This window comes from Stenotrophomonas sp. YJH_SMC_6 (assembly GCF_059371335.1).
The window spans coordinates 1-56981 of sequence record NZ_JCAFUM010000018.1; the positions used below are offsets into that span (position 1 = coordinate 1).

The following is a 56981-nucleotide window of genomic DNA, read 5'->3' on the forward strand; positions in this document are numbered from 1 at the left end:
GCTGGTGGAATACATCCAGTACTACAACCAGGAGCGCATCAAACTGAAACTGAAAGGTCTGAGCCCGGTAGAGTACCGGGAGCGGGCCCAATCGGCCGCCTGACCCCGTCCAAGTCTCGGGGGTCACTTCATGGACGGGTTCACGGCGTCCCCGCACTCCGACATCGCCCTGCCAACCCACGGAATGCCAGCTTTTGCTGTTGCTGTTGCCTTGGCTTGAAGGCTTCGGCGGGTGCAGGGCGCAGCCCTGCCGAACAACCTTTACCTCAGCTGGCTGTCCTTGCTGCCACGCCGGTTGTACCCGGCATGCGCCTGCTCTTCGTCGTCATGCGCCTGCTGGCACGCCACGCACAGCCGTACCCCAGGCACGGCCCGGCGCCGCGCCAACGGAATCGGTGCGTCGCATTCCTCACAGTGTTCCAGACCAGGGCCCTGCCGCAGCTGGCGCCGCGCGCGGGCAATCGCATCGTCGACGGTGGCGTCGATCTGGTCCTGGACCGCGCCGTCTCCCGCCCAACCGGTGGCCATGGCCATCCTCCGCAGGTGTGTCGCCTGATATGGGGACGATACACCCGCGCACAAAGGAGCAGACCTGTGTTGAGCCGAGCCATGCCCGGCTGATCTTCAGCAATCTGAGCAGAGCGTGGAGGGCTTCAATCAGGTCGATCGCGACTTAATCCCCTCCGTCCCCTTTTCGCTTACCAGACCAGGTCGTCGGGCACCTGGAACTGGGCGTAGTAGGCGTCGTCCTCGGCATTGCCGGTGGATATCTCAGCGGTCGAGCCCGGCTGGCCGTGGTCGACGATGATCGCTTCCGGGGCGCGTTCGCGCACCTTTTCCGCCGCAGCACGCGGCAACACGGCGTAACCGTCGCCGTGGGCAACGATGACCAGCACACCCACCGACAGCGCCTTGCGCAGCTTGGGGTCGATCAGCAGGGTGCGGATCGCCGTGCCATCGCTGAAGCGGTACTCGTCATCGCCCTTGTGGGGCACGGCATGGGCCGCGATGATCTGCTTCGCCTGCGCCTTCTGTTCAGCCTGCCTGGCCTGCGCATTGCGCTCGGCGGCCAGCGCGCGGTCGCGCTCGACCTTCTCGGCACGGGCCCGTTCAGCCTCGCGCTGGACGTCGGCCGAGGTCGATTCGGCCTTGCCCTGCCGGGCCTTGGCCTGCTCGCGCGCGGCGGCGCTGGCCTGCGACTTCTTGGCCAGGCCGGCCTTGAGCAATTGTTCCTGCAGCGCGTTGGGCTTTGCCATGGTCGGTGCGTACCGCGTGTAATCTTGGATGCCCCATTCTACCGACGCCCCGCCGCCCCTGCATGGCAGTCCTGAAGTACCTCACCGGCTATCCCGAACCCCTGGTCGCCCAGGTCAGCGAACTGCTGGCGCAGGGCAAGCTCGGCCCCTGGCTGCAGCAGCGCTACCCCGACCCGCATGAAGTGCGCAGCGACCGCCAGCTGTACGACTACACCCAGGAGCTGAAGGACCGCTACCTGCGCAAGTCGGTGCCGCTCAACAAGGTCTGCTACGACAACACGCTGGAAGTGATCAAGCACGCGCTGGGCACTCATACCGCCATTTCCCGCGTGCACGGCGGCCGCCTCAAGGCCAGCCGCGAGATCCGCATCGCCACCGTGTTCCGCCAGGCACCAGCAGCGTTCCTGCGCATGATCGTGGTACATGAGCTGGCCCACCTGAAGGAAGCCGACCACAACAAGGCCTTCTACCAGCTGTGCCAGCACATGGAGCCGGAGTACCTGCAGCTGGAGTTCGATACCCGCCTGTACCTGACCGAGCTGGCCAACCGCGGCCAGCGCTGACCGGCCGCAGCAGCTACACTGCGCGCCCCCTGCCCGACCTTGCCGCCATGGAACCGATCCGTCTCGACAAACGCCTGTCCGCCCTGCTCGGCATCCCGCGCGGCGAAGCGCGACGCTACATCGAAGGCGGCTGGGTCACGGTCAACGGCGACGTGGTGGAGCAGCCGCAGCGCCCGGTCGATGACAGAGCGGTGATCGTTGTGGCCGAGCAGGCCAGCGATGAAAAGGCCGAGCGGGTCAGCATGCTGTTGAACAAGCCGGCCGGCGTTGCCGCTGAGACCCTGTGTGCGCTGGTCAGCAGTGACAGCCGCAGCGAACTCGATGCCAGCGACATCCGTCCGCTGCAGCGTCACTTCCATGGCCTGCAGCTGGCCGCCTCGCTTCCGGCCAGCGACAGCGGCCTGGTGGTGGTCAGCCAGGATCCGGCCACGCTGGCCCATCTGCAGCGCAATCTTGGCCGCACCGAACAGGAATACCTGATCGAAGTGGCCGAGGGCGGCCCGGAGCGTGGGCCATGGCTGATGGCGCGTTTGCAGCAGGAGGCCGGCGGCGGCAAGGTCAGCTGGCAGAGCGAACAACGCCTGCGCTTTGCCGGCAAGGGGCTTACCGCCAAGGGCCTGCGTGCAGCGGTGACAGCCGCCGGGCTGCAGGTGACCGGGGTGCGCCGCCTGCGTATCGGACGCGTGGCGCTGGGGCCGCTGCCGCCGGGGCAGTGGCGCTACCTGGGCAGCGACGAGCGGTTCTGAGGTGTGCGGGTCAGAGCCCTTTCCTGTGGAATGGGATCCGACCCCATCGGTGACGCCCCCTCGGGGTGGGATCCCGTGCCGAAGGCAAGGGCTCTGACCCCCTGTCGATCCTGCAGGCATTCCTTCACGCATGGCGTGGCTCTACCATCGGGGCATGAGCCTGCCCAAGCCGCTGTGGCGACGCCTGCTGCGTGTTGCTGCGATCATCCTCGCCGTGCTGGTGCTGCTGGTGCTGTCCGGCCTGCTGCTGGCCGACCACCTCACGCCGCAGGCACGGGGCACGCCTTCGCATGTGCTGCCACTGCAGCCGGCGCAGACCCGCATCGACCAGCAGATCGTGCCATTGCAGGAGGCCCATCCCGGCCAGTCCGGCGTGGCCTTCCTCAGTGATGGCATGGATGCCTTCGCCGCACGCGCGATGATCACCACGCACGCAGGCCGCAGCCTGGACCTGCAGTACTACATCTGGCACGACGACCTGATCGGCCACCTGATGGCCAAGGCGCTGTATGACGCCGCCGAGCGCGGCGTGCGCGTGCGCATCCTGCTTGATGACATGAATGCCAAGGACAAGGACGCGCTGATGATGGCGCTCGATGCGCATCCGAACATCGAGATCCGCCTGTACAACCCGTTCCGCAACCGGACCGGCATCCTGCGCATGGTGGAGATGGTGCAGCGCTTCTTCAGCGTGAACCACCGCATGCACAACAAGAGCTGGATCGCCGATGGCCGCGTCGCGATCGTCGGTGGCCGCAACATCGGCGAGGAGTATTTCAGCGCGCGCACCGATGTGAACTTCCAGGATCTGGACCTGCTGGTCGCCGGCCCCGCCGTGGAGCAGGCCAACCGCATCTTCGACGACTACTGGAACAGCGAAACCGCCATTCCGGTATCCGCGCTTGCCTTCCATACCGACGCACAGCTGCGCCTGCTGGTGCGCGAATCGGACCATGAGGCGCAGCGGGACGTGGCCCGGCCGTACCTGGCGCGCGTGGCCGAATCACGCAAGCGGCAGCGCCCGAGCCCCGAGCCGCTGCGCTGGAGCGGTGCAGTGCGCATCGTGTCCGACCCGCCGATGAAGCACCGCAAGGACGATCGCGCTGCCTGGCTGGTGTCGACCCTGATCAGCGAGCTGCAGGCCGCCAGGCGCAAGGCCCTGTTGATCTCGCCCTACTTCGTTCCCGGCAACGAGGGCCTGGATGGCTTTTCGGCCATGTCCGGGCGGGGCGTGCAGGTCGGCGTGGTCACCAACTCACTGGCCGCCAATGACGTCGCCGCCGTACATGGTGGCTACATGGACTACCGCGTGCCGTTGCTCGAAGCCGGCGTCCACCTTTACGAACTGAAGGCACAAGGGCAGCCCGGCGATGCCGGCGTGTTCGGCAGCAGCGGCGCCAGCCTGCATACCAAGGCGTTCCTGGTCGATGACCGCCGCGGTTTTGTCGGTTCGTTCAACCTCGACCCGCGCTCGGCCTATCTGAACACCGAGATGGGCGTGCTGTTCGACGATCCGGTGCTGGGCGCACAGCTGCGGGACGAGTACCTGCGCCTGGCTGATCCCAGGCACAGCTGGTGGCTGGCGCTGGATGACCGTCGCCGGTTGCGCTGGCTGGAGCGCGAACCGCCACCGCACTGGGTGGAGGCGGAGCCGGGGGCAACGGCGCGCAAACGCTGGTTGTCGCGGGTGATCAGCTGGCTGCCGGTCGAATCGCAGCTGTAGCGCTCAGGGTGTTGGACCCGCCTCTTCCTGTCCGGCCTCATCACGTGTTTCCACGCTGCGTCCATGCAGGCGCCGCCAGATCCAACGCAGGGCATGCGGCGGCGCTGAAGGCAACTGTTCGAGCAGGGCCAGCATGCGGCTCTGGCTGGCATGTCCATGCCGGCACAGCAGGCTGGCTGCCGCCGCAGCGCTGGCCAGACGCAGGCTGTCGGCGAGTGGGCCATCGGCCTCCGGCGCCAGTGCCTGGTGCACGGGCTCGGGCAGCTCCCAGGCTGCAGCCACGCGTTGTGCCAGCGGCAACGACCATTGCTGGAGCAGTTGCAGGGCCAGCGCCGGCTCCACGGTTTCGTCGCGTGCCTGCGCTTCCTGCAGCAACTGGCGCATCACCAGCGCTGACCCCAGCCCCTGCACCAGGCCCAGCCACTGCGCAGCGAAGGCATCACCGAAGGTGACCGTGCGCGCATGATCGGCGGCCGCACGCGAAGCCAGCAGTGCGTGCTCCCAGATGACCGTGCTGAACTGCGGAAACATGCCGCACTGCACCTGCATCACCGGCTGCACCAGCACCGCGCTGATGATCTGGCGCACGCCCTCGGTACCGACCAGGGTCACCGCACGCTGCAGGCTTTCCACCGGCCGCTCATGCACCTTGTAGGCCGGGCTGTTGGCGATGCGCAGCAGATTTCCGGTCAGCACCGGGTCCTGGCCGATGATCGCCGCCATCACCCGTGCCGAGGCGGCATCGTCGTTGACGGTCTGGATCAGCTGCGGCAGCAGTTGCGGGCGCCGCGGCAGGTGCCGGGCGGCCCAGTCACGGTCCTGCAGCGCGCGCGCCACCGCTTCGCCCAGTGCCGGATCCTGCACGGGGGCAGGCTCGCCGGCCAGCCGTGGGTACAGGGCAAGTGCATGCAGGCCGCGCTGCAGGTGGGCGGCGATCTCACCGGCCTGCAGCGCCTCGCCCTGAAGGCTGGCTGCGGCAGCAGCGACCGCCTGTCGCGATACGGCCGCCAGGCGCAACGGAGCCGCCCCGGTCGAGCGCGCCAGCCAGCCGCGCAGCGATCGCCACCAGGCCGGCGTCATCGCCGCCTGCCCTGTCGTTGTGGTGCCCTTGCCGTCACTGACCGCCCTGCCTCTTCACGCGAATCCGGCCACCCGCCGTCGTCGCAGCATCGGCCGCACTTTCATCTTCTTTAACCGGAAGGGCGCCGATGTCGACGGCAGCGACCGGGGGAATGGACTAGAATGGCGCCGCGCGACCCGTCCCCCTGCACTGACGACGTCGCTTTTTTTGTTTTTGGGACCCTACCGTTCACTGGCCGTTCGCTGCAGTTCGCCGCTGTTCGCGCCATCGGAGACGCCATGCTATTCGAAACCCTCGCCACCACCGGCCACGAACAAGTGGTGTTCTGCCACAACCACGATGCCGGCCTGAAGGCGATCATCGCCATCCACAACACCACCCTGGGCCCCGCCCTGGGCGGCGTGCGCATGCGCCCTTACGCCAGCACCGACGAGGCGCTGGCCGATGTGCTGCGGCTGAGCCGGACGATGACCTACAAGAATGCGCTGGCCGGGCTCAACGTGGGCGGCGGCAAGGCGGTGATCATCGGCGATCCGAAGACGGACAAGACCGAGGTACTGTTCCGCGCCTTCGGCCGCTACGTCGATTCGCTGGGCGGCCGCTACATCACCGCCGAGGACGTTGGCACCGACGTCAACGACATGGAGAACATCTACCTGGAGAGCCAGTTCGTGACCGGCGTGCACCAGGTCCATGGTGGCTCCGGCGATCCGGCGCCTTTCACGGCCTACGGCGCACTGCAGGCACTGATGGCGTCGATGCGCTTCAAGTTCGGCCATGAGGAAGTAGGCAAGACCAGCATCGCGGTGCAGGGCCTGGGCCACATCGGCATGGAACTGGTGAAACTGCTGCGTGACCGCGGCGCCAAGCTGTATGTCACCGACCTGGACAGTGCGCTGGTTGATCGTGCAGTCAGCGATTTCGGCGCCGAGGCGGTCAAGCCGGACGAGATCCACGAAGTGAACGCCGATGTGTTCGCACCGTGTGCGCTGGAAGGCGCGATCAACGCCGACACGCTGCCGCGGATCAAGGCCAAGATCATCTGCGGCACTGCCAACAACCAGCTGTCGAGCCTGGAGATCGGCGACGAACTGCATGCGCGCGGCATCCTCTACGCCCCGGACTACGCCGTCAACGCCGGCGGTGTGATGAACGTGTCGCTGGAGATCGACGGCTACAACCGCGAACGCGCGATGCGCCTGATCCGCAGCATCTACCACAACCTCACCCGCATCTTCGAACTGTCGCAGCGCGAGAACATCGCGCCGCAGCGGGCGGCCGATCGTATTGCGGAAAGCCGCATCCTGTCGATCGGCAAGCTGAAGATGCCGCTGGGCCGCAGCACTCCTCGCCTGGGCAACCTGCGCGGCGGCTGAGGCTGCAGACGTCGCGCCGGGAGCCTTCCCGGCGCGACCGATTGCTCAGAACCCGGTGCTGTAGCGCAACGCAGCCTGCCGCGCGCCCTCGCCACCGATACGCTGGTCGAAGCCCAGGCTCAAGCGGCCATTGCGGCCCCACCACGATTCCAGCGCGACGCCGATCAGCGCGCTGCCGCGCGGCGCATTCCAGCCTGCCAGCGGCGCCCAGGCATCCACGCCGACAAAACTGGCCTGCCAATCGGCGTCACCGCCGTCCAGCCGCTGCTGCCACTCGGCGTGTCCGCGCAGGTTCCAACGCCCCCAGCCCCGCTCGCCGCGGACGCCGGCCAGCATCTGGCTGCGCTGCGCGCGGGTGGCATCACCCCGCAGGCCGAAGCCGAAACCGCCCAGCTCATTGAACGCATCGGTATCGACACGCGTGGTGCTGGCACCGAGGTAGGGCGTCAACGAAGCGCCTGCGCGGCCCAGGCGATATCCGCCTTCCACGCTGGCGCTGCTGAAACGCCCGCCGTAACGCGCCGAGACACCGTAGGCGCCCGCACCCAGCAGCAGCTGGCGATCCAGCGCGCGGGTGAACTGGCCACTGCCGAACTGGGCCAGCGCATAGCCACGCCCCAGGCTCCAGCCAGCGTACAACTGCGCCTGCGCCTGGCGGTCACGGCCGCGATCACCGCCGAAACTGCTGCCACCATTGCTGCGGGTCTCGCCGAAGGCGACGCCCATCAGGCCGTTGCCGCCCAGCGGCAGATCCTGGCCGGCCATCCAGCCCCGGCTGTCGGCGGCGTTGCCGGCGAAGCTGCCCTGCCCCGCCTCACCCAGCGCGCTCTGCCAGCTCCCGCGCAGGCGCGGGGTGGCCTGTACACGATCGAAGCGCTCGGCAATCGCACGCCGCGACATGTCGATGCTGTCGAAGGTGGCAGCCTCGGCGCGGGCATGCGCCTGGCCGGACAGGCTCTGCAGGCTGTCGGCCAGGCCCTGCTGGCCGCCTCCGGCCCACTGCAGCGCACCGGCTGCCGTACCGAAGGGCGATCCCTGCAGGCCGGTGTTGCCGTCGAGCACTGCGAATGCGCCTTCCAGGCGCTGCGCTGCGGCCTGTGCGGAGGCGCTCAGGCCACTGGCTGCGGCGGTGACGCTGACCTGGTTCACGTTCAACCAGGCGTTGTTGCTGTCGTAGCCATACGTGGGTGCCACCAGGGTCAGCCCCTGCAGGCCGGTGGAAGTGGCTTGGGTACTGAAGGTACCGTTCAGGCCACCCGCGGCGTGGATGAGGTCCTGGCGCGTTCCGTTCTGCGGCACATAGCCGGAGACAAAGCCGTGCACACGCACACCGCCATTGATCGTTGCGTTGCCGGTGACCTGAAGTGCGTTGGCACCGAGCGCGATCATCAGCTGCGCGCCGGGCTGCTGGGTGTAGTTGCCCTCGATGGTGCCGGTGGTGTTGCCGGTGGTGAGGAACACGCTGCCGCCGTTGACCACATTGCCGATCACCCGCGGCGTGCCACCGTTGAACTGCAGACCGGTGGAGTCCGGGTCGGGCTGGGCGAGGATCGTCACATTTGAACGGATCACGCCACCGTTCTGCAGCGTCAGGATGCCGCGCTCGATGCGGGTGGCGCCGGAATAGCTGTTGTTGCCGGCCAGTACCAGCTTGCCTCCGCCCTGCTTGACCAGGCCACCGCTGCCGGTGATGTCGTTGCTCCACATCGAGTTGGTCGAGCCGGCATCAACGTTGGCAACCACATCGCCCCAGTCGAAGCGGCCGGGACCGTTGATCGCGCGACCGATGTCGAGCAGGCCATAGCCGAACACCGGATCCACGCCAGGCGCACCGATGTCCTTGGCAGTGCCCAGCAGGGTCTGCCTCACCAGATCGTTGTTGAAGTAGGGGAAGCGCTGCCAGACCAGCGCCGCCGCACCGGAGACCAGCGGCGCGGCGAACGAGGTGCCGTAGTTCCAGTAGTAGCTGCCACCGTTGGCATCCGGGTAGACCGCGCTGCCCGGCGCTGCCAGGCAGTAGCGGGCCGCCTGGCCGCAGGCATTCGAATAGCTGGCCAGCGCGCCCGGCGTAAACGGGTCCACCGCCGTGGCCACCAGCCAGCCGCGCTCCAGATCGGCCGCCGGAAGCGTGCCTGCCACGCCCTTCTGGCTGGGCAGCGCGGCCAGGCTGCTCGGCTCGCTGCGGCCGTCATTGCCGGCGGCGAACACCACCAGGCCACCGTGGTTGATCACGAACGGCCGGTATTCGGCGGCTACCTGCGCGGTGGTCGGCAGATCGGTCCAGTACAGGCCGCCCCACGAGTTGTTCATCACCTTCACGTTGTAGCTGATCAGGTCCTGGTGGACCTGGGCCACGCCCAGCGGCCCACTGAAGGCATTGCCCTGGCCACTGCCGTCGTCGGTCGGCGGCTTGTCGGAAATGATTCTTGCCGAGACGATCTGGGCGCCTGGCGCGATACCGCCCGGCCAGGTCCCCACTGCTGCGCCGGCGGCGAGGCTGGCCACGGCGGTGCCATGCCCGACCACGTCATCAACCGCCAGGTTGTTCCTGGCGGGATCGATGTAATTGAAGTTGGCCAGCACGCGACCATTCAAGGCCACCGCGTTGCGCTGCACGCCCGAATCGACGATGCCGATGCGCACGCCCTGCCCGGTCAGGCCGGCGGCCTGTGCGGCACGCGCGTTGGTGACTGAAAGATGCGCGTCAAAGGCCGGCTCCTGCGGCTTGGCCGGCGGTGGTGTCGTCGGCGGAGGCGTGGTTGGAGGTGTCGGCGTGGTCGGGGGCGGGTCGACGCGCACGTTGCTGCCGCCTCCGCCGCCTCCACCACAGGCCGTCAGCGCCATCGCCAGCGCGGTTGCCAGCACAGACCTCACCATCATCGTTCGCTCCATCGATTCCTTCCCGTGAACGTTGGCCTGCCTTCATCCCGGCAGGCGTTCGGCGCCGCACAGCGGCAGCCCTCCCCGACCCTCTATACTTGGGCCGACCCCCACGCAGTCTGCCGGGAAACCGGGGCGCATCCAACGGCCTCCGGTCTCCTTTCCGAACATTGCTTACGCATCAACGAGATTGCCATGTCCAACATCGTCATCGCCGCCGCCAAGCGCACCGCCATCGGCTCCTTCCTCGGCCAGTTCAACGGCGTGCCGACCCCGACCCTCGGCGCCGCAGCCATCGCCGCCGCGCTGGAACAATCGGGTGTCCCGGCCAGCGACGTTTCCGAAGTCCTGATGGGCTGCGTGCTGCCGGCCAACCTCGGCCAGGCGCCCGCCCGCCAGGCGGCGATCGCCGCCGGCATCCCGCTGTCGGCCGGTGCCACCACGCTGAACAAGGTGTGCGGCTCGGGCATGAAGACCATCATGCTCGGCCATGACCTGATCAAGGCCGGCTCGGCCAGCATCGTGGTCGCCGGCGGCATGGAATCGATGTCCAACGCCCCGCACATGCTGCCGAACTCCCGTACCGGCAACCGTTTCGGCAACTTCCAGGCGGTCGACCACATGGCCCACGATGGCCTGGTCAACGCCTATGACGGCAAGGCCATGGGCGAATTCGCCGAGTGCGCGGTGGACAAGTACCAGTTCAGCCGCGAAGAGCAGGACGCCTATGCGATCGAGTCGGTCAAGCGCGCGCAGGCTGCCCAGGCCAATGGTGCGTTCGCCGACGAGATCGTCGCGGTGAAGGTAGCCACCCGCAAGGGTGAGGTCGAGGTCGCCATCGACGAGCAGCCGGGGCGCTCGGACATCGCCAAGATCCCGACCCTGCGCCCGGCCTTCAAGAAGGACGGCAGCGTCACCGCCGCCAGTTCCTCCAGCATCTCCGACGGCGCCGCCGCGGTGGTGCTGCTGACCGAAGAGGACGCCGCCGCGCGAGGCATCACGCCGCTGGCCCGTATCGTCGGCCACGCCACCCACTCGCAGGAGCCGGAGTGGTTCACCACCGCGCCGATCGGTGCGCTGCACAAGCTGCTGGGCAAGACCGGCTGGTCGCTGGACCAGGTCGATCTGTTCGAAATCAACGAAGCCTTTGCCGTGGTGGCGATGGCCCCGATGCGCGAACTGGGCATCCCTCACGACAAGCTCAACGTGAATGGCGGCGCCTGCGCACTGGGTCACCCCATCGGTGCTTCCGGCGCACGTCTTGTGGTGACCCTGGTCAACGCTCTGCGCACGCGTGGTGGCAAGCGCGGCATTGCCACCCTCTGCATCGGCGGCGGCGAAGCAACGGCAATCGCCATCGAATTGATTTAAAAAGATTTAACGATGATTTCGCAAAAATGAATGCGGGATCGCTTGACACCCAATCTTGGCTTGTCATCATGTTGTCGGCGCGCAGCATGCGCGTTGCCTAATTCTAACGACGAGGATTTACACAATGAGCATCAACAAGCTGCTGGTCGCGATGTCCCTGGCTCTGGCCCTGGCCGCCTGCTCGAAGCAGGAAGCTGCCCAGGACGCCGCTGCTTCGGCCAACGAAGCCGCCACCGAAGCCCAGGCTGCTGCCGACCAGGCCGCCGCTGCTGGCGCCCAGACCGCCGACGCTGCCCAGCAGGCCGCTGACACCGCCGCCACCGCTGCTGACGCCGCCACCGACGCCGCTGCCCAGACCGCCGGTGCTGCCACCGACGCTGCTGCCGGCGCTGCTGCTGACGCTGCCAAGGCTGCTGAAGGCACCGCTGAGAAGGCCAAGGACGCTGCTGAAGAAGCCAAGAAGTAATAACTTCTTTCTTCACGCTGTTCTGGAAAAGCCGCTGGTTCGCCAGCGGCTTTTTCTTTGCGTGGATGCCGGCGATCAAGCCCCTGCATCGCGACCCGGTCTTCACAACGGCATGAATAGGCTGGCGTCCCCATCCATTGCAGTGCCGGAGACCGCCATGAAGATTCGTCCGATCACCACCACCCTGCTGGCCGCCTCCCTGCTGCTGGCCCTGGCCGCCTGCAAGGGCCCGGAAGCCGAACAGGCCAAGCAGGACGCGCAGCAGGCGGCCGACAGCGCCGGCGCTGCCGCCCGCGACGCCGTCGACAAGGCTGCTGCCGCCACCCGCGAAGCCGCCGACAAGACCGCCGCCGCTTCCGAGCAGGCCGCCGCCGATACCCAGCAGGCGCTGGACAAGGCCGCAGACGCCACTGCCAACGCCGCCGACAAGGCCAAGGACGCCGCAACCGACGCCGCCGCGCACGCCAGCGACGCCACCGCCGACGCCGCGCAGAAGGTCGCCGACAAGGCCCGCGATGTCGCCAATGACGCCAAGGCCAACGCCGCCAAGGAAGAAGCCAAGCACTAAGCCTTACCGGCAGCCGAGCACCGGCTCGGCTCCACAGGAAAAGCCGCGGCACTGCCGCGGCTTTTCTGCTTTTCGCTCCCTGCTTCTTCTGTTGATTCCGTGGTGTGCGCCCACGGAAAGTGTCCAAGGACGCGCGGGCAGGTTGCGCAGGGGCGTAAGCGCCATGGATGGCGCGCCCGAGCCTTATCTGATGAAAATCTGTCAGCGTAGGTGTCGAGAGCCGGCGTGGGCCGCCGCTACGGCAGCGCGCGCGCCAGCATCGCCGTCAGCTCCGGCCCCGCCGGCAGCGTCCCGAACGCCAGCCCATGCTCCCCTTCCAGCCGGCTACGCACGAACGCCTCCGCCATCGGACTGCGCGCACGCAGCAGCAGCGCCGCCTGCAGCAGCAGCGCAGTGCGCTCGCAGAACAGCCGCGCCTGCGCTTCCTCCGGTGGCGGCGCCGCTGCCCAACGCTGCAATGCTGCTGCATAGCGCGCATCACGGTCAGCCACCGACGCCAGCTCACCGCGCAACGCCGCCATCGCCTCCGGTTCACGCGCCAGCGCACGCAGCACATCCAGGCACTGGATGTTGCCGCTGCCCTCCCAGATCGAATTCAACGGTGCCTGCCGGTACAGGCGGGGCAGCATCGACTCCTCCACGTAGCCGGCACCGCCCAGGCATTCCTGCGCTTCATTGACGAAGGCCGGCGCACGCTTGCACAGCCAGTACTTGCCCAGCGCCGTCCCCAACCGCGCCATCGCCGCTTCATTGGCATCCACACCGGCACGATCCACCGCGCGTGCGATGCGCATCGCCAACACCGTGGCCGCTTCCGACTCCAGCGCCAGATCAGCCAGCACGTTGGTCATCAGCGAGTGCTCCACCAGCAGCTTGCCGAAGGTGCGCCGATGGCGTGCATGATGCAGCGCCTGCGCCAGCGCCATGCGCATCTCCGCGGCCGCACCCAGCATGCAGTCCAGGCGGGTCATCATCACCATCCCGATGATGGTCGCCACGCCACGCCCTTCTTCGCCCACGCGCCATGCCTGCGCGCCACAGAACTCGACCTCGCTGGACGCATTGGACCAGTCACCCAGCTTGTCCTTCAGCCGCATCAGCCTGAATGCATTGCGGTCGCCATCGGCCAGCCGGCGCGGCATCAGCAGGCAGGTCAGCCCGCCCGGCGCCTGCGCCAGCACCAGGAAGCCATCGCACATCGGCGCGGAAAAGAACCACTTGTGGCCGACCAGGCGGTAACGTTCGCCATCGATCGGCTCGGCGCGCGTGCTGTTCGCACGTACATCCGAGCCGCCCTGCTTCTCGGTCATGCCCATGCCCAGCGTGATGCCGTTTTTGTCCGCCACCGGCACGTCGCGCGGGTCATAGACCGGCGCGGCGGCCTTGCGCGCCCATTCGGCCAGGTGCGGCTGCGACTGCAACACTGCCACCGCCGCATGGGTCATGGTCAAGGGGCAACTGGTGCCGGCTTCGGCCTGGTGGTGCAGGTAGCTCAGCGCCGCACGCGCGACGTGTGCGCCGGGCTGCGGCTCGTGCCAGGACAAACCCGCCACGCCATGCTGCTTCGCTGCGGACATCAGCTGGTGGTACGCAGGGTGGAACTCGACCGTATCAATGCGGTGGCCCTGCGCATCGTGCGTACGCAGCCGCGGGCGATCACGGTTGGCATCGAAGCCAAGCCGGTACAACTCGTCGCCGGCCAGGGCCCCGTACACGGCCAGGCGTGGCGCTAAGGCACCGGCACCCTCGCGATGCACCGCCTCCGCCAACGCCACATCGTCGGTCCACAGCTGGCGGCCCGCGAACGGTGGCGGCTGGTTCAGCACCACATGGGTTTCAAACGGCGCGTTGCTGCTGAAGCTGGGTCCACTCATCCGGTCCATCCTGGCGGCAAGAGGTATGCGGTCCGATTGTGCCGCATGCCCCGCCAAGCCCGTGTTCAGGCCGGTTCTCACCGCCTGCACGAAGCGCAGGCCACAGTGGCCGCATGGAAGGCAATGACGATCTGGTGGTGCTGCGTCCGGAGGGGCTGTACTGCGCCGCGGGAGATTTCCACATCGATCCCTGGCGCCCGGTGCCGCGCGCGGTCATCACCCATGGCCACGGCGACCACGCGCGCCCGGGCATGGGCGAATACCACTGCAGCGAAGGAAGCCTGCCGATCCTGCGCTGGCGGCTGGGCGATGTTGGCGTGCAGGCGCACGCCGAGGGGGTGCCGTTCCGCTTGGGCCGGGTGCAGGTATCGCTGCATCCGGCCGGTCATGTGCTCGGTTCGTCGCAGGTGCGCATCGACGATGGTGAACGGGTGTGGGTGGCGTCCGGCGACTACAAGCGCCAACCCGACCCGACCTGCACGCCCTTCGAAGTGGTGCCCTGCGATACGTTCATCACCGAAGCGACGTTCGCGCTGCCGATCTATCGCTGGCCGGACACCCCGGCGGTCGCCGCAGAGATCGTGGCGTGGCGCCGCGAATGCGAACAACGTGGCGAAGCGGCGATCCTGCTGTGCTATGCACTCGGCAAGGCGCAGCGGGTGCTGGCCGAGTTGTTGCCACTGGACGACCGCCCCGCGTGGCTGCACGGCGCCATCGCCAATGGCGTGTCGGTCTACCGGCAGGCCAACATCCCGATGCTGGAGACGCTCACCGTCGCCGAACAGGGGCGTCAACCCGATGCCGCCGGCCAGTTGATCCTGGCCCCACCCTCGGCCGCAGGCACGCCGTGGATGCGCCGCTTCGGGCCGCATCAACTGGGGTTCGCCTCGGGGTGGATGCAGCTGCGCGGCAACCGGCGGCGCCGCAACGTCGACCGGGGCTTCGTCATTTCCGATCACGCTGATTGGCCCGCGCTGCTGCAGACCATCGAACAGACCGGCGCGCAGCGGGTCATCGCCACCCATGGCAATACCGATGCATTGATTCCGTTCCTGCGCGAGCGCGGCGTGGCGGCTGAAGCCTTTCGCACCGACTTCGGGAGCGAGGAATGAAGGCGTTCGCCGCGCTCTACCAGCGCCTGGACCGCAGTACTGCGACGCTGGACAAGCGCGCCGCACTGGTCGACTACTTCCGCCACGCAGCGGCGCACGATGCGGCGTGGGCGCTGTACCTGCTCAGCGGCGGCAAGGTCGGCGGCGCACGCCGCAGGATCGCCGCCAGTGGTGAGCTGCGCAGCTGGATTGCCGAGGAATCCGGACTGCCCGCCTGGCTGGTGGAAGACAGCTACGCTCAGGTCGGCGATCTGGCCGAAACACTGACACTGCTGCTGGATGACCCCTTGCATCCCGCCGCCGACCGGCCGTTGTCGGACTGGATCGAACAGCATCTGCTGGCGGTGGCCAACCAGCCCGAAGTGGTGCGCCGTGCGGCGGTCGTCGCCGGCTGGCGGCAGCTGCGGAGCGGCGAGCGCCTGGTGTTCAACAAGCTGCTCACCGGCGCGCTGCGCGTGGGTGTCTCGCAACGGCTGGTGCAGCAGGCGCTGGCAGAATGGTCCGGCCTGGACATCGCGCGCATCGCCCAGCGCATGCTCGGCGAGTGGGTGCCCTCTCCCGGGTTGCTGGGGCAGCTGCTGTCGCCGGATGAACTGCCACTGGACCGGCAGCAGCCGTACCCGTTCTTCCTGGCCTCACCGCTGGAGGGCGAACCGGGCGAACGGCTGGGTCCGGTCGAAGACTGGCTGCTGGAGTGGAAATGGGATGGAATCCGTCTGCAGCTGCTGCGCCGACGCGGTGAAGTGGCGCTGTGGTCACGTGGCGAGGAACGGCTGGATGGCCGCTTCCCGGAAATTGAACAGGCCGCGATGGCGCTGCCCGACGGCTGCGTGCTGGACGGAGAACTGCTGGCCTGGGACGAGAGCGACGACCTGCCGCGCGCCTTCACCGCGCTGCAGACCCGCATCCAGCGTCGCAAGCCCGGTGCAGCGACCTTGCGCAACACCCCGGTACGCGTGCTTGCCTACGACCTGCTTGAACGCGATGGCGAGGATCTGCGCGGGCTGCCACTGCAGCAACGGCGTGCACAGTTGGCCGAGGTCATCGGTGCCCTGGGCGACACACGCATCCAGCTGTCGCCCGACGTACCCGCTGGAGACTGGCTGCAGGCGGCCACGTTGCGGGAGGCCGCCCGTGAGCGGGGCGTCGAAGGGTTGATGCTGAAACGCCGGACGTCCGCCTACCAGTCAGGGCGACGGCGCGGCGACTGGTGGAAATGGAAGGTCGACCCCCTGACCATTGATGCCGTGCTGCTGTACGCGCAGGCCGGCCATGGACGGCGCAGCACGCTGTACACCGATTACACCTTCGGCGTCTGGGACGGCGATACGCTGGTGCCGGTGGCCAAGGCCTATTCGGGCCTGGATGACAAGGAAATCCTGGCCCTCGATCGCTGGATCCGCGCCAACACCCGTGAACGGTTTGGCCCGGTGCGCAGCGTGCGTGCCGAACAGGTGTTTGAACTGGGCTTCGAGGCAGTCAACCGCAGCAGCCGGCACAAATCCGGCATCGCCGTGCGCTTTCCCCGCATCCTGCGCTGGCGCCACGACAAGCCCGCCGCCGAAGCCGATCAGCTGGCCACGCTGCAGGCGCTGGCGCGATGAACCGCCGCCAGGCGTTGCGCCGGCTGGAAGACTGGTTCGCTGCGCGCGGCTGGCGCTCACTGCCGTTCCAGCGCGCGATGTGGCGGCACTATCTGGCAGGCGACTCCGGGCTGCTGCACACCCCCACCGGCAGCGGCAAGACGCTGGCCATGTTCGGCGGCCCGCTGCTGCAGGCGATGCTCGATCCACCGTCGGCACCGCGCCGGGCCAGCGCGGTGCGGCCGCTGCAGGTGCTGTGGGTGACGCCGCTGCGGGCATTGGCCAGTGATACCGCACGTGCACTGCAGGCAGTGGTCGACGGGCTGGGCTTGGGCTGGCGGGTCGGCCTTCGCAGCGGCGATGCCAGCAACCGCGAGCGCCGGCAGGCCCGCGAAGGCCGCGTCGACGTACTGGTGACCACGCCGGAATCGCTGGCACTGCTGCTGAGCTATCCCGACACACTGCCACGCATGCGCCAGCTGCGCTGCGTGGTGGTGGACGAATGGCATGAACTGCTGGGCAACAAGCGCGGCGTCCTGCTGCAGCTGAACCTGGCGGTGCTGCGAGACGCCGCTCCTTCCCTGCAGCTTTGGGGACTGTCGGCCACGCTGGGCAACCTGCCGCAGGCCCGCGACGTGCTGCTGCCTGGCCAACAGGATGCACCGATCGTACAGGGCGTTCGTCCGCGCGCGATCAGCGTGCGCAGCCTGCTGCCGGAGCCCGGTGAACGTTTCCCTTGGGCGGGGCATCTCGGCCTGGCGCAGCTGCCGCGCGTGCTGGACGCACTGATGGCCGTACGCAGCAGCCTGCTGTTCACCAACACCCGCGCGCAGGCCGAGCTGTGGCACCAGGCGCTGGCGGCGGTATGGCCGGAAGACGCGGACACGCTGGCACTGCATCATGGCTCGCTGGATCCAGCACTGCGGCAGCAGGTGGAAGACGGCCTGCGCGCAGGCGCGTTGCGCTGCGTGGTGGCGACCTCCAGCCTCGACCTCGGCGTGGATTTCCCGGAGGTTGAACAGGTACTGCAGCTGGGCAGCCCCAAGGGCGTGGCGCGGCTGCGCCAGCGCGCCGGGCGCGCACGCCATCGTCCCGGCGCCAAGGGGGCCATCGTCTGCATACCCAGCCACGCACTGGAACTGGCCGAATATGCAGCGGTGCGCCGCGCACTGCACGAAGGCGTGGTCGAAGCGCGTCGACCGCCGACGTTGTCACTGGACGTGCTGGCACAGCATGCGGTCAGCCGCGCCCTCGCTGGCGGCTTTGACAGTGATGCGCTGCTGGCGCAGGTGCGTCGCACCCATGCCTTCGCCACGCTGGGCGATGAACAATGGCGGGCCGTGCTGGACTTCATCGTGCAGGGTGGGCAGGCGCTGGCGCAGTACCCCGATTTCCACAAGGTCGTGCGCGATGCCGATGGCAGCTACCGCATGCACGATCGCCGCCAGGCGCTGCGGCACCGCCTGTCGATCGGCACCATCAGCAGCGATGGCAGCGTGCGCGTGCAGTTCCTGCGCGGTGGCGGGCTTGGTGCAGTGGAGGAGCAGTTCGCCAGCCGCCTGCGTCGCGGCGACCGTTTCCAGTTCGCCGGGCGCCTGCTGGAACTGGTGCAGCTGCGCGACATGACCGCTTTCGTGCGGCTGGCACGAGGGCGCGGTGATGGTGTGGTGCCGCGCTGGCAGGGAGGCCAGTTGCCGCTGTCGATGCCACTCGGCCGTGAGCTGGAGTGGGTGCTGTCCGGCGCCGACGACAGTGCCGAATCCCGCTGGTTGTCACCGTTGCTGGCACTGCAGCAACAGCTGTCGGCGCTTCCCGGCCCAGAGCACCTGCTGGTGGAAGAGGTGCGGCGCCGCGAAGGCCAGTTCATGTTCGTCTACCCCTTTGCCGGCCGCCACGTACACGAGGCACTGGCCGCGCTGTTGGCGCTGCGCTGCACCCGCCAGCAACGCAACAGCATTGGCTATGCGGTGAACGATCATGGCCTGGTGCTGGCGCCGGCGCGGCCGATCGATCTGGATGAGGCGCAATGGCGTGCGTTGTTCGGCAATGACCGGTTGCTGGCCGATCTGCGCGAGGCAGTGAACTTGGGCGAGCTGGCGCGACGTCAGTTCCGGGGCATCGCACGCGTAGCAGGCCTGCTGGTGCCCAGCCTGCCCGGTGGCATGCCACGGTCGCTGCGCCAGCTGCAGGCGTCCGCGGGCCTGCTGTACGACGTGCTGCGCGAGCACGATCCGGAACACCTGCTGCTGGCGCTGGCGGAACATGAAGTGCTGTATGACAGCCTCGACCTGCCGGGGGTGCAGCAGGTACTGGAGCGGATCGGCACGCAGCAGCTGTCGCTGCAGCGACCGTCATCACTCACGCCGCTGGGCTTTCCATTGTGGGCCGAACGCCTGCGCGGTCAGTTCAGCAATGAAGACTGGCGTATGCGCGTGCAGCGCGCGGCCCAGCAACTGGAGCGCCGCCATGACCGATGAATTGCCGCTGCTGCTTGCTGGTGAGTCCGTGGTCCTGGTGGGCGCGCGTGCGCTGTACTGGCCCGCGCGGCAGGCACTGCTGATCGCAGACCTCCACCTGGGCAAGGCCGATGTGTTCCGTCGCGCCGGCATCGCGTTGCCCAGCGGCGGCACCGGCGAAGACCTGCAACGCTTGCAGCGGCTTCTGGACCTGCATGCCTGCCGCGAGCTGTGGATCCTGGGCGACATCCTGCATGGGCCGGCGCATCGCGCTGCGTGGTACCAGCAATGGCTGGGATGGCGTGAACGCAATGCTTCGCTGGACGTGCATGTCCTGCGCGGTAATCACGACCGCCAGCTGCCGCATGCGCAGTTGCAGGTCCAGATCCACGATGAAGTACGACTGCGGCCGTTCCTGCTTCGGCATGAGCCGATGCCCGATGCGGCGCTGCATGTGATCGCCGGGCATCTGCACCCGCAGGTTGCCTTGAGGCCACTGCGACGGCGCTTCCCCGCGTTCTGGCTGCGTGACCGGATGACGGTCCTGCCGGCCTTCTCCGCATTCACTGCAGGCATCGTGCCTGCCCCCGCCCGCGGCGAACAGATGATCGCCTGCGTGGAAAGCGGACTGGTGGAACTGCCCGTCGCCTGACTCAGGCCGGGCCAATGCCCAGCTGCGGCATCAACTGGAAATCAGGGGTGTCATTCTCACGCCGCCGCGGCAAGGCCTGGATTGCCGCCAGCATCTCCTGCGCGCAGGTCCGGATGCGTGCGTGGTGTTCCGGCGACGCATGGCTGACCAGGCTGCCGACATGGAACTCGAATACATCCTCCAGTACGTCGGGCTGGTCCTCGTGCAGCATCTGCAGCAGTCCACGCAGCTTGCAGATTTCCGATTCCAGCTCTTCGACCGCGAACAACATGGCGTCCTCCTCTTCATCAAGCGGCACGTCTGGGCCGCAACAGGCCGCAACAGCAGCGCTGCCCGGGCCACGCGCGATGTTGATCACGGAAAGGAAAACGGGCGACGCGCAGTCGCGTGCAAGCTACTTCTCGCACATCCGCGGTGAGGCAACCGTTAATTCACGTGACGGCACGCTTCACGCGGTGGCCGTGATCGCGTTGCTGCGAGGTATTTCCATCGTCGTCGCCAATGCGTCGATGAAGGCCGGATCCAGCGTAAGCGAACCGAACCACCCCTGCTGCGTGCCGCTGAGCACGCGCAGCATGTGGCCACGGCCTCCGGGCAGGCGCCCCATCGGGCCCAGCAGCACGTCGCGCGTCTTCGCCCAGGCATCGCGATCGGACTGGAACAGCGGCGTCAGCCAGCGACTCCAGCGCTGGTAGACCGCCACGTGCGCCCTGCGTTGCGCCTGGTAGGCCTGCAATGCAGCGGCACCACCGCCATGCGTGCGCACCGCATCGCGCAGCGCCAGAGCATCGAGCAGCGCCATGTTCACCCCCTGCCCCAGCTGCGGGCTCATCGCGTGCGCCGCATCACCTGCCAGCACCATGCGGCCCTGGTGCCAGCGCGTCATCACTGCATCGCGATAGACCGCGCGCGCCAGCTGGCCGGCATCGCGCAGGTGGGCGAAGCGCGCACTGGCCTGCGGCCACAGCGCATGCAGCTCGTCCAGCCAGGGCGTCATGCCATCGGCCTGCCAGCGCTCGAAGTCGGTGCGTGGCAGGCTCCAGAAGAAACTCAGGCGCGGCGTGTCATCGCCGGGGCGCGTGCCGACCGGCAACAGGCCGATCATCTTGCGCGCGGCCACGTAGCGCTGCCGCAGCTCCTGCACATGCGGCCAGTCTTCAGCCGGCAACAGGCACCACAGCGCTCCCCACGGATACACGCGGTCCAGCCCGGCACCGCCGGCAATGGTGCTGCGCAGCGTAGAGGCCGCGCCATCGGCGGCCACCACCAGGTCGAACGGGCCATGCAGGCGCCCTTCGCTGTCGCGCAGGCGGCCCTGCTCGGCATCCACGGCAGCGATGGTGACGCCCGCATGCAGATTGCCTGCCCCTGCGCGCGCCTGGTCCAACAGCGAGAACAACGCCCCACGCTGCATGCCCAGGCCATGCAGGCGCGCATCCAGACCGTCGTAGCGCATGTCCATCACCGCGCGCTCGCATGGCGTGTCGCCATACAGGCGGTGCACCGGCGCGGCATGCGCGCGCACCGCATCCAGCAGGCCCATCTGCCACAGCACCTGCAGGCCGCTGGGCTGCAGCAGGAAACCGGCACCCACCGGTCCCGGCGTCGGCACGCGTTCGAATATCTCCACTTCGTGGCCGTCACGGGTGAGGAGGATGGACACCGCCTGTCCAGCGGTGCCGTAGCCGATCACGGCGATACGCAGTCGTTCCGTCATGGCCACATTGTGCCCGAGGCGGGTGGATCGCGAACCGGCCGCGGGCACGCCGCGCAAAAAAAAACCCCGCCGAAGCGGGGTTTTCAACGCACTGTCGAGTGGATCACTCGGCCGGCGTGATGTTCGAAGCCTGGGCACCCTTCGGGCCCTGGGTCACGTCATAGGTGACACGCTGGCCTTCCTGCAGGCTGCGGAAGCCCTTGGAGTTGATGGCGGAGAAGTGCGCGAACACGTCGGCGCTGCCATCCTCCGGCGAGATGAAGCCAAATCCCTTGGCGTCGTTGAACCACTTGACGGTACCGTTCGGCATGGTGATGCGAGACCTTATGCAATGAATGGGTGGTGTACGCTGAACCCGCGCACAAGCTGAGTATGCAAAGCTTGCTCGGGGAAGACAATCACCCCCGCGCCAATTCGCCCACCAGTTCCGGAAGTCCGTTGCTGGCCGCCTGTACGTTGGCCAGCACTTCGGCCATCGTAATCTCCTCGCCATCACCACAGCCGGCAGCCCAGTTGGCGATGATCGCCAGGCAGGCGTAATCCAGCCCCAGTTCGCGTGCCAGCGCGGCTTCCGGCATGCCGGTCATGCCCACCAGGTCGCAGCCGTCGCGGCGCATGCGGGCGATTTCAGCGATGGTCTCCAGGCGCGGGCCCTGCGTTGCGCCGTAGCAGCCACCGTCATGGACCGTGACGCCGGTCACTTTGGCCGCCGCCAGGATCTTGCTGCGCAGCATCGGCGTGTACGGGTGGCCGAAATCGACGTGGACCACATCGGTGCCCTCTTCTTCACAGATGGTGCTGATGCGGCCCCAGGTGTAGTCGATGATCTGGTCCGGGCAGGCCAGCACGCGCGGGCCGAAGTTCTCGGTGATGCCACCGACCGTGTTCAACGCCAACACGCGCTGCGCGCCCAGCTGCTGCAGCGCGGCCAGGTTGGCGCGGTAGTTGATCTTGTGCGGCGGCAGCGAGTGGCCTTCACCATGGCGCGCCAGGAACGCCACGCGATGGCCGAGCAGCGTGCCCACGCGCACCGGGCCCGACGGACGGCCGAAGCGGGTGTCGACCTCGTGGGTCTGCACGTCGTCAAGCTTGGCCAGGTTGTAGACACCGGTACCGCCGATCACGGCCAGGGCGATCTGTTGCATTCGAAGCACTCCATGAAAAGACGAACGCCGGCACCCGAGGATGCCGGCGGCAGAAGAAGACGCGCCGCGGGCGGCTGCGCCGTTATTCCTTCATCGCGTAGATGGCCGGCACGCAGCGCAGGGTTTCGTTGACGTCCATGCCGAAGCCGAACACGTAGCGGTCCGGCAGTTCGATGCCGGCGTAGTCGGCGGTCACGTCCGGCAGCGCGCGGTCGTGCTTCTTCACCGTCATCGCGGCGATGCGCACGTCGGTTGCGCCCTGTTCCAGGCACCAGGTGCGCACGCCCTGCAGGGTGTAGCCTTCGTCAAGGATGTCGTCGACCAGCAGCACGCGGCGGCCGAACAGCGAGGTGGCCGGCTTGTGCTTCCAGACCAGGTCGCCGCCGGTGGTTTCACCGCGGTAACGGGTGGCGTGCAGGTAATCAAACTGCACGTCCTGGCCGCGCGCGCCCAGTTCCAGCGCCAGCTGGCCGGCGAACGGCAGCGCACCGTGCATGATGGACAGGAACAGCGGCACCTCGCCCTTGTAATCGCGCGCGATGGCGTCGGCGATACCAGCGATGGCCTTGTCGATGGTGGGGCGGTCGACCAGCAGGTCAGCCTGGGCCAGGGCCTGGGAAATGGTGAGGTTGGGCATCAGACGGTTCTTCCAAGGGTTTCAAGCAGACGGGATTGGGTGTCGCCATGGCGGGCATCGGCCAGCAGGCCGTCCCAGCCGAGCGCGCCGCGGCCGATCAGGCCCAGCAGCGCAGCGGTATTGAGGGAGCGCCCCTGCACCGCGTGCAGGGCTTCATCGACCAGCTCCGGGTGGCAGACCAGCACCACGTCGCAGCCGGCGTCCAGATGGGCGTGCACGCGCGCCGGCACGCCGCCGGCGCTGTGCGAGGCGGCCATGCCGATGTCGTCGGAGAACACCACGCCACGGAAGCCGAGCTCGCCGCGCAGGATGTCCTGGATCCAGCGCGGCGAGTAACCTGCCGGTTCAGGCGCAATCTGCGGGTAGATCACGTGCGCCATCATCACCGCATCGGCACCGGCGGCGATGCCGGCCTGGAACGGCACCAGGTCCTGCGCGCGCAGCTCGTCCAGCGCGCGCGGATCGATCGCGGTATCGACGTGGGTGTCTTCCAGCACGGTGCCGTGGCCGGGGAAATGCTTGAGCGTGGCGGCCATGCCGACCGAGTGCATGCCACGCACGTAGGCGGCGGTGAACGCGGCCACCACCTGCGGGTCTTCACTGAAGGCGCGGTTGCCGATGGCACGGTTGCCACGGCCAAGGTCGACCACCGGCGCGAAGCTCAGGTCCAGGCCGCTGGCGCGTACTTCGCTGGCCATCAGCCAGGCGTGCCGTTCGGCCAATGCCAAGGCCTGCTGCGGGTCGGTGGCATACAGGGCACCAATGTCCTGCAGTGGCGGCAGATCGCTGTAACCCTCGCGGAAACGCTGTACACGACCGCCTTCCTGGTCCACGCAGATCAGCTGCGGGCGCGGCGCGGCGGCGCGGATCGCCGCGCTAAGATCGGTCACCTGCTGGCGGGAGGCGAAGTTGCGCTTGAACAGCACCACCCCGGCCACGGCATCGTGCTGCAGCCAGTCACGTTCCTGGGCGGTCAGTTCGGTGCCGGCAACGCCGATCAGCAGCATGGTCGATCTCCACAACGCGCGCCCGCATGGCGCAGTGCCGCATTGTCGCAGAACTGGCCGACAGGCGCAGTGGTCAGAAAAAGGGGAGTGTGCGGTCAGAGCCCCTGCGGGGATCTGACCCCGGGGCCGGATCCCCGCAGGGGCTCTGACCCCGATCTGCTCAGACCTTGCAGCCGTCCGGGCCGCAGGCCTCGTCGTCGCCAGCCGGGGTGGCCGGGGCGCCCTGTTCGGCGGCAATCTGGCGCAGGGCGTTGGCGAAGGCCTCGGGGGGCTGCGCCCCGGAAATGGCCCACTTTCCATCGATGACGAAGGTCGGCACCGAGGAGATGCCCAGCGCATGCGCCTCCGCCAGCTTGGCTTCGACCTCGGCCAGGCCGCGGTCGGAGGCCAGCATCTGCGCGATTTCGCCGCCGTCCAGGCCGCCCGCCACACCGGCCTTGATCAGCACCGCGCTGTCCGCCAGGTTCTGGCCAAGCTCGAAGTGGGCGCGGAACAGCGCCTCCCCGACCGCGTCCTGCACGCCGTGCTGGCCGGCCAGCCACAGCACCCGATGTGCCGGCAGCGTGGTCACCCGCACCTGGCCCCGGCTGAAGTCCATCGGCAGGCCTTCCGCACGCGCCGTGGTCTGGGTCTGGCCGAGGATCTGCTCGGTGCGCTCGACGCCACCGAACTTGCGCACATAGGCCTCGCGCAGCGGCACCGGGGTGTCGTCCGCGTCCGGGTCCAGCTGGAACGGCTGCCAGTGGATATCGAGTTCAGGCGCATCGGCGCCCAGCAACTGCACGCCCTGCTGGAAACGATGCTTGCCGATCCAGCACCAGGGACAGACCACGTCGGAGTAGATGTCGATTCTCATCCCACCGACGTGGGGCCCGCCCCCGCCGAAAAAAGGGGACGGAGGGGATTAAGTCGCTTTCCGCACAGGCGGGGTAAAGACGACTTAATCCCCTCCGTCCCCTTTTCAGGGTTTCACCACTGTGAATAGGGATGACTGGCGAGCGCGACGTTGTAGTAGCGGGCGTCGTCGGTGACTTCCGCGCCGGCCCAGTCCGGCAGCTGGATGGCCTGGTCGGCGCTGTCCAGTTCCACCTCGGCCACCACCAGGCCGGCGTTGTCGCCGAGGAACTCGTCCACTTCCCAGGTCAGGCCGGCGTGCTCGACCAGATGGCGGCGCTTGTCGATCAGGCCACCCACGCACAGCGCCAGCAGCGCGCGCGCGTCCTCCACCGGAATCGGGTAATCGAATTCCTGCCGGGTGTGGCCGATGGTGCGCGACTTCAGGTTCAGCGCAGCATGGTCGCCCTCGATACGCACGCGCACCGAGGCGTTCTGGGTACCGCGATCCAGCGCGCCCATGTCGTTGATGTAGCCCTGCGCCATCGGGATCACCCGGTGCGCAGCGGATCGCCAGCCATCGTTGATGACCAGGAATTTGCGTTCGATTTCAATGCCCATGGCGCGATTATGCGCCATGGGTGATGACAGCCGCTCAGCGCTTCTCGAACACCGCGATGCTTTCCACGTGCGCGGTGTGCGGGAACATGTCCATCGCACCGGCACTGACCAGGGTGAAGCCCTGTTCGTTGACCAGATAGCCGGCATCGCGCGCCAGCGAGCCCGGGTGGCAGCTGACGTAGACAATGCGCTTGAACTGCTTCAGCGGCAGCTGCTGCAGCACTTCGATCGCACCCGAGCGCGGCGGGTCCAGCAGCAGCTTGTCAAAGCCCTGGCGCATCCACGGGGTGCTGCGCTGGTCCTGGGTCAGGTCGGCGCTGAAGAACTGCGCGTTGGCCAGGCCGTTGCGCACGGCATTCTCACGGGCACGCGCGACCAGGCCGGCATCGCCCTCCACACCCACCACTTCGCGCACGCGGCGCGCCAGCGGCAGGGTGAAGTTGCCCAGGCCGCAGAACAGGTCAAGCACGCGTTCGTCCTCGCCCGGCTCAAGCAGGTCCAGGGCGTGGGCGATCATCTTTTCGTTGAGCTTGGCGTTGACCTGGATGAAGTCCAGCGGGCGGAACGCCAGTTCCACGTCCCAAGGCGCCAACCGGAACGACAGCGGCACGCCCTGCCCGTCCAGCGGCTGCACGGTGTCCACGCCGCCGGATTGCAGGTAGATCACGAAACCATGCTGCTGGCCAAAGGCGGCCCAGGCGGCGCGGTCGGCATCGCTGAGCGGCTGCAGGTGGCGTACGGTCAGCACCACCGCCTGGTCACCGGCGATGAATTCGATCTGCGGGATGTCGCGCTTGCCATCGAGTGACTCGATGAAGGTGGACAGCGCCTCGACCTTGGTACCGATCTCGGGGATCACGGTCAGGCACTGGCTGAGGTCGGCGACGAAACGCGGGTCCTGTTCACGGAAACCGACCAGGGTCTTGTCCTTCTTCTCGACCCGGCGCACCGAGAAGCGGCCCTTGCGGCGATAACCCCAGCTCTCGCCGACCAGCGGCGCCAGCACCTTGCCCGGCTTCACATGGCCGATCCGCTCCAGGTTGTCCATCAGCACGCGCTGCTTGGCGACGATCTGCTGGTCTTCGTCCAAGTGCTGCAGCACGCAGCCGGCGCAGGTACCGAAGTGCGGGCACTTCGGGGTCACGCGCTGCGGCGAGGCCTGCAGTACTTCCACCGTGCGTGCCTCGTCGAAATGGCGGCTGCGGGCGGTCTGTTCGGCCATGACCACCTCGCCCGGCAGGGCGCCGCTGACGAAGGTGACCTTGCCGCCCTCGCCTTCACGGCGGGCGACGCCGCGACCATCATGGCTGAGGTCGAGGATCTCGGTCTGGAACGGGGTACGGTCGATGCGGGAGCGGGATCGGGCCACGTGGCAACAGGCTGCGGGCAAAAATGGGGGCACATTGTCGCAGATCCTGACTGGCAGGGTCCGGACCCGCTTGCGCCCGCCGCCGCCGTGCTTGATGATTGCAGCAGCTGACATGGAGGCAGCCCTGATGCAGATGACCCCGCGGGCCAGCCGGCCCCGCTTCCTGCTTGTCGAGGACGACATCATCAGCCGCGGTTTTTTCAAAGCGGCGTTGGAAACGTTACCGGCGGACGTGGACACCGCAGATTCATTGGCCAGCGCGCTGGCCAGCGCCGAGCCCGGCGCGCATGACCTGTGGCTGATCGACGTCAACCTGCCGGACGGCAATGGCGCGCAGCTGCTGCGTGAACTGCGCCGTTCACACCCCGATACCCCGGCATTGGCGCATACCGCCGATGGCGACACCTCCATCCATGCCCGCCTGCGCGAAGCTGGCTTCAGCGACACGCTGGTCAAGCCGCTGGGCCGCGACCAGTTGCTGAAGGCCGTGCGCCGGGCACTGGTGAACAGCCCGGCGGGGATCTCCGTTGCCCCGGCTCTGGCAGCGGTCGAGCTGCAGGTACAGGACTGGGACGAGACCGCGGCACTGGCCGCGCTCAATGGCCAGCGCAACCACTTGATCGCGCTGCGCGAGCTGTTCCTGGCCGAGTTGCCGGGCGTACGCGACGCGGTCGAGCAGGCCGTGGACCAGCACGACGAGCGCCAGCTGCGCAGCCAGCTGCACCGGTTGCAGGCGAGCTGTGGGTTTGTCGGCGCGGCACGGCTGGGACGGGCGGTGCGGCAGCTGCATCATGCGCCCGAGTCCGGGCAGGCCCAGGCGGGGTTCCGCGACGCGGTGGCGGCCCTGCTGCATTGAGGGTTTTTCGGCAGGGCTGCGCCCTGCACCCGCAGAGGCTTCAGGCCAAGGCAACAGCAAAAGCAAAAGCTGGCATTCCGTGGGGTGGCGGGGCGGTATCGGAGTGCGGGGACGCCGTAAACCCGTCCATGGGGGCTTGGCAGCCGCATCCATGCGGCTGACACCCCGCCCTCCGACACCGCCCCACCCCTGACAATTTCCCGGTGTCTGGTAGATCCACGCCACGCGTGGATGAATCTCTGTCAGATATCGAAATCAATCTGGGGTCGGATCCGTTTTCCTGTGGAGAACGGATCCGACCCCATGCCATTCCCACAGCTCGCAAGAATCTGTCGAAGGCGGGATGGGTCCGGTTGAGGGGGCGTGAGCCGCATGGATGCGGCGACCGAGCTTACATGGACGTACTTGCAGCGTCCCCCTCAACCGGACCCATCCCGCCATCCCACGGAATGCATGCTGTTGCTGTTGCTGTTGCTGTTGCTGTTGCTGTTGCTGTTGCTGTTGCTGTTGCTGTTGCTGTTGCTGTTGCTGTTGCTGTTGCTGTTGCTGTCGCTTTGGCCTCGGCAGGTGCAGGGCTGCAAGCCCTGCCGAACACCCCCTACCTGCGGGGCGCGAGCTGCTCGAGCATTTCCCAGGACTTCAGGCCGCGTGGCCCGAGGTGATGGGCCAGCACCCGCCGCATCGGCAGGCGCAGGCTGGCCAGGTCGGCGGCAGCGGGCTCTTCGTCGGCCGCCAACGCCAGCAGCGCCGAGCCAGTGGCCGCCGCCCGGCGTTCCCCACCGCGTTCGCTCAGAAGGCGCTGCGCGCCTTCCTGTGGGTCCAGCTCGTAGCGCGCGGCCGGGTCGATCGGCTGGCCGTCGCTGGCACTGTCCAGTTCGAAACCCAGGCCCAGCGCGGTCAGCAGCTCGCGCTCGAAACGACGCAGCGTCCAGGCCAGGCCGGCACCGACCGCCAGCCGTGCGCGCGCTTCGCCATAGGCCAGATACAACTCAGGCAACGGATCCTGGCGAGGTGCCAGGCGCAGGGTCAGTTCACTCAGATAGAAGCCGGCCAGCATCGCCTGGCCGACCAGGCGCGGGGCCGCGTCCAGCGCTTCAGCCCCGCGCAACTGGGCCAGTTCACCGCGCTGCTGGGCGCTGAAGCGGATCCACTGCAATGGCTGCAGGGCAGCGCGCAGCACCTGGCCCTTGGCGGTTGACACACCACGCGCGAGCAGGCCGACGCGGCCATGCTGCGCGCTCAACACCTCGACCAGCAGGCTGGTCTCGCGGTAGGCCCGCGCATGCAGCACGAAGCCGGTGTCGTCCTCGATCATCATCGAAACGACCGCAACGGCTTACTCGTAACCGAAGGCCTTCAGCGCGGCCTCGTCATCGGACCAGCCTTCACGCACGCGCACCCAGGTCTCAAGGAATACCTTGGCCCCGAACAGACGCTCCATCTGCAGGCGGGACTTGGCGCCGATCTCCTTGAGGCGGGCACCGCCCTTGCCGATCACGATGGCCTTCTGGCCTTCGCGCTCGACCCAGATCACCGCGCCGATGCGCAACAGGTTGCCGTCCTCGGTGAAGCGCTCGATCTCAACGGTGGTGGCGTACGGCAGCTCTTCGCCGAGCTGGCGCATCAGCTGCTCGCGTACCAGCTCGCCGGCCAGGAAACGCTGGCTGCGGTCGGTGATCTCGTCCTCGCCGAACATCGGCGGCGCTTCCGGAAGCAGCTTCAGCACGTCGCGCACCAACGCTTCCAGGCCATTGCGCTTCTGCGCCGAGATCGGATGCACGGCAGCGAAATCACGGCCTTCGGTCACCTGCTGCAGGAACGGCAGCAGCGCGCCCTTTTCCTTCAGGCGATCTATCTTGTTGACCACCAGCACCACCGGAATGCCGGCATCGCGCAGCACATTGAAGGCCAGGCTGTCTTCTTCATCCCAGCGACCGGCCTCGATCACCAGCAGGCCGGCATCGACGCCCTCCAGCGAGCCGCGCGCGGCACGGTTCATCACCCGGTTCATCGCCCGCTTCTGCACCTTGTGCAGGCCGGGGGTATCAACCAGCACCAGCTGGCCTTCCGGGTAGGTGGCGATGCCCAGCAGGCGATGGCGCGTGGTCTGCGGACGGTTGGAAACGATGCTGACCTTCGCACCGACCAGGGCATTGGTCAGGGTCGACTTGCCCACGTTCGGGCGGCCGATGACGGCCACGCTGCCGCAATGATGAGGAGTTTGTTCGCTCACTTGGAATCCAGTTGTTCTAGGACGGCCGCAGCCGCCTGTTGTTCGGCAAGCCGCCGCGAGGCGCCTTCGCCCTCGGTGCTGGCGGCCGGGTCGGCTACGTTGCAGCGTACCCGGAAGTGCTTGGCATGGTCGTCACCGGATTCTGACACCAGTTCATACTGCGGCAACGCCTTCTGTCGGGCCTGCAGCCATTCCTGCAGGCGGGTCTTGGGGTCCTTCTCGGGGCGGCCGGAGGCCGGCAGCGCCTCGATCGAAGCGCTGAACCAGGGCAGTACCACCGCCCGGCAGGCCTCGAAGCCGGCATCCAGGTAGATCGCAGCCACCACGGCTTCCACTGCGTCGGCCAGGATCGAGTCGCGGCGATGACCGCCGGACTTCATTTCGCCCGGGCCCAGGGTCAGCCGCTCGCCCAACTGCAGGGTGCGCGCGATCACCGCCAACGCACCTTCGCGCACCAGCTCGGCACGGGCACGGGTCATCGCCCCTTCGTCAGCCTTGGGCCAGCGTCGGTACAACGCCTCGGCCGCCATCATGTTGACGATGCTGTCGCCGAGGAACTCCAGGCGCTCGTTGTGCGGCGCACCGGCACTGCGATGCGTCAGCGCCTGCTTGAGCAGGGCCGGGTCGCTGAAGGCATGACCGATCAGGTCGCCACGTTGGATGAATTTACTGGGCACCGCTTCGTGTCAGGTCCTGGGAAGAATCGAATTTGCCAACCACATCGAGGTTGCCGATCAGCTGGCGACGCACTTCGTAGTTGACCTTGAGGGTCCAGCCATTGTCGCGACGGTCGAACTTCACGTTGGCCGGCTTCACATTGTCCGAGTAGTTGATGTACAGGCGCTTGAAGAACAGGTCCTGGATCCGCGACGGCTCCATGCTGCCCACGCCCGGCTCGTTGGCCAGGCTCTTCATCGCCGAGCGCACGGCGTAGTACTCCTGGTACATCGGGAACAGCTTCATGCCGATGTAGAGGAAGAAACCGACCACGATCAGGACCGTCAGGAACGAGGTCAGGGTCATGCCGCGCTGCGTGTTCATCGTCTTCATTGCGTTCTCCCCAGATACGCGTTGGATGTGAAGGTACTCAGTTGATGCCCGATCAGTTGATGCTCGAGCCGATCCGCGACGGCTCGAAGCCATCCTTGCAGAACCAGCCCTGGCAGTTCAGCCAGATCAGGAAGGCCTTGCCGCGCAGGTTCTCCTCCGGCAGCAGGCCCCAGAAACGGCCGTCGTCGCTGTTGTCGCGGTTGTCGCCCATCACCAGGTACTTGCCGGCCGGCACCGTCCACTGGCCCTGGCCGCGCGGGTAGTCGGTCTCCAGCACGGTGTGGGTGCGGCCCGGCAGGTGCTCGACCAGCAGGTTGGCGCCTTCGCCCTGACCCTTGTGGCCGGCGTAGATGCCCTTGTTGTCGTACTTCAGCGGCTCGCCATTGAGGATCACGCCGTCGCCTTCGAAGACCACGGTGTCACCCGGCACGCCGATCACGCGCTTGATGAAGTTCTCGCCCTTGGCCGGGTCGTTGTCGCTGTGGCCGGGGAAGTGGAATACCACCACGTCGCCACGCGAGGGCTCGCCGAACGGCACGATCCTGGTGTTGCTGATCGGCAGGCGCAGGCCGTAGGAGAATTTGTTGACCAGGATGAAATCGCCGATCAGCAGGTTCGGCATCATCGAGCTGGACGGGATCTTGTACGGTTCGGCAATGAAGCTGCGCACGATCAGCACAATCGCCAGCACCGGGAAGAACGCACGCGAGTAATCCACCAGCACCGGCTCGGAATCGAGCAGGCCAGCGCGCTGGGCGCGACGCTTGGCGAGGTACAGCTTGTCCGCAAGCAGGATCAGGCCCGAGGCCAGGGTCAGCACGACCAGGAGGATCTCAAACAGTTTCATTCAGGGTCCTTTGCAACGTCACCGGACGACCGGCCCCGCAGGGCCGGTGCGGGATTACTTGTTGTCCATCTGCAGCACGGCCAGGAACGCTTCCTGCGGGATCTCCACGCGGCCGACCTGCTTCATGCGCTTCTTGCCTTCCTTCTGCTTTTCCAGAAGCTTCTTCTTGCGCGAAACGTCGCCACCATAGCACTTGGCCAGCACGTTCTTGCGCATGGCCTTGACCGTGGTACGGGCGATGATCTGCGAGCCGACCGCAGCCTGGATGGCGACGTCGAACATCTGGCGCGGAATCAGGTCCTTCATCTTCTCGCACAGCTCACGGCCACGACGGTCGGCATGGCTGCGGTGCACGATCAGCGACAGTGCGTCGACCTTGTCGCCGTTGATCAGCACGTCCACGCGCACGAACGGGCCGGCGTCGAAGCGGACGAAGTGGTAGTCCAGCGAGGCGTAGCCACGGCTGACCGACTTCAGCTTGTCGAAGAAGTCCAGCACCACCTCGGCCATCGGCAGCTCATAGCTGATCTGCACCTGGCTGCCCAGGTAGTTGATGCCGATCTGGCTGCCCCGCTTTTCTTCGCACAGCTTGATGATGTTGCCGATGTACTCCTCGGGAGTGAGCACGTTGGCACGGATGATCGGCTCGCGGATCTCCTCGACCTGGTTCACCGGCGGCAGCTTGGCCGGGTTGTCCATGTTGATGATCGAGCCATCGGTCTTCAGGACTTCATACACCACCGTCGGCGCGGTGCTGATCAGGTCCAGGTTGTACTCGCGCTCCAGGCGTTCCTGCACGATTTCCATGTGCAGCATGCCCAGGAAGCCGCAGCGGAAGCCGAAGCCCATCGCCTCGGAGCTTTCCGGCTCGAAACGCAGCGCGGCATCGTTCAGGCGCAGCTTGTCCAGCGCTTCGCGCAGGTCCGGGTAATCTTCGGCATCGACCGGGAACAGACCGGCGAACACGCGCGGCTGCATTTCCTGGAAGCCCGGCAGCGGCTTCGGTGCCGGGTCGCCGGCCAGGGTCAGGGTGTCGCCGACCGGCGCACCGTGCACGTCCTTGATGCTGGCGGTGACCCAGCCCACTTCACCGGCACGCAGCGCAGGCAGCACTTTCCGCTTCGGCGTGAACACGCCGACGTTGTCGACCTGGTGGTTGCGGCCGGTGGACATCACCTGCAGCTTGTCACCGGCCTTGATCTCGCCCTGCATCACGCGTACCAGCGAGACCACGCCCAGGTAGTTATCGAACCAGGAGTCGATGATCAGCGCCTGCAGCTTCTCGGTGTCGCGCGGTGTCGGCGGCGGGATGCGATGCACGATCGCTTCCAGCACGTCCTGCACGTTCAGGCCGGTCTTGGCACTGACCGGCACGGCGTCGGAGGCGTCGATGCCGATCACGGCCTCGATCTCGGCCTTGGCGCGCTCGATGTCGGCGGTCGGCAGGTCGATCTTGTTGATCACCGGCACCACTTCCAGGCCCTGCTCCACCGCCGTGTAGCAGTTGGCCACGGACTGCGCTTCCACGCCCTGGGCCGCATCGACCACCAGCAGCGCGCCTTCGCAGGCGGCCAGCGAGCGGCTGACTTCATAGGAGAAGTCGACGTGGCCGGGGGTGTCGATGAAGTTCAGATGGTAGGTCTGCCCGTCCTTGGCCAGGTACGGCAACGACACCGACTGCGCCTTGATCGTGATGCCGCGCTCGCGCTCGATCGGGTTGGAGTCGAGCACCTGCGCTTCCATCTCGCGGGCCTGCAGGCCACCACAGAGCTGGATGATGCGGTCGGCCAGCGTGGACTTGCCGTGGTCGACATGGGCGATGATGGAGAAGTTGCGGATGTTCCGCATCGAATCAGAAGACATAGGTGGCGGCGGCGCGCGGCGTCGTCAGGGTAACGGTCGATTATCGCATGCCCGGCGCCCCACCGCGAAAGCGGACTGCTCGGGCCCCGCCCGGAAAGGCCGAAGCCCCGCCAGAGCGGGGCTTCAGGGGAGAAACAGGGGCCGCCGAAGCGGCCCCGGCAGGCCTCACTGGCCGGCCTTGACCGCCACGAAGGCGCTGTTGCCGTTGCCGGTGCGCACCAGCAGCATCACCACGTCGTCCTTCTTGTAGCTGGACAGCGCCCGGTTCAGGCTCTCCACGCTGCCGACCGGGGTGCGGCCGACCTGCAGGATCACCATGCCCGGAGACAGGCCGGCATCACGCGCCGCCTGGCCCTTGACTCCGGTGATGCGCACGCCTTCGTTGCCATCCAGGCCGAACTGCTTGCGCTGCGGTGCGGTCAGGTCGCTCACGTCCAGGCCCAGCAGGGCATTGGCGCCGGCCTGCGGTGCCGCATCGGGCCTGGCGGCAGACGCCGCACGGGCATTGCCCTGACCGTCTTCGCTCAGCGCCGTGAGCGTGGCGCTGAGGTCGCGCGGCTTGCCGTCGCGGATCACCCCCAGCGTGACCCGGCTGCCCGGTGCCATCGCACCGATCAGCGGCGGCAGGTCGGACCAGCTGTTGACCGGGCTGCCGTTGACCGAACGCACTACGTCGCCGATCTGCACACCGGCCTTCTCTGCGGCACTGCCGGCGACGATCTGGTTGACCAGCGCGCCACGGCTGTCGGGCAGGCCCAAGCCCTGCGCCTTCAGCGCATCGATCGGCTCGACCACCGCACCCAGCTGGCCACGGGTGACCTTGCCACTCTTCTTGATCTGCTCGACCGCGCTCATCGCCAGGTCGATCGGGATCGCGAAGCTGATGCCCATGTAGCCGCCGGAGGCGGAGAAGATCTGCGAGTTGATGCCGACCACTTCGCCGCGGGTGTTCAACAACGGACCGCCGGAGTTGCCCTGGTTGATCGCCACGTCGGTCTGGATGAACGGCACGTAGCGCTGGTCGGCGCCACCCGTGCTACGTCCCAGTGCACTGACGATACCGGCGGTGACCGAATGGTCGAGACCGAACGGCGAGCCGATCGCGACAACCCACTGGCCGGGCTTCAGCGTATTGGAATCACCCACGCGCACGGTCGGCAGGTTCTTGCCATCGATCTTCAGCAGCGCCACGTCGTACTGCTGGTCGCTGCCCACCACCTTGGCGTTGAACTCACGGCTGTCGCCCAGCTTGACCTTCACGTCGCTGGCATCGGCCACCACGTGGTAGTTGGTCAGCACATAGCCATCGGGCGAAATGATGAAGCCCGAGCCCATGCCGCGGCCCTTGATGCTGGGGCCACCGTCCGGGCCGCCCGGGCCCTGCCCCGGCATCGGGAAGTCCGGGCCGAAGAAGCGACGGAAGAATTCCGGCATGTCGTCGTCACCGCCCATCGGGCCCCGCGAAGCCTGGCGGTTGGTGCGGACGATGGTGGTGTCGACGTTGACCACACCCGGCCCGACCTGTTCAACAAGGTTGGTGAAATCGGGCAGGCCGGTAACCAGCGGCTGTGCCAGTGCCCTTGGCGCGGTGGCTGGAGCAGCCTGGGTCTGGGCGGCCGGAGCCGGTGCCTGCGCGCAGGCCACCAGCGGCAGGGTCAGGGCCAACAGGCCCATGGCCTGCGTGCGGAGTCGGGGAGTCATCGGACGGCAACCTCCGGATCGGATGGAAAGAGGAATACGGGCCCCGCTGACGGCGGGGCGTGAAAGCGCCCGGCTCAGTCGCGCGGGCGCGGCGGCACCGGCAGGTCGTCCTGCAGGCGCGGCTCGAACGGGTAGAACGCGGCGCCACCGGTATGGGCCGGGAAGCTGGCATTGAGCGCGCCGCCGGCGGCAGGCGCCAGGCTGGAACGCGGCCACGGCCGCGCCTGCAGCCCACCGACCTCGCCAAACGGCATGTTGCGGCTGCCATTGGCCGGTATGGTCGGGGTCAGCGGCGCCTGCGCAGCAGCCACCGCGCGTTGCGGCACGTCCTCACGCTGGGCGGCACGCGCGGCCTGCTGGCTGCGGGTGGCACTGGCGCGGCGGGTATCCTGGCGGCGACCGGCAGTGGCCATCGCCAGGGCGGGAGCCGCCGCCACAGCCATCGCGGCCGTGTCTGCAGAGGCTTCGGTAACCGGGGCAGGATCGGTCGGCACGGTCGGCAGCTCCGCCTGGCTGGCGATCACCTGAGGTGCCAACGGCTCGCCCGGGGTGGCTTCCTTCAGCTTCTCACCGCCCATGAACAGCGCCACCGCTGCCACTGAAGCGGCCAGTGCGGCACCACCGCCCCAGGCCCGCCAGCCACTGCGACGCACCTGACGGCGCGGCTCGGCCTGCGGCGCAGGCTCGGCGGCGATGGCAGCAGCCACGGCGGAACTGAACCCGGCCGGGGCCAGTGCCGACGCCTGCCCACGCATCACGTCGCCCAGCAGCTGCCAGCGCTCCTGGCAGCCGGCCAGTTCGGGGTCATGCTCCATCCGCCGCAGCAGGAAGCGCGCTTCATCGGCGCCCAGCTCGCCATCGACCAGGGCCGACAGCTGCTCGCGATGGCGCTGGTCCAGGCGCTGCCCGGCGGGCGATTGATGGTTCTGCGATTCGTTGAACGGATTACTGGTCATACGCGGCTCTTCTCACGGGTGGCGCTGCCGATGTCCAACAGCGGCCGGAGTTCGGTGTCGATCGCCTCGCGCGCCCGGAAGATCCGTGAACGCACAGTGCCGATCGGGCACCCCATTTTCTGCGCGATTTCCTCGTAGCTCAGGCCTTCCACCTCGCGCAGGGTGATCGCCGACCGGAGCTCTTCCGGCAGCGCGTTGACGGCTTTCATCACCGTCTGTTCCAGCTCCTGGCGCATCAACTCGCGTTCGGGCGTGTCGGTGTCGCGCAGGCGCGTACCACTGTCGAACTGTTCGGCATCGCCGATGTCGATGTCATCGGTCGGTGGCCGTCGATTGTGTGAAGCCAGGTAGTTTTTGGCGGTATTCACGGCGATTCGATGCAACCAGGTTGAGAACTGGGCGTCGCCACGGAAACTTCCGATCGCGCGATAGGCGCGGATGAAAGTGTCCTGGGCGACGTCCTGACATTCGCTCCAGTCGGCGATGTAGCGGCCGACAAGGGCCACCACGCGATGCTGGTACTTGCGCACCAGGACATCGAACGCGGCGCTCTCGCCGTGCTGCACGCGCCGGACCAGTTCCAGATCCAGCTCCTGTGGTGTATCAACCTCGGCCATGAGGGGCCGCACTCCTGTCAGCCCAACCGACGTCGGGCAATGAGACTGCCAATCCCGGGAAAAGTTCAGTCGCCGATCACCCGGCGCCGCACCAGCTTTTAACCACCGTTCCGTTAGCGTTCCGGTCCACGGCCATGGATCCGGGGTCGCCACTCCCCTGCTATTGGGATTTGACGCGGGGGAAACAACCTCTGGATCATAGCCGCTTCTCCATACACAACCGGATGGAACGTCCATGCTCTCAGGCTTCGATGGTCTCCGCTTCAGCCACTGGCACCCCGAGATCCGCGACGACGGCGTGGTGGTCCTCTCCCTGGATCGCCAGGACAGCAGCGTCAATGCCATGTCGCAGGATGTGCTGCTGGAGCTGGGTGACCTGCTTGAGCGCATTGCACTGGACCCGCCCAAGGGCGTGGTGATCCAGTCGCTGAAGAAAGCCGGCTTCATTGCCGGGGCGGACCTGAAGGAGTTCCAGGAGTTCGACCGTCGCGGCACCGTCAACGACGCCATCCGCCGCGGCCAGGCTACTTACCAGAAGCTGGCCGAGCTGCCCTGCCCCACCGTGGCGGCCATCCACGGCCATTGCCTGGGCGGCGGCACCGAGCTGGCGCTGGCCTGCCGCTATCGCGTGGCCTCCAATGACAGCAGCACCCGCATCGGCCTGCCGGAAACCCAGCTGGGCATCTTCCCGGGCTGGGGCGGCAGCGCGCGCCTGCCGCAGCTGGTCGGCGCGCCAGCGGCAATGGACATGATGCTGACCGGCCGTACGCTGTCGGCCTCGGCCGCGCGTGGCATCGGGCTGGTCGACAAGGTGGTGGCACCGGCCGTGGTGCTCGACACCGCCGTGGCGCTGGCGCTGTCCGGCACCACGCGCCCGTTCAAGCAGCGCGCAACGGCCTGGGCCACCAACACCTGGCTGGCACGCACGCTGCTGGCACCGCAGATGGTCAAGCAGGTCGCACGCAAGGCCAAGAAGGACCAGTATCCGGCGCCCTACGCGCTGATCAGCACCTGGCAGCGCAGTGGCGGCAAGCCGATCCAGGCGCGTCTGGACGCCGAGCGCCGCGCGATGGTGAAGCTGGCCAGCACCCCGACCGCGCGCAACCTGATCCGCATTTTCTTCCTCACCGAACGCCTGAAGGGCCTCGGTGGTGGTGATTCCGGCATCCGCCACGTGCACGTGGTCGGCGCCGGCGTGATGGGCGGTGACATCGCCGCCTGGGCCGCCTACAAGGGCTTTGAAGTGACTCTCCAGGACCGCGAGCAGCGCTTCATCGACCCCGCCATGGAGCGCGCGCAGGCGCTGTTCGCCAAGAAGGTGCGCGACGAGAGCAAGCGCCCCGCCGTGGCCGCGCGCCTGCGTGCCGACCTGGAAGGCAACGGCGTGGCCGAGGCCGACCTGGTGATCGAAGCGATCATCGAGAACCCGGAAGCCAAGCGTGCGCTGTACCAGACGCTGGAACCGAAGATGAAGCTGGACGCGCTGCTGACCACCAACACCTCGTCAATTCCGCTGGTGGAACTGCGCGACCACATCCAGCGCCCGGCGCAGTTCGCTGGCCTGCACTACTTCAACCCGGTGGCGCAGATGCCACTGGTGGAGATCATTCACCACGACGGCATGGCGCCGGAGACCGAGCGCCGCCTGGCCGCGTTCTGCAAGGCGCTGGGCAAGTTCCCGGTACCGGTGGCCGGCAGCCCGGGCTTCCTGGTCAACCGCGTGCTGTTCCCTTACATGCTGGAAGCCGCCACCGCGTATGCCGAAGGCATTCCGGGCCCGGTGATCGACAGGGCCGCGGTGAAGTTCGGCATGCCGATGGGCCCGATCGAACTGATCGACACCGTCGGCCTGGACGTGGCCGCCGGCGTCGGCCGCGAACTGGCGCCGTTCCTGGGCCTGCAGATTCCAGCGGCCTTGCAGACGGTGGAGCCGGACAAGCGCGGCAAGAAGGACGGCCAGGGCATCTACACCTGGGAAAACGGCAAGCCGAAGAAGCCGGACGTGGCCAGCGATTACCAGGCCCCGGCCGATCTTGAGGACCGCCTGATCCTGCCGCTGTTGAACGAGGCGGTGGCGTGCCTGCACGAAGGCGTTGTGGCCGATGCGGACCTGCTGGATGCCGGCGTGATCTTCGGTACCGGCTTTGCCCCGTTCCGCGGTGGTCCGATCCAGCACATCCGTGCGGTCGGTGCCGATGCGATCGTCGAGCGGTTGAAGGCGCTGCAGCAGCGCCACGGCGACCGCTTCGCCCCGCGTCCGGGCTGGGACAACCCCGCCCTGCGCGAACCGGTGGTGTGAGTTTATCGGCCGGGCCTGCGGCCCGGCACCCGCGTTTCAAACCAAAGCCAAAGCCAGAGCCGGAGCAACAGCCGGCTCTGGCTTTTCTGTTTGGTGGGCGGGGCGGTGTGGGCAGGCAGGACACGCCGTAAACCCATCCATGGGGGCTCGATGGCGCCATCCATGGCGCCAACGGTCCTGCCTGCCCACACCGCCCCACCCCTGACAGATTTCCGGTGACGGTGAGTGAACTGCGATGACTGGTAGGTGTCGACCTTGGTCGACACCAGGAGCGAAGCGACCGGCGTTTGATTTTGATTTTCTTTTTTCTTCTACGTGGCTGGACAGCACACGGAAACTGTCAGAGGTCGGGCGGGTGGGTTGCGCAGGACCGTTGGCGCCATGGATGGCGCCATCGAGCCCCCATGGATGGGTTTACGGCGTGTCCTGCGTAACCCACCCGCCCGGCCAAGCGCAGCTTTTGCTTTACACGACCAAGCAACCAGCCACGAGGGGCTGCGCCGTTGGCTGGAACAACCTGTTACCCATACGGGGCATGTGCCCGTCACACCTGCATGCGATGCTGGCGCTCTGATCCCTGCAGTGAGAACGCCCGCATGACCACCATCATCGCCCCGCGCGTGCACGACATCGGCGGACTCGAAGTCCGTCGCGCCGTCCCCACCCTGCAGGCGCGCAGCATCGGCTCGTTCGTGTTCGTCGACCAGATGGGCCCGGCGCTCATGCATCCCGGCACGGCCATCGACGTGCGCCCGCATCCGCATATCGGCCTGGCCACCGTCACCTATCTGTGGTCGGGCGCCATCGGCCATCGCGACACACTCGGTTCGGACCAGGTGATCCGCCCCGGAGACGTCAACTGGATGACCGCTGGCCGCGGCATCGCCCATTCCGAACGTACGCCGCAACCGGACCGCGATCACGACAACCCGATCCACGGGATGCAGACCTGGGTGGCGCTGCCGAAGTCACATGAAGAGATCGAGCCGGCGTTCTACCACCACGCCGCGGCCACCCTGCCCGAGCAGCGCCGCAACGGTGCCTGGCTGCGCGTCATCGCCGGCCGCGCCTATGGCGAGGAATCGCCGGTGAAGGTGTTCGCCGACACCCTCAACGTGGCAATCGATCTCGACCCGGATGCGGAAATCGATATCGACGACGGCCACCGCGAGCGCGCGCTGTACATCCTCGAAGGCGACGCACAGCTGGATGGCGTGGACATCCCTGCACAGCATCTGGTGATTCCCGAAGCCGGCGCACGTGGCCGCCTGCGCGCGAAGACGCCGGTGAAGGCGATGCTGTTCGGTGGCGAGCCGCTGGATGGCCCGCGTCACCTGTGGTGGAACTTCGTGTCCAGCTCGAAGGAACGCATCGAGCAGGCCAAGCACGATTGGGAGGCCGGCCGCTTCGGCACCATTCCGGGCGACGACAAGGAATTCATCCCGCTGCCGCAGTACTGAACATCGCGTGTTGCACACATCTGAAGGTGTATCCCTGCACCCGGCGTTGACGCTACAGTCACCCGCTGATCATTGAAATGTGACATAAATCACACTTTCGACCGTCAAAGGAGTGCAACACATGAGCATGGGTAAACGCTTGTCCGCCGAATTCCTCGGCACGTTCTGGCTGGTTCTGGGTGGCTGCGGCAGTGCGGTGCTGGCCGCCAAGTTCGGCGGTGACAGCAATCCGCTGGGTATCGGGTTCCTCGGCGTGGCGCTCGCCTTCGGCCTGACCGTGGTGACCGGCGCCTATGCGTTCGGCCATATCTCCGGCGCGCACTTCAATCCGGCGGTCAGCGTCGGCCTGTGGGCCGGTGGCCGCTTCCCGACCAAGAACCTGGTGCCGTACATCATCGCCCAGGTGGCTGGTGGCCTGTTGGCCGGCTTCATCCTGCTGCAGATCGCCTCGGGGGCCAGCGGCTTCGCCATCGACGGCAGCCAGGCCGGTGCGTTCGCCAGCAATGGCTATGGTGCGCTGTCGCCCGGCGGTTACAGCGTGGCGGCGGCCTTCCTGTGCGAAGTGGTGCTGACCGCCGTGTTCCTGATCGTGATCATGGGCGCCACCCACGGCAAGGCACCGGCTGGCTTCGCGCCGCTGGCGATCGGCCTGTCGCTGACCCTGATCCATCTGATCAGCATCCCGGTCACCAACACCTCGGTGAACCCGGCCCGCTCCACCGCCGTGGCCTTCTTCGCCGGCAGCGGGGCGGTCAGCCAGCTGTGGCTGTTCTGGGTCGCCCCGCTGCTGGGCGGTGCGATCGGCGGCATCATCTACAAGTGGCTCGGCAACGACCGCTGAGGCCTGTGCGGACCATTGCGGCCGACCTTCGGCCGCAATGGTTACGCTTGTAACCGCAATTTGTGCGATCGCTCACGTTCCGTTAAGGTTGAGTTGACCGTCCGTGCACATGCCGGCCGGCGGGGCATCCGGGGATGGGATGCCAAGGCCGCCGGTCCATCCGACGGAGCCACGACACACCACCTTGGGGGATGCATGAAGTTCGCGCCTGTAGTGTTGTCGAGCCTGCTGTTCGCTGCGGCCCAGGCCGCCGCGCAGGCTCCCACCGAATGTCCTTCATTGCCGGCCAACAGCGGCCTGCAGTGGCAACAGCAGGCACAGGCCGATTTCCTGGTCTGCCGTGCCAGCACCAGCGATGGCCGCGAGGTACTGAGCCTGATGCTCAGTGCACGCGATCCCAACCTTCCATTGAACCGCTCGCTGCGCCACGAAAAGGGCAGCTTCGGCGGTGAATCACTGTACTGGTACCAGCCCGATCTGGGAGGCCAGCAGCCGCCCGGTTATGCCGAGCGCCGCATCAGCGTGGTCAAGCTCGACAAAGGGCGTTACGCGCAGATTTCGCTGTATCCGGACAGCTCGCAGGAACTGGGTTCGCTGCAACAGCTGGCGCAGGGGATGAGCCTGACCCCGTCGGCCGTGGCTGCCGGGAACTGACGATGGCGGGGATGACTGCCTTGCAGCATCCCCGCAATGCGAGCCGACCTGACGGTAGTGCCGGCCGCTGGCCGGCACCTCGATCCGCCGTGACCGCAGGCAGTTGCCGGCCAGCGGCCGGCACCGCCTCAGAACTTGCCTTCCTGGAAATCGACGAAGGCCTGCATCAGTTCCTGCCGCGTGTTCATCACGAACGGGCCATGGCGCATCACCGGTTCTCGCAACGGACGACCAGCCACCAGGATCAGCCGCGCACCCTCGCTGCCGGCCGACAGATGCAGCTGCTCGCCACCGCCCAGCACCGCCAGTTCCTGGCGGGCGACGTCGCGCGCCGCGTCCTGCTCACCCACCGTCACCGCACCTTCGAACACATACGCGAAGGCGTTGTGCCCTTCCGGCAAGGCATAGGTCCAGGCGCGATCCGGGGCCAGCGTGATGTCCAGGTACAGCGGATCGGTGGCCGGCTGCACGATCGGGCCCTGCGTGCCATCCACGTTGCCGGCGATCACCTTCACTTCCACGCCGGCGTCCGGCTGCACCACGGGAATGCGCTCGGGCGCGAACTCCTGGTACTTCGGCTCGGTCATCTTCTCTTTCGCCGGCAGGTTCACCCACAGCTGGAAGCCGCGCATCTGACCGCTTTCCTGCTCGGGCATTTCCGAATGCACCAGGCCACGGCCTGCGGTCATCCACTGCACGCTGCCCGGGGTAAGCAGGCCCTCGTTGCCGTGGTTGTCGCGATGCCGCATGCGCCCGTCGAGCATGTAGGTGACGGTCTCGAAACCGCGATGCGGATGCTCCGGGAAGCCGGCGATGTAGTCCTCGGCACGGTCGGTGCCGAATTCATCGAGCAGCAGGAACGGGTCCAGGTCAGGCAGCGTCGGGCCGCCGATGACGCGGGTCAGGCGCACGCCGGCACCGTCGGAGGTGGGCATGCCACGGATGGTCCGCAGTACGCGGACCGGTTCGGGAAAGCTCATGGCGACTCCTGTTGGATGGATGCCACTGAAGATGGACGCCACATGGCCGCACGCCAATGGACGGCGCCGCAACCGATTGTTCCATCCCTGATGTTCGCTGCATGTCAGCACAACAAGCGTACGACCAAAGTACTACCGCCGATTCGTCCTGTGCCAATTGACCCTGCCGAGGGCACGCGGGACTCTTTGACTGTCTTTCCGGGAGAGAGCACCTCATGAAAGGGTTTTCCAAAATAGGCTGGGCGGTACTCGCCCTGCTCGGCGCCTTCTGTCTGGGCACCGTGGCCCTGCGCCGCGGCGAACACATCAATGCCCTGTGGATCGTCGTCGCCGCCGTTTCGCTGTACCTGGTGGCCTACCGCTTCTACAGCCTGTTCATCGCCAACAAGGTGATGCAGCTGGATCCGACCCGGGCCACCCCGGCGGTGATCAACAACGATGGCCTGGACTACGTGCCGACCAACAAGCACGTGCTGTTCGGTCACCATTTCGCAGCCATTGCCGGTGCCGGCCCGCTGGTGGGACCGGTGCTGGCCGCACAGATGGGCTACCTGCCCGGCCTGCTGTGGCTGGTGGTGGGCGTGGTGCTGGCCGGCGCGGTGCAGGACTTCATGGTCCTGTTCCTGTCCAGCCGCCGCAACGGCCGCTCCCTGGGCGATCTTGTGCGGGAAGAGATGGGCCAGGTGCCCGGCACCATCGCGCTGTTCGGTGCGTTCCTGATCATGATCATCATCCTGGCGGTGCTGGCGATGGTGGTGGTCAAGGCGCTGGCCGAAAGCCCGTGGGGCATGTTCACGGTGATCGCGACGATGCCCATCGCGATCCTGATGGGCGTGTACATGCGCTACATCCGCCCCGGCAGGATCGGCGAGATTTCGGTGGTCGGCCTGATCCTGCTGCTGGCCGCGATCTGGTACGGCGGCAAGGTCGCCGCCGATCCGGTCTGGGGCCCGGCCTTCACCTTCACCGGCACCCAGATCACCTGGATGCTGATCGGTTACGGCTTCGTCGCCTCGGTGCTGCCGGTGTGGCTGCTGCTGGCCCCCCGCGATTACCTGTCGACCTTCCTCAAGATCGGCACCATCATCGCACTGGCCGTCGGCATCCTGATTGTGATGCCGGAACTGAAGATGCCGGCGCTGACCCAGTTCGCTGCCAGTGGTGATGGCCCGGTATGGAAGGGCGGCATGTTCCCGTTCCTGTTCATCACCATCGCCTGCGGTGCGGTCTCCGGCTTCCACGCGTTGATTTCCTCCGGCACCACGCCGAAGCTGCTGGCCAATGAGGCGCACATGCGCTACATCGGCTACGGCGGCATGCTGATGGAATCGTTCGTGGCGGTGATGGCGCTGGTCGCAGCCTCGATCATCGATCCGGGCATCTACTTCGCGATGAACAGCCCGGCGGCGGTGATCGGCGCCGATGCTGCGTCGGCGGCGCACTACATCACCAACACCTGGGGCTTCACCATCACGCCCGAGCAGCTGACCGCGACCGCAGCGGCCATTGGTGAACCGACCATCCTGCATCGCGCAGGTGGCGCACCGACACTGGCGGTGGGCATCGCGCAGATCCTGCACGAAGCGATTCCCAGTGGCAGCGACGCGATGATGGCGTTCTGGTACCACTTCGCGATCCTGTTCGAAGCGTTGTTCATCCTCACGGCAGTCGACGCTGGCACCCGTGCCGGTCGCTTCATGCTGCAGGACCTGCTGGGCAATTTCGTGCCGGCCCTGAAGAAGACCGAATCGTGGACCGCCAACATCATCGGTACCGCCGGTTGCGTGGCGCTGTGGGGCTACCTGCTCTACACCGGCGTGGTCGATCCGTTCGGTGGCATCCAGACGCTGTGGCCGCTGTTCGGCATCTCCAACCAGATGCTGGCGGGTATCGCACTGATGCTGGGCACGGTGGTGCTGTTCAAGATGAAGCGTGACCCCTATGCGTGGGTGACGGCCGTGCCGGCCATCTGGCTGCTGATCTGCACCACCTACGCCGGCTTCATCAAGATCTTCGACAGCAATCCGGCGCAGGGCTTCCTGGCCCAGGCACACAAGTTCCAGGCCGCCCTCGCCAGCGACACCATCACGGCACCGGCCAAATCGGTGGCGCAGATGAAGCAGATCGTGGTCAACGCCTACGTCAACACCGGCCTGACCGCGCTGTTCCTGCTGGTGGTGGGCGCAGTGCTGGTGTATTCGATCAAGACCATCCTGGCAGCCCGCCGCAATCCGCAGCGCAGCGACCGCGAGACCCCGTACGTGGCGCTGAAGCCACATGAAATGGTGGATCTGTGATGAGCACGCAACTGGTTCCCGCCGGCCAGTACCAGGCACACCGCCGTATCTGGCGGCGCCTGGTGCAGACCGCACGACTGTGCTGTGGCATTCCTGATTACGACAACTACGTCCGGCACATGCTGGAAAAGCATCCGGACCAGGAGCCGATGGATTACAAGACGTTCTTCCGCGAGCGCCAGGAAGCGCGCTACGGCGGACGCAACGGTGGTCGCTGCTGTTGAGGTTCCAGGGTGGGTGCCGGGCTTGCAGCCCGGCGCCCGCAGAGGCCGGAGCAACGGCAACAGCTGAGGCGTCGGCTCTGGGTTTCTGTGTGCTTGGCGAGGTGGTGTCGGATGGCGGGGACGCCGTAAACCCATCCCTGGGGGCTTGGCCGCGGCATCCATGCCGCGGACACCCCGCCATCCGACACCACCCCACCTTCGACAGATTTCCGGTGACGGCGAGATGCATCAGGGGTCAGATCCGTTTCCTCCGGGAAACGGATCTGACCCCTTCCATGTTCATGGAGGCCCATGAAATGCATCCACGCATGGCGTGGATCTACGCAGGCATGACGCCGGGGCGGCCCGGACTCAACCGTTGGCCATCCACTTCAGGATCAGGCCAGTGACATAGGCCAGCCCGGTGCCGGTGGCGTAGCCCACCGTGCCCAGCAGCACGCCCACCGGAGCCAGCGTCGGATGGAACGCCGCAGCCACCACGGGGGCCGAAGCGGCTGCGCCGATGTTGCCCTGCGAACCGATCGCGAAGAAGAACAGCGGCGCGCGCAGCAGCTTGGCCACCACCCACAGCACCAGCACATGCGTGGCCATCCAGATCGCGCCGAGCAGGAACAGCCACGGCCGATCCAGCAGCGACAGCAGGTTCATCTGCATGCCGATGCAGGCGATCAGGAAGTACAGGAACACTGTGCCCAGCCGCGAAGCGCCCGCGGCTTCCAGCCGGCGCGCACGGGTGAAGCTCAGGCCCAGGCCCATCGCGGTGGACAGCAGGATCACCCACACGAACTGGCTGTCCAGGCTGAACTGGCTGGCCCAGCTGACATTGGCCTTGAACCAGCCCGCCAGCGGCGCGGCGATGGCATGGGCCAGGCCAACGCCGCCCAGTGCCACGCCGACGATCACCATCAGGTCGGTCATGCTGGGAATGCGCGCGTTCTGCGCCTCGTAGGCACTGATGCGCGCCTTCATCTCGTCGATGGCACGGGTATCGGCACCGTTGCGGGTATCGATCTGCTGCGCGCGGTTGGCCAGGAACAGCAGGATGGCCATCCACAGGCTGGCGCAGGCCACGTCGACCACCGCGAACTGGCCGAAGGTGGTGGCATCGGTGCCGAACACTTCACGCATGGCCACCATGTTGGCGCCGCCGCCGATCCAGCTGCCGGCCAGCGCCGCCATGCCGGCCCAGGTATCACCGGCCACGGTTTCGGGGTGGATCAGCTTCATCAGCTGGAACGAGACGATGGCGCCGAGCATGATGCCGGCGGTACCGGCGCAGAACACGATCAGCAGTTTCGGGCCGAGCTTGGCAATACCCTTGAGGTCGATCGACAGGGTCAGCAGGACCAGCGCGGCCGGCAGCAGCACGTCACGCGCGACCGGGTTGTACAGCGAGGTGTTGTGGCCGTCGATGACACCGGCGGTGTTGTAGATGGCGGGGACGAAGTAGCACAGCAGCAGCGCCGGCACCCAGGCGAAGATCTTCTTCAACAACGGGGTCGGGCCACTGGCAGCCCAGAAGATCAGGGCCAGGGTGGCGGCAATCAGGCCCAGGCCAACGATGTCGTTGCTGATCAGGGCAGTAGCGGGTTCGGTCGGCATGGGATCCTCTGTCGATCGAAAGAGCGGGAAAAAAAAGCGCCGCATGAAGCGGCGCACCCCGAGATTAACATTGTCTTCACGCCGGGTCATGCTGCAGTGCCGGCTGCCCTTTCCCGGAGCCACTCCCATGCAGCTCGGCGCCTTCTCCGTCAGCCTCTCGGTCAGGGACCTGGCGGCCTCCCGCAGCTTCTACGAAGCACTGGGCTTCTCGGTGACCGGTGGCGAGCCGGCGCAGAACTGGCTGGTGATGCGCAACAACGGCGTCATCATCGGCCTGTTCCAGGGCATGTTCGAGGGCAACCTGCTCACCTTCAACCCGGGCTGGGACCAGCACAAGCAGGAACTGCCCCACTTCCAGGATGTACGTGAACTGCAGGCGGAACTGGATGCGAAGGGCATTGAACTGGCGGTGCGTACCGACCCTCATGGGCGGGGCACCGGCTACCTGCAGTTGGCCGATCCCGACGGCAATGTGATCCTGATCGACCAGCATGTGGCGCGGCCGAACGGCTGGTAATGCGAACGGACATTGCGTGGGCAGGCGTCGACCTTGGTCGACGGGCAGCATGCCAACCAAGGTTGGCATCTACCAGGACGGCCGGTTCAGGCCGGACGTGAAGCGCTGAAATCGAGCGTGGCGCGCGTGCCACGCGGCTCGCAGGGCTGCAGCTGCAGGGTCCAGCCAAGGTGCTCGCAGAGCCTGGCGATCAGGTCCAGGCCGATGCCGCCGCCACGGTCGGCGCGCTCGCCACGGGCCATCCGCGCGTGGATCGCCGCAATCTCCTCCGGGCTCATGCCATGTCCCGGATCCTGCAGGGTCAGCACCGCCGACGAGCTCAGGCGCAATTCAATGTGGCCACGCCCGCTGTTCTCGATGGCATTGCGCAGCAGGTTGCCGATCGCGGCCTGCACGACGGCCAGCGGCGCGACAATATCCACCGGGGCCGCCTGGATGCCGATGCTCAGGTCCTTGTCACCGAGCAGGTGGCGATGGTCGTCGACGATTTCCGGCAGCAGCTGGTCCAGGGCGATGCGCTCGGCGCGCGCGGCCAGGCGCGCCGGGTCACGGGCCAGCACCAGCAGCAGTTCGATCAGCTGCTCCACGCTCTGCGCGGTGCGCAGCACGCGTTGCATCTGCTGGCGCGCGCGCTCGGGCAGGCCCGGCTGTTCCAGTGCCAGCTCTGCGGCACCGGTCATCACCGCAATCGGCGTACGCAGCTCGTGGCTGGCGGTGCTGATGAACACCCGCTCGCGTTCGACAAACTGCTCGTTGCGGTCCAGATAGTCGTTCAGTGCATCGGCAATGGTATGCAGCTCGGAGCTGCCGCGCGGGTCGACCTCGATGCGCTGGCCCTGGACGCCCGGCCGCAGCGCGGCGATGTGCTGCGCCAGCAGGCTCAACGGGCGCACCATGCGTTCCATGCCGAACGACGCCATCAGCACGGTGACGAAGATCATGATCACCCCGGCCAGCATCACCCAGCGCGTGGCGAACTGTTCCAGGTCATGGAAGTCGGAAATGTCCAGCGCCAGCGCCACCCGCCCCATCGAGCCGGTGTCACGCACCATCACCGCAGTCTGCCGCCCATTGATCGGCACCCCGTCATGCAGCCCCGGGTGCAGCAGGCGCACGCTTTCCGGCATGTTGCCTTCATCGAAGCGGAACAGGCTGAGCGTGTCCGAGTCCTGCCAGCGATAGTGCGGCTCGTGCTCGGTGTGCTCGACGATGCTGTCCAGTTCGGAATTGAGCAGCGCGCGCCAGGCAGCGTGCTCCGCATGTTCATGCACGTAGTTGCCGACGCTGAACACCGCGATCGACAGCAGCGCCAGATAGCCCAGCAACCACCACACCACGCGCCGGTACAACGGCCCCGGCTTACTCGCCTTCATCATCATCCTTGCCGGCATCGCTGGGCGTGGTCACGGCCAAGCGGTAACCCACCCGCGGCAGGGTATGGATCAGTTTCTCGGCGAACGGTCCGTCCACACTGCGGCGCAGCTCGTAGACATGCGAACGCAGCAGGTCGCCATCCGGCGGTTCGTCGCCCCACAGAGCGAATTCCAGCTGCTGGCGGGTCACCGCGCCGGGGCTGGCGCGCATGAGCACTTCCAGCAGCTTGCGGCAGGCCGGGTACAGGTGCAGCACCTGGGTGCCGCGCTGGGCTTCCAGGGTGGCCAGATCCAGCACCAGATCGCCCACCTGCAGGCGCTTGCGCGGGTTGCGGCCCTGCGCACGCAGCAGCAGCGCTTCCAGCCGCACCTCCAGCTCCGGGAGTGCGAACGGCTTGGTCAGGTAGTCGTCGGCACCGGCGCGGAAGCCGGCAATCTTGTCCGGCAGCTCGTCACGCGCGGTCAGCATGATCACCGGCACTTCCGATGCATGCTCGGCGCGCAGCCGGCGCAGCACCTCCGGGCCCTCCATGCGCGGCAGCATCCAGTCCAGGATGACGGCGTCATACGGATGGCTCCCGGCCAGGTGCAGTCCGGTGATGCCATCCGGCGCCACGTCGAGCACGTGCCCGCGCGACTCGAAATAGTCGAACAGGTTGGCCACCAGCTGGCGGTTGTCCTCGATCACCAACAGACGCATGCACGAAACACCCACGGAAGTTCGTACCATGGTAGCGCCGCACATGTCGGAATGCGGTCGCCCCGGCGCCGCTCTGACGCTTTTCCCACCCCCGCCACCTCAGAATGGCCGTTTTGCTCCCGGAGCCTGCCGTGCCCGTAGCCCTGCCCCGCCGTTGGCGCCTGCCCCTGTTGTGGCTGCTGATCATTGCTGCGCTGGCAGCGGGGATCGGCCTTCGGCAGCCGCAGCCGCCGGACGAGCCGCGCTTCGTGCTGGCGGCCCGGACCATGGTCGAGAGCGGGCAATGGCTGCTGCCGCACCGTGGCGTGGAACTGTATGCGGAGAAGCCACCCGTCTTCATGTGGCTGCAGGCCGCCGCCTACGAGATCGTCGGCAGCTGGCAGTGGTCCTTCCTGCTGCCGTCGTTGCTGGGCGCCCTGCTCAGCCTGTGGCTGGTGTCGGACCTGGCGCGGCGGCTGTGGTCGCCACGACATTCCATCTACGCCCTCGCTGCGCTGTTCTGCACCCTGCAGTTCGGGCTGATGGCCAAGCGCGCGCAGATCGACATGGTGCTGGTGGGCATGACCACCGTGGCCCTCTGGGGCCTGATGCGTCATCTGTGTGAACGCCGCAACCTGCCTGCCCTGTGGCTGGCCGGCTTCGCCGCAGGCGTCGGCACGGTGACCAAGGGCGTGGGTTTCCTGCCGCTGCTGATGGTGCTGCCCTGGTTCGGCTGGTGGCTGTACCAGCGCCGCCGCGGACGCACGGTGGAGGGTCCGCATCCGGCAACCCTGCTGTGGCTGATCCCGGCCTTCCTGCTGGGTGTCGGGGTGTGGCTGGCGCCGCTGGGCTGGGCCCTGCTGCACACGCCCAGTGCCGAACTGCAGGCTTATGCGCACGAGCTGCTGTTCAAGCAGACCGGCACCCGTTATGCCAATGCGTGGCACCACCGGCAGCCCGCCTGGTATTACCTGCAGGTGATCCTTACCCTGTGGCTGCCGGGCAGCCTGCTGCTGCCGATGCTGTTCAAGCCCTGGTGGCGCCGTATCCGCCGTGGCGACCGCCGCCAGTGGCTGCTGCTGGGCTGGGCCGTGCTGGTGCTGGTGTTCTTCAGCGCCAGCCCGGGCAAGCGCGAGGTGTACCTGCTGCCGATGTTGCCGGCGATGGCGCTGGCCGTAGCCCCGCTGCTGCCCGGCCTGCTGCGCCGCCTGTGCGTTCGCCGCTACCTGTTCGGCTACAGCGTGGTGCTGATGCTGGCCACTGGCACGCTGGGCGTGATGCTGCTGACCGAACACGCTTGGGCGGTGGCCCAGCTGGAACGCCGCGCCATGCCCGATACCCTGCTGCCGGTGCTGGGCGATGGCCTGCTGACCTTCGCCATCGCGCTGGCCACGCTGATCGTGTGGCTGCGGGTGCGCCGCGCGGCGACGCTGGTGCTGCTGACCCACGGCATGCTGTGGATGCTCTACGGCCTGGTACTGATCCCGGCGCTGGATCCCTATGCATCGGCGTCAGCGCTGATGCGCCGGGTCGGCGCGCGGATCGGACCGGATGCCGAACTGGCGCTGGTGGCCTGGCGCGAGCAGAACCTGCTGCAGGCCGACCGCCCGGTACGCGAATTCGGCTTCAAGCGGCCCTGGGCAGAGCAATGGCATGACGCCGGCCCTTGGCTCGCTGAGGCGCCGGACAAGCGCTGGCTGCTGGTGCTGGACGATGCGATGAGCCCCTGCGTGGATCCGGCCAAAGTGATCGACATCGGTGTTGCCAACAGGAATCGTTGGCAACTGCTTCCCGGTACCGCATGGAACCCGGAGTGCCACGCCGAGCGGGCAGGATCGACCGCCGAAGAAGACTGAACGTTGACACGTGCCGGACGAACATTAACCCGGCACGAACGAGCATCCGACCCTTCTCCGACATCCAGGTGACGAGCATGACTGCGGATTCCCGAACCGCCCCTTCCCAGCATGCCCGTCCGTCCCCTTGATTCGGTAGCGCCGCTTGCGACATCACCACTGGCGTCTCGATTTGCCGTAACTCACCTCTGGCTGCCTGTCGCAATCGGTCTGCCATTGTTTACGCTGCTGATGGACTTCGGCGGTGATCAATGGGTGGCCGATCACGTGTTCCGTCTTGAAGGCAGCCACTGGGCGCTGCAGGACGCCTGGATCACCCGCAGCGTCGTGCACAAGGCCGGCAAATGGTTGAGCACGGCGGCAGCGCTGGTCGTGACCCTGCTGTGCTTCCACCACTGGCGTAGGGGTCGCGATCGCACCCTGCAATGGGCGCTGCTTTATGTCGTGATTGCCATGGCACTGGGCACCGGCGTGATCTCCCTGCTGAAGTCGCTGGTGCCGATGGAATGCCCGTGGGACCTGCTGCGCTACGGTGGCCACCAGCCTTTCATCGGTCTGTTCACCCTGCGCCCGGAAGGCATGCCGGCACAGGCCTGCTTCCCGGCAGGCCACGCCAGCGCAGGCTATGCGTGGCTCTGCCTGTATTTCTTCGCGTTGCTGTGGCGGCCGTCCTGGCGCTGGACCGGGCTCTGGATCGGCCTCGGCACCGGCCTGGTGTTCGGGATCAGCCAGCAGTTGCGGGGCGCCCATTTCCTTTCGCATGACATTGCCACCGCGTTGATATGTTGGCTGCTTTCGTTGGGCCTGTATGTTCTGATCCACCGTCAGCTGGACCGTCCCCACCGCCAGGAGGCAAACGCATGAGTGCATCGGTCCAACGCCCCGCCCGCCTCCCCGCCCTTGCGGGTCTTCGCAACTGGCGACCGCAGCTCTCCACGGAAGCACTGATCGCGCTGACCAGCCTGTTCTTCGCGGTGGCCGGCAACGGCCTGTTCTGGCACAGCGCGATGGCCAGCCATCCGGGCAGCCTGCGTTACGCGCTTTCGCTGCTGCTGTTGCTGCTGGGTGCACACGGCGTGCTGCTGGGCATCCTGGTCTGGCGCTGGAATGCCAAAGTGGTAATCAGCCTGTTGCTGCTGGTGACGGCGTTCGCTGCGCACTACATGAGCCGCTACCACATCTATCTGGATGCGGACATGCTGCGCAACGTGCTGGCGACCGACCCGAAGGAGAGCCGCGAGCTGATGACCGTATCGCTGCTGTGGCCGGTGCTGCTGCTGGCCGTGCTGCCGATGGTGGTGCTGTGGCGCGTGCAGCTGCGCCGACGCAGTTGGGGCCGCAGCCTGCTGTGGCGACTCGGCTTCCTGGTCGTGGCGGCGACGACCGCAGTTGGCGGTGCGCTGATCTCGTTCCAGGATGTCTCGGCGCTGATGCGCAACCAGCGCGAAGTACGCTATCTCGCCACCCCGGCCAACGTGCTGCTCGGTATGCCGCGCGCGCTGCGTGGCGACAACCCGGTGCAGCGCGCGCCGAAGCTGCCGATCGGCACCGACGCCAAGGCCACGCCACGCGCCCCGGCCAGCAAGCCGCGCCTGCTGGTGATCGTCATGGGCGAAACCGTGCGCGCGCAGAACTGGGGGCTCAACGGTGGCCGCAACACCACCCCGGAGTTGGCTCAGGCACCGGTGATCAACTTCCCCGACATGCACTCCTGCGGCACCAGCACCGAAGTATCGCTGCCGTGCCTGTTCTCGCCGTGGGGACGCCACGACTACGATGAAAAGAAGATCCGTGCACACCAGTCGCTGCTGCACGTGCTGAACCGCGCCGGCATCGCGCCGTTGTGGCGTGACAACCAGTCCGGCTGCAAGAGCGTCTGCGAAGGGCTGGAGTTCCAGTCGCTATCCGATGCGACCACGCCGGGGCTGTGCGCCGATGGCCGCTGCATGGACGAGATCCTGCTGCAGGACCTGGCCGCCCAGGTGCGTGCCAAGCCCGGCGACCGCGTGGTGGTGCTGCACCAGCTGGGCAACCACGGCCCGGCCTACTTCGAGCGTTACCCGGCAGCCTTCGCGCGCTTCAAGCCAACCTGCGACACCCGTGACATCGGCCGTTGCTCTCGCGAAGAGATCACCAACAGCTATGACAACGCGGTGTTGTACACCGATCATTTCCTGAGCAAGACCATCGGCACCCTGCAGGGCATGCAGGATTACGACACGGCGATGATCTACCTGTCCGATCATGGTGAATCGCTGGGCGAGAAGGGCCTGTTCCTGCATGGCGTGCCGTATGCGATCGCTCCGGCCGAGCAGACCCGCGTACCGATGACGATGTGGTTCTCGCCGGGCTTCGCCAGCAGCCGTGGGTTGGACCTGCAGTGCGTGCGCAAGCGTTCGGCGGCCTATACCGACCACGACAACCTGTTCCCGTCGGTGCTGGGCCTGATGCAGGTCAAGACCTCGCTGTACGAGCGCGATCGCGACCTGTTCGCCAACTGCGAAGGTTGAGGGTTGTTCGGCAGGGCTTGCAGCCCTGCACCTGCGGTAGTGCCGGCCGCTGGCCGGCAGCCTCGACAGCAACAGCAACAGCAACAGCAACAGCAACAGCAAAAGCAAAAGCAAAAGCAAAAGCTGGCATTCCGTGGATTGGCGGGGTGGGTCCGGTTGCGGGGGACGCTGCAAGTACGTCCATGTAAGCTCGGTCGCCGCATCCATGCGGCTCACGCCCCCGCAACCGGACCCACCCCGCCTTCGACAGATTTCCGCGATCTGTTGGAACGACCTTGGGGTCGGATCCGTTTTCCTGAGGAAAACGGATCCGACCCCATTTTGATTTTCGATACCTGACAGATGTGTCGACCAAGGTCGACACCCACCAACGGCCGCCGCGATCTGTCAGAGGTGGGGCGGTGTGGGCTTGCAGGACCGTTGGCGCCATGGATGGCGCCATCGAGCCCCCATGGATGGGTTTACGGCGTGTCCTGCAAGCCCACACCGCCCCGCCATCCCACGGATAGCCCGCTTCTGCTGTTGCTTTGGCCGTTGCCGTTGCTTCTGCGGGTGCAGGGCGCAGCCCTGCCGAACCCGGCCGACTTCCGCCACTTGCGGTCGCAGCCACTGCCCACTAGCCTTCGGCCGTCGTTCACCACCCAAGGACCGCCCGTGAAACACCGTCATCTCCTGCTGGCCTCGGCAATCGCCGCCGCCACGCTGGCCCTGGCCGCCTGCAAGAAGGAAGCTGCCCCAGGCACCGATACCGCCAGCAGCAGCGCCCCGGCCGGCGAAACCGCCGACCAGTTCGTGGCCCGCATCAATGCCGAATTCAAGGCCGCCTACCCGGAGATGACCTCGGCGCAGTGGCTGTCTTCCACCTACATCAACAGTGATTCGGAACGCATCGCGGCCAAGGCCAACGAGCGCTCGCTGACCCAGCTCAACAGCTGGATCGAGCAGGCCGCCAAGTTCGATGGCAAGCCGATGAGCGAGGACAGCAAGCGCGCGATCCACCTGCTGAAACTGATGTCCTCGATGCCGGCGCCGCGCGATCCGGCCAAGCTGGCCGAGCTGACCCAGATCGCCACCCGCATGGAAGGCAGCTACGGCGCTGGCAAGTACTGCACCGACGCCAACGATCCGAACTCCTGCCGCCAGCTGGGCGAGCTGGAACAGGTACTGGCGCGCAGCCGCGACTACGACAAGCAGCTTGACGCCTGGCAGGGCTGGCACAGCACCACCAAGAGCATGCGCGGCGACTACCAGAAGTTCGTCGGCCTGGTGAACGAAGGCGCCAAGGGCATGGGCTTCACCGATGCCGGCCAGATGTGGCGCAGCGGCTACGACATGCCGCCGGAGCAGATCGGCCCGGAAACCGACCGCCTGTGGGAACAGGTCAAGCCGATGTACGAGCAGCTGCACTGCTACGCGCGCGGCAAGCTGGACAAGACCTATGGCAAGGACAAGGCCGAAGTAGGCAATGGCCTGATCGCCGCGCACCTGCTGGGCAACATGTGGCAGCAGGACTGGTCGAACCTGTGGGACCAGCTGGAACCGTACCCGGGCGCCGGCAGCCTGGACATCACCGCGGCGCTGGAAAAGCAGTACCAGACCAACCTGAGCGCGGCGCTGGCCAAGGCCGGCAAGGATGCCAACGTGGCCGCGCAGTACAAGGCGCAGCGCGAGGCCGAACTGCGTACCGCCAAGCAGATGACCGAGCGCGCGCAGGACTTCTACGTGTCGCTGGGCATGCCGTCGCTGCCGCAGTCCTACTGGGAAAAGACCCAGTTCATCAAGCCTGACGACCGCGACGTGGTCTGCCACGCCAGTGCCTGGGACATGAACATGGAAGGCGACGTGCGCACCAAGATGTGCATCAAGCCGAACGAAGAGAACTTCACCACCATCTACCACGAGCTGGGCCACATCTATTACGACCTGGCCTACAACCCGCTGCCGCCGCTGTTCCAGGGCGGTGCCAACGATGGCTTCCATGAAGCGATCGGCGACACCATCGTGCTGGCGATGACGCCCAAGTACCTCAGCTCGATCGGCCTGGTCGATGCGCCGACCGAAAGCCGCGAGGCGGTCATCAACAACCAGATGCGCATGGCGCTGTCAGGCGTGTCGTTCCTGCCGTTCGGGCTGATGATCGACCGCTGGCGCTGGGGCGTGTTCGATGGCTCGATCACTGCCGACAACTACAACAAGGCGTGGTGGGACCTGAAGGCCAAGTACCAGGGCGTGGCGCCGGCCAGCACCCGTGGCGAAGAGTTCTTCGATCCGGGCGCGAAGTACCACGTGCCGGGCAACACTCCGTACACCCGCTACTTCCTGGCGCGCATCCTGCAGTTCCAGTTCTACAAGGGCCTGTGCGACGCGTCCGGCTACAAGGGCCCGCTGCATGAGTGCACCTTCTACGGCAACAAGGAAGCCGGCCAGAAGTACTGGGCGATGCTGAGCAAGGGTGCCAGCCAGCCGTGGCAGGCCACGCTGAAGGAGCTGACCGGTACCGACAAGCTCGATGCCGGCCCGATGATCGAG

Annotated in this window: 51 protein-coding genes (1 of these 51 running past the window's edge); 24 read left to right on the top strand and 27 right to left on the bottom strand. The window is 67.0% G+C overall.

The window, feature by feature from the left end; all coding sequences use genetic code 11:
* Positions 1-103: IS3 family transposase (locus AC5P9N_RS19270; RefSeq protein WP_495223871.1), on the top strand; the 103-nt coding region annotated here is incomplete at its 5' end.
* A 158-nt stretch (positions 104-261) separates the two neighbouring features.
* On the opposite strand, the gene AC5P9N_RS19275 is transcribed toward AC5P9N_RS19270, so the two are convergent.
* The gene (locus AC5P9N_RS19275; RefSeq protein ID WP_012480956.1) at positions 262-528 is read right to left on the bottom strand and encodes a DksA/TraR family C4-type zinc finger protein; all 267 of its coding nucleotides are present in this window, start codon (positions 526-528) and stop codon (positions 262-264) included.
* A gap of 170 nt (positions 529-698) precedes the next feature.
* A complete protein-coding gene (locus AC5P9N_RS19280) occupies positions 699-1256 on the bottom strand; it encodes a DUF2058 domain-containing protein (protein ID WP_012480957.1) in 558 nt (185 codons plus the stop codon).
* A 62-nt stretch (positions 1257-1318) separates the two neighbouring features.
* Here AC5P9N_RS19280 and AC5P9N_RS19285 point away from each other — a divergent pair, with 62 nt between their 5' ends.
* The 3 genes from AC5P9N_RS19285 to AC5P9N_RS19295 all read left to right on the top strand — a co-directional run bounded on the left by AC5P9N_RS19285 (position 1319) and on the right by AC5P9N_RS19295 (position 4288).
* Positions 1319-1819 carry a M48 metallopeptidase family protein gene (locus AC5P9N_RS19285; RefSeq protein WP_005414217.1) on the top strand — a complete coding sequence of 167 codons (501 nt, stop codon included), beginning with the start codon at positions 1319-1321 and terminating at the stop codon, positions 1817-1819.
* 47 nt (positions 1820-1866) lie between these two features.
* On the top strand, positions 1867-2565 hold the full coding sequence (locus AC5P9N_RS19290) for an RNA pseudouridine synthase (RefSeq protein WP_012480958.1): 699 nt from the start codon (positions 1867-1869) through the stop codon (positions 2563-2565).
* Between the two features lie 130 nt (positions 2566-2695).
* Positions 2696-4288, top strand: a complete 1593-nt coding sequence (locus tag AC5P9N_RS19295; RefSeq protein ID WP_012480959.1) for a phospholipase D family protein — start codon at positions 2696-2698, stop codon at positions 4286-4288.
* Positions 4289-4291: 3 nt separating this feature from the next.
* Here the strand turns inward: AC5P9N_RS19295 and AC5P9N_RS19300 are convergent, their stop codons facing one another.
* Positions 4292-5368 (bottom strand): HDOD domain-containing protein, encoded by a 1077-nt coding sequence (locus AC5P9N_RS19300; protein WP_049396637.1) that lies wholly within the window; start codon positions 5366-5368, stop codon positions 4292-4294.
* Between the two features lie 279 nt (positions 5369-5647).
* Between AC5P9N_RS19300 and AC5P9N_RS19305 the strand changes: the two genes are divergently transcribed.
* Complete coding sequence (locus AC5P9N_RS19305) at positions 5648-6745, top strand: Glu/Leu/Phe/Val dehydrogenase dimerization domain-containing protein (RefSeq protein WP_005410578.1); 1098 nt, start codon at positions 5648-5650, stop codon at positions 6743-6745.
* 45 nt (positions 6746-6790) lie between these two features.
* Here the strand turns inward: AC5P9N_RS19305 and AC5P9N_RS19310 are convergent, their stop codons facing one another.
* Positions 6791-9637 (bottom strand): autotransporter serine protease, encoded by a 2847-nt coding sequence (locus tag AC5P9N_RS19310; RefSeq protein ID WP_012480961.1) that lies wholly within the window; start codon positions 9635-9637, stop codon positions 6791-6793.
* Between the two features lie 183 nt (positions 9638-9820).
* Between AC5P9N_RS19310 and AC5P9N_RS19315 the strand changes: the two genes are divergently transcribed.
* The 3 genes from AC5P9N_RS19315 to AC5P9N_RS19325 all read left to right on the top strand — a co-directional run bounded on the left by AC5P9N_RS19315 (position 9821) and on the right by AC5P9N_RS19325 (position 12030).
* On the top strand, positions 9821-10996 hold the full coding sequence (locus AC5P9N_RS19315) for a thiolase family protein (RefSeq protein WP_005410580.1): 1176 nt from the start codon (positions 9821-9823) through the stop codon (positions 10994-10996).
* 124 nt (positions 10997-11120) lie between these two features.
* The gene (locus AC5P9N_RS19320; protein ID WP_005410581.1) at positions 11121-11462 is read left to right on the top strand and encodes a hypothetical protein; all 342 of its coding nucleotides are present in this window, start codon (positions 11121-11123) and stop codon (positions 11460-11462) included.
* A gap of 157 nt (positions 11463-11619) precedes the next feature.
* Positions 11620-12030 (top strand): hypothetical protein, encoded by a 411-nt coding sequence (locus AC5P9N_RS19325; RefSeq protein WP_005410582.1) that lies wholly within the window; start codon positions 11620-11622, stop codon positions 12028-12030.
* 236 nt (positions 12031-12266) lie between these two features.
* Here the strand turns inward: AC5P9N_RS19325 and AC5P9N_RS19330 are convergent, their stop codons facing one another.
* A complete protein-coding gene (locus AC5P9N_RS19330; protein WP_099484529.1) occupies positions 12267-13904 on the bottom strand; it encodes an acyl-CoA dehydrogenase family protein in 1638 nt (545 codons plus the stop codon).
* A 113-nt stretch (positions 13905-14017) separates the two neighbouring features.
* Between AC5P9N_RS19330 and AC5P9N_RS19335 the strand changes: the two genes are divergently transcribed.
* Genes AC5P9N_RS19335 through pdeM form a run of 4 tightly spaced genes read left to right on the top strand, consistent with a single transcriptional unit; the run spans position 14018 to position 19707 of the window.
* Positions 14018-15016 (top strand): ligase-associated DNA damage response exonuclease, encoded by a 999-nt coding sequence (locus AC5P9N_RS19335; RefSeq protein ID WP_005414211.1) that lies wholly within the window; start codon positions 14018-14020, stop codon positions 15014-15016.
* Positions 15013-16620 (top strand): ATP-dependent DNA ligase, encoded by a 1608-nt coding sequence (locus tag AC5P9N_RS19340; protein WP_099484530.1) that lies wholly within the window; start codon positions 15013-15015, stop codon positions 16618-16620. Before AC5P9N_RS19335 ends, AC5P9N_RS19340 begins: the two co-directional genes overlap by 4 nt.
* Positions 16617-19076, top strand: a complete 2460-nt coding sequence (locus AC5P9N_RS19345) for a ligase-associated DNA damage response DEXH box helicase (RefSeq protein WP_065183432.1) — start codon at positions 16617-16619, stop codon at positions 19074-19076. The genes AC5P9N_RS19340 and AC5P9N_RS19345 overlap by 4 nt, the downstream gene beginning before the upstream one ends.
* Complete coding sequence (pdeM, locus tag AC5P9N_RS19350) at positions 19066-19707, top strand: ligase-associated DNA damage response endonuclease PdeM (RefSeq protein WP_012480965.1); 642 nt, start codon at positions 19066-19068, stop codon at positions 19705-19707. The genes AC5P9N_RS19345 and pdeM overlap by 11 nt, the downstream gene beginning before the upstream one ends.
* Position 19708: 1 nt before the next feature.
* On the opposite strand, the gene AC5P9N_RS19355 is transcribed toward pdeM, so the two are convergent.
* The 9 genes from AC5P9N_RS19355 to rlmD form a co-directional block, all read right to left on the bottom strand.
* Positions 19709-19978: a hypothetical protein gene (locus AC5P9N_RS19355; protein WP_024958257.1), complete on the bottom strand. Its 270-nt coding sequence runs from the start codon at positions 19976-19978 to the stop codon at positions 19709-19711.
* Between the two features lie 177 nt (positions 19979-20155).
* Positions 20156-21424 (bottom strand): FAD-dependent oxidoreductase, encoded by a 1269-nt coding sequence (locus AC5P9N_RS19360; protein ID WP_012480967.1) that lies wholly within the window; start codon positions 21422-21424, stop codon positions 20156-20158.
* A 103-nt stretch (positions 21425-21527) separates the two neighbouring features.
* Positions 21528-21734 (bottom strand): cold-shock protein, encoded by a 207-nt coding sequence (locus AC5P9N_RS19365; protein ID WP_005410590.1) that lies wholly within the window; start codon positions 21732-21734, stop codon positions 21528-21530.
* Between the two features lie 88 nt (positions 21735-21822).
* The gene (locus AC5P9N_RS19370) at positions 21823-22569 is read right to left on the bottom strand and encodes an S-methyl-5'-thioinosine phosphorylase (RefSeq protein WP_005410591.1); all 747 of its coding nucleotides are present in this window, start codon (positions 22567-22569) and stop codon (positions 21823-21825) included.
* An 82-nt stretch (positions 22570-22651) separates the two neighbouring features.
* A complete protein-coding gene (locus AC5P9N_RS19375) occupies positions 22652-23206 on the bottom strand; it encodes a hypoxanthine-guanine phosphoribosyltransferase (protein ID WP_005410592.1) in 555 nt (184 codons plus the stop codon).
* Positions 23206-24213, bottom strand: coding sequence for a beta-N-acetylhexosaminidase (nagZ, locus tag AC5P9N_RS19380; protein ID WP_005410593.1), 1008 nt, complete (start codon positions 24211-24213; stop codon positions 23206-23208). The genes AC5P9N_RS19375 and nagZ overlap by 1 nt, the downstream gene beginning before the upstream one ends.
* A 160-nt stretch (positions 24214-24373) precedes the next feature.
* Positions 24374-25069: a DsbA family oxidoreductase gene (locus AC5P9N_RS19385; RefSeq protein WP_005414203.1), complete on the bottom strand. Its 696-nt coding sequence runs from the start codon at positions 25067-25069 to the stop codon at positions 24374-24376.
* 113 nt (positions 25070-25182) lie between these two features.
* On the bottom strand, positions 25183-25668 hold the full coding sequence (locus AC5P9N_RS19390; RefSeq protein WP_005414202.1) for a CYTH domain-containing protein: 486 nt from the start codon (positions 25666-25668) through the stop codon (positions 25183-25185).
* A gap of 34 nt (positions 25669-25702) precedes the next feature.
* Entirely contained in the window at positions 25703-27037 is a 1335-nt protein-coding gene (gene rlmD, locus AC5P9N_RS19395; protein ID WP_005414201.1) for a 23S rRNA (uracil(1939)-C(5))-methyltransferase RlmD, read from the bottom strand.
* 127 nt (positions 27038-27164) lie between these two features.
* Between rlmD and AC5P9N_RS19400 the strand changes: the two genes are divergently transcribed.
* Complete coding sequence (locus tag AC5P9N_RS19400; protein WP_099484537.1) at positions 27165-27893, top strand: response regulator; 729 nt, start codon at positions 27165-27167, stop codon at positions 27891-27893.
* Between the two features lie 598 nt (positions 27894-28491).
* Here AC5P9N_RS19400 and recO read toward each other — a convergent pair.
* The 9 genes from recO to rpoE form a co-directional block, all read right to left on the bottom strand.
* Positions 28492-29211: a DNA repair protein RecO gene (gene recO / locus AC5P9N_RS19405; RefSeq protein WP_005410598.1), complete on the bottom strand. Its 720-nt coding sequence runs from the start codon at positions 29209-29211 to the stop codon at positions 28492-28494.
* 18 nt (positions 29212-29229) lie between these two features.
* On the bottom strand, positions 29230-30126 hold the full coding sequence (gene era, locus AC5P9N_RS19410) for a GTPase Era (protein WP_005410599.1): 897 nt from the start codon (positions 30124-30126) through the stop codon (positions 29230-29232).
* On the bottom strand, positions 30123-30803 hold the full coding sequence (rnc, locus tag AC5P9N_RS19415; RefSeq protein ID WP_005410600.1) for a ribonuclease III: 681 nt from the start codon (positions 30801-30803) through the stop codon (positions 30123-30125). The genes era and rnc overlap by 4 nt, the downstream gene beginning before the upstream one ends.
* Complete coding sequence (locus tag AC5P9N_RS19420; RefSeq protein WP_005410601.1) at positions 30793-31176, bottom strand: DUF4845 domain-containing protein; 384 nt, start codon at positions 31174-31176, stop codon at positions 30793-30795. The genes rnc and AC5P9N_RS19420 overlap by 11 nt, the downstream gene beginning before the upstream one ends.
* A 52-nt stretch (positions 31177-31228) precedes the next feature.
* A complete protein-coding gene (gene lepB, locus AC5P9N_RS19425) occupies positions 31229-32023 on the bottom strand; it encodes a signal peptidase I (RefSeq protein WP_005410602.1) in 795 nt (264 codons plus the stop codon).
* A gap of 54 nt (positions 32024-32077) precedes the next feature.
* Positions 32078-33871: a translation elongation factor 4 gene (gene lepA / locus AC5P9N_RS19430; RefSeq protein WP_005410603.1), complete on the bottom strand. Its 1794-nt coding sequence runs from the start codon at positions 33869-33871 to the stop codon at positions 32078-32080.
* Positions 33872-34051: 180 nt separating this feature from the next.
* On the bottom strand, positions 34052-35587 hold the full coding sequence (locus tag AC5P9N_RS19435) for a DegQ family serine endoprotease (protein ID WP_099484532.1): 1536 nt from the start codon (positions 35585-35587) through the stop codon (positions 34052-34054).
* A 74-nt stretch (positions 35588-35661) separates the two neighbouring features.
* Entirely contained in the window at positions 35662-36543 is an 882-nt protein-coding gene (locus AC5P9N_RS19440) for a sigma-E factor negative regulatory protein (protein ID WP_049402273.1), read from the bottom strand.
* Complete coding sequence (gene rpoE / locus AC5P9N_RS19445; protein WP_005414197.1) at positions 36540-37160, bottom strand: RNA polymerase sigma factor RpoE; 621 nt, start codon at positions 37158-37160, stop codon at positions 36540-36542. Before rpoE ends, AC5P9N_RS19440 begins: the two co-directional genes overlap by 4 nt.
* Before the next feature lie 235 nt (positions 37161-37395).
* Here rpoE and AC5P9N_RS19450 point away from each other — a divergent pair, with 235 nt between their 5' ends.
* The 4 genes from AC5P9N_RS19450 to AC5P9N_RS19465 all read left to right on the top strand — a co-directional run bounded on the left by AC5P9N_RS19450 (position 37396) and on the right by AC5P9N_RS19465 (position 42414).
* Entirely contained in the window at positions 37396-39459 is a 2064-nt protein-coding gene (locus tag AC5P9N_RS19450; protein ID WP_208180503.1) for a 3-hydroxyacyl-CoA dehydrogenase NAD-binding domain-containing protein, read from the top strand.
* 596 nt (positions 39460-40055) lie between these two features.
* Complete coding sequence (locus AC5P9N_RS19455) at positions 40056-40919, top strand: pirin family protein (protein WP_005410608.1); 864 nt, start codon at positions 40056-40058, stop codon at positions 40917-40919.
* 121 nt (positions 40920-41040) lie between these two features.
* The gene (gene aqpZ, locus AC5P9N_RS19460; RefSeq protein WP_099484533.1) at positions 41041-41760 is read left to right on the top strand and encodes an aquaporin Z; all 720 of its coding nucleotides are present in this window, start codon (positions 41041-41043) and stop codon (positions 41758-41760) included.
* Between the two features lie 195 nt (positions 41761-41955).
* Positions 41956-42414 (top strand): hypothetical protein, encoded by a 459-nt coding sequence (locus AC5P9N_RS19465; RefSeq protein ID WP_099484534.1) that lies wholly within the window; start codon positions 41956-41958, stop codon positions 42412-42414.
* 128 nt (positions 42415-42542) lie between these two features.
* Here the strand turns inward: AC5P9N_RS19465 and AC5P9N_RS19470 are convergent, their stop codons facing one another.
* Entirely contained in the window at positions 42543-43394 is an 852-nt protein-coding gene (locus tag AC5P9N_RS19470; protein ID WP_005410611.1) for a pirin family protein, read from the bottom strand.
* Between the two features lie 215 nt (positions 43395-43609).
* Between AC5P9N_RS19470 and AC5P9N_RS19475 the strand changes: the two genes are divergently transcribed.
* Both AC5P9N_RS19475 and AC5P9N_RS19480 read left to right on the top strand, forming a co-directional pair.
* Positions 43610-45691 (top strand): carbon starvation CstA family protein, encoded by a 2082-nt coding sequence (locus AC5P9N_RS19475; protein WP_099484535.1) that lies wholly within the window; start codon positions 43610-43612, stop codon positions 45689-45691.
* A complete protein-coding gene (locus tag AC5P9N_RS19480; RefSeq protein ID WP_005410613.1) occupies positions 45691-45915 on the top strand; it encodes a YbdD/YjiX family protein in 225 nt (74 codons plus the stop codon). Before AC5P9N_RS19475 ends, AC5P9N_RS19480 begins: the two co-directional genes overlap by 1 nt.
* Before the next feature lie 351 nt (positions 45916-46266).
* Here the strand turns inward: AC5P9N_RS19480 and AC5P9N_RS19485 are convergent, their stop codons facing one another.
* Positions 46267-47517 carry a DUF819 family protein gene (locus AC5P9N_RS19485; RefSeq protein WP_005410614.1) on the bottom strand — a complete coding sequence of 417 codons (1251 nt, stop codon included), beginning with the start codon at positions 47515-47517 and terminating at the stop codon, positions 46267-46269.
* Positions 47518-47644: 127 nt separating this feature from the next.
* On the opposite strand from AC5P9N_RS19485, the gene AC5P9N_RS19490 reads away from it, so the two are divergent.
* Positions 47645-48034 (top strand): VOC family protein, encoded by a 390-nt coding sequence (locus AC5P9N_RS19490; RefSeq protein ID WP_049460128.1) that lies wholly within the window; start codon positions 47645-47647, stop codon positions 48032-48034.
* Between the two features lie 86 nt (positions 48035-48120).
* Here the strand turns inward: AC5P9N_RS19490 and AC5P9N_RS19495 are convergent, their stop codons facing one another.
* Together AC5P9N_RS19495 and AC5P9N_RS19500 are read right to left on the bottom strand one after the other, a co-directional pair.
* A complete protein-coding gene (locus AC5P9N_RS19495; RefSeq protein ID WP_049460127.1) occupies positions 48121-49407 on the bottom strand; it encodes a sensor histidine kinase in 1287 nt (428 codons plus the stop codon).
* On the bottom strand, positions 49394-50107 hold the full coding sequence (locus tag AC5P9N_RS19500) for a response regulator transcription factor (protein WP_005410617.1): 714 nt from the start codon (positions 50105-50107) through the stop codon (positions 49394-49396). The genes AC5P9N_RS19495 and AC5P9N_RS19500 overlap by 14 nt, the downstream gene beginning before the upstream one ends.
* Positions 50108-50238: 131 nt before the next feature.
* Between AC5P9N_RS19500 and AC5P9N_RS19505 the strand changes: the two genes are divergently transcribed.
* From AC5P9N_RS19505 to AC5P9N_RS19520, 4 genes are all read left to right on the top strand, one after another.
* Positions 50239-51942, top strand: coding sequence for an ArnT family glycosyltransferase (locus AC5P9N_RS19505; RefSeq protein WP_164212749.1), 1704 nt, complete (start codon positions 50239-50241; stop codon positions 51940-51942).
* Positions 51943-52053: 111 nt separating this feature from the next.
* On the top strand, positions 52054-52806 hold the full coding sequence (locus AC5P9N_RS19510; RefSeq protein ID WP_164212750.1) for a phosphatase PAP2 family protein: 753 nt from the start codon (positions 52054-52056) through the stop codon (positions 52804-52806).
* On the top strand, positions 52803-54452 hold the full coding sequence (locus tag AC5P9N_RS19515) for a phosphoethanolamine transferase (protein WP_495223876.1): 1650 nt from the start codon (positions 52803-52805) through the stop codon (positions 54450-54452). Before AC5P9N_RS19510 ends, AC5P9N_RS19515 begins: the two co-directional genes overlap by 4 nt.
* A 654-nt stretch (positions 54453-55106) precedes the next feature.
* Positions 55107-56981, top strand: the 5' portion of a protein-coding gene (locus tag AC5P9N_RS19520) for a M2 family metallopeptidase (RefSeq protein WP_005410621.1). The gene runs 90 nt beyond the window's last position; only the first 1875 of its 1965 coding nucleotides appear in the window; the start codon lies at positions 55107-55109; the stop codon falls past the right edge of the window.

Coding starts and splice junctions, on each gene's coding strand:
- AC5P9N_RS19390 (WP_005414202.1), bottom strand. CDS start 25,668: ATGGGCATTGAAATCGAACGCAAATTCCTGGTCATCAACGATGGCTGG.
- AC5P9N_RS19475 (WP_099484535.1), top strand. CDS start 43,610: ATGAAAGGGTTTTCCAAAATAGGCTGGGCGGTACTCGCCCTGCTCGGC.
- AC5P9N_RS19335 (WP_005414211.1), top strand. CDS start 14,018: ATGGAAGGCAATGACGATCTGGTGGTGCTGCGTCCGGAGGGGCTGTAC.
- AC5P9N_RS19420 (WP_005410601.1), bottom strand. CDS start 31,176: ATGAAGACGATGAACACGCAGCGCGGCATGACCCTGACCTCGTTCCTG.
- AC5P9N_RS19300 (WP_049396637.1), bottom strand. CDS start 5,368: ATGACGCCGGCCTGGTGGCGATCGCTGCGCGGCTGGCTGGCGCGCTCG.
- AC5P9N_RS19315 (WP_005410580.1), top strand. CDS start 9,821: ATGTCCAACATCGTCATCGCCGCCGCCAAGCGCACCGCCATCGGCTCC.
- lepA (WP_005410603.1), bottom strand. CDS start 33,871: ATGCGGAACATCCGCAACTTCTCCATCATCGCCCATGTCGACCACGGC.
- AC5P9N_RS19500 (WP_005410617.1), bottom strand. CDS start 50,107: ATGCGTCTGTTGGTGATCGAGGACAACCGCCAGCTGGTGGCCAACCTG.
- AC5P9N_RS19370 (WP_005410591.1), bottom strand. CDS start 22,569: ATGCAACAGATCGCCCTGGCCGTGATCGGCGGTACCGGTGTCTACAAC.
- AC5P9N_RS19295 (WP_012480959.1), top strand. CDS start 2,696: ATGGCGTGGCTCTACCATCGGGGCATGAGCCTGCCCAAGCCGCTGTGG.
- AC5P9N_RS19305 (WP_005410578.1), top strand. CDS start 5,648: ATGCTATTCGAAACCCTCGCCACCACCGGCCACGAACAAGTGGTGTTC.
- AC5P9N_RS19325 (WP_005410582.1), top strand. CDS start 11,620: ATGAAGATTCGTCCGATCACCACCACCCTGCTGGCCGCCTCCCTGCTG.
- AC5P9N_RS19400 (WP_099484537.1), top strand. CDS start 27,165: ATGCAGATGACCCCGCGGGCCAGCCGGCCCCGCTTCCTGCTTGTCGAG.
- AC5P9N_RS19290 (WP_012480958.1), top strand. CDS start 1,867: ATGGAACCGATCCGTCTCGACAAACGCCTGTCCGCCCTGCTCGGCATC.
- AC5P9N_RS19470 (WP_005410611.1), bottom strand. CDS start 43,394: ATGAGCTTTCCCGAACCGGTCCGCGTACTGCGGACCATCCGTGGCATG.
- nagZ (WP_005410593.1), bottom strand. CDS start 24,213: ATGCTGCTGATCGGCGTTGCCGGCACCGAACTGACCGCCCAGGAACGT.
- AC5P9N_RS19485 (WP_005410614.1), bottom strand. CDS start 47,517: ATGCCGACCGAACCCGCTACTGCCCTGATCAGCAACGACATCGTTGGC.
- AC5P9N_RS19495 (WP_049460127.1), bottom strand. CDS start 49,407: ATGAAGGCGAGTAAGCCGGGGCCGTTGTACCGGCGCGTGGTGTGGTGG.
- recO (WP_005410598.1), bottom strand. CDS start 29,211: ATGATGATCGAGGACGACACCGGCTTCGTGCTGCATGCGCGGGCCTAC.
- pdeM (WP_012480965.1), top strand. CDS start 19,066: ATGACCGATGAATTGCCGCTGCTGCTTGCTGGTGAGTCCGTGGTCCTG.
- AC5P9N_RS19280 (WP_012480957.1), bottom strand. CDS start 1,256: ATGGCAAAGCCCAACGCGCTGCAGGAACAATTGCTCAAGGCCGGCCTG.
- AC5P9N_RS19310 (WP_012480961.1), bottom strand. CDS start 9,637: ATGGAGCGAACGATGATGGTGAGGTCTGTGCTGGCAACCGCGCTGGCG.
- aqpZ (WP_099484533.1), top strand. CDS start 41,041: ATGAGCATGGGTAAACGCTTGTCCGCCGAATTCCTCGGCACGTTCTGG.
- AC5P9N_RS19355 (WP_024958257.1), bottom strand. CDS start 19,978: ATGTTGTTCGCGGTCGAAGAGCTGGAATCGGAAATCTGCAAGCTGCGT.
- AC5P9N_RS19320 (WP_005410581.1), top strand. CDS start 11,121: ATGAGCATCAACAAGCTGCTGGTCGCGATGTCCCTGGCTCTGGCCCTG.
- AC5P9N_RS19455 (WP_005410608.1), top strand. CDS start 40,056: ATGACCACCATCATCGCCCCGCGCGTGCACGACATCGGCGGACTCGAA.
- AC5P9N_RS19365 (WP_005410590.1), bottom strand. CDS start 21,734: ATGCCGAACGGTACCGTCAAGTGGTTCAACGACGCCAAGGGATTTGGC.
- AC5P9N_RS19515 (WP_495223876.1), top strand. CDS start 52,803: ATGAGTGCATCGGTCCAACGCCCCGCCCGCCTCCCCGCCCTTGCGGGT.
- AC5P9N_RS19510 (WP_164212750.1), top strand. CDS start 52,054: ATGCCCGTCCGTCCCCTTGATTCGGTAGCGCCGCTTGCGACATCACCA.
- AC5P9N_RS19285 (WP_005414217.1), top strand. CDS start 1,319: ATGGCAGTCCTGAAGTACCTCACCGGCTATCCCGAACCCCTGGTCGCC.
- AC5P9N_RS19340 (WP_099484530.1), top strand. CDS start 15,013: ATGAAGGCGTTCGCCGCGCTCTACCAGCGCCTGGACCGCAGTACTGCG.
- AC5P9N_RS19375 (WP_005410592.1), bottom strand. CDS start 23,206: ATGCCCAACCTCACCATTTCCCAGGCCCTGGCCCAGGCTGACCTGCTG.
- lepB (WP_005410602.1), bottom strand. CDS start 32,023: ATGAAACTGTTTGAGATCCTCCTGGTCGTGCTGACCCTGGCCTCGGGC.
- rpoE (WP_005414197.1), bottom strand. CDS start 37,160: ATGGCCGAGGTTGATACACCACAGGAGCTGGATCTGGAACTGGTCCGG.
- AC5P9N_RS19440 (WP_049402273.1), bottom strand. CDS start 36,543: ATGACCAGTAATCCGTTCAACGAATCGCAGAACCATCAATCGCCCGCC.
- AC5P9N_RS19465 (WP_099484534.1), top strand. CDS start 41,956: ATGAAGTTCGCGCCTGTAGTGTTGTCGAGCCTGCTGTTCGCTGCGGCC.
- AC5P9N_RS19360 (WP_012480967.1), bottom strand. CDS start 21,424: ATGACGGAACGACTGCGTATCGCCGTGATCGGCTACGGCACCGCTGGA.
- AC5P9N_RS19450 (WP_208180503.1), top strand. CDS start 37,396: ATGCTCTCAGGCTTCGATGGTCTCCGCTTCAGCCACTGGCACCCCGAG.
- AC5P9N_RS19345 (WP_065183432.1), top strand. CDS start 16,617: ATGAACCGCCGCCAGGCGTTGCGCCGGCTGGAAGACTGGTTCGCTGCG.
- AC5P9N_RS19385 (WP_005414203.1), bottom strand. CDS start 25,069: ATGAGAATCGACATCTACTCCGACGTGGTCTGTCCCTGGTGCTGGATC.
- AC5P9N_RS19480 (WP_005410613.1), top strand. CDS start 45,691: ATGAGCACGCAACTGGTTCCCGCCGGCCAGTACCAGGCACACCGCCGT.
- AC5P9N_RS19330 (WP_099484529.1), bottom strand. CDS start 13,904: ATGAGTGGACCCAGCTTCAGCAGCAACGCGCCGTTTGAAACCCATGTG.
- AC5P9N_RS19275 (WP_012480956.1), bottom strand. CDS start 528: ATGGCCACCGGTTGGGCGGGAGACGGCGCGGTCCAGGACCAGATCGAC.
- AC5P9N_RS19435 (WP_099484532.1), bottom strand. CDS start 35,587: ATGACTCCCCGACTCCGCACGCAGGCCATGGGCCTGTTGGCCCTGACC.
- AC5P9N_RS19490 (WP_049460128.1), top strand. CDS start 47,645: ATGCAGCTCGGCGCCTTCTCCGTCAGCCTCTCGGTCAGGGACCTGGCG.